Origin of the sequence: Bacillus sp. FSL K6-2944 (genome assembly GCF_038005385.1) — a bacterium.
In the GTDB taxonomy this organism is placed as follows: Bacteria; Bacillota; Bacilli; order Bacillales; family Bacillaceae_G; genus Bacillus_A; species Bacillus_A cereus.
Genome location: NZ_JBBOTE010000001.1, coordinates 2,246,554 through 2,304,224 on the forward strand (window position 1 = coordinate 2,246,554; position 57,671 = coordinate 2,304,224).

Sequence of the window (57,671 nt, forward strand, 5' to 3'; positions counted from 1 at the left end):
CATCGCCTTCATTTGCCCAATATGATCAGCTTCATGATAAAGCATCATACCGTAAAGCTCCCCTACTGTTTCCAATCCTAGGAATGGCTCTGGCAGTTTATTTTCAAATGCTTCTGCTGGAATTTCGTTAATACGTTTTGCTTGTTCTTTTAATTGAGCCGTTAACACTTCTAACGATGGTCCTTCTGTCGTCCATTTAGATGGTCTTGATCCATATCCAAACATACCTGGATATTCAGTTGGCAATTGTTTAAATTCTCTTCCGAACATGAAAGTCTCTGCTGCTGTTAACACGTGACCGATATGCCAACGAATTGTATTGTTAAAACCCTCTGGCTGCGTATCCACAGTTTTATCATCTAACGTTTCCATAAATTTAAGTAACGCCCTGCGCGTTATTTCAAATTGTTTTAAACCCACTAGTCTATTCATTTTATCGTTCCCCTTCTTGATGTACAATTTATTATGAACTAAGAATGTTCAACTTATTAAAGTTTCACCTTGTTTAATCTATCAGAAACAAATAAGAAATACATCTAATATGCTTATTAAAAATAATAAAAAGGTTCACTCCTCGTAAATATAGAATTACTTACTATGTTAATAAAAGAGGAGTGTACTTGCATGTTACATATTTTAAAACAACAATATAATCTTATTAGCTCTACAAGAGAAACTCTATTTTCGTTTTTGGAAGAAATCCCAGTAGAAAAATTACATAGCACAGTTCCTAATTTCGGAAGCGGTAGCATTATAAAGACTCATATTCATGTAGCCGATTGCTATCGATACTGGCTTGGATCATTCGCATTCAAGCAAAAAAGAGCAGATTTTTCATTTGCTAGCGATTACGAAATTGAGCATGCAGATGTGGAAAAAGTTCGCGCTAGATTTAAGTTAGTAGATGAGACTGTACAACGTTTTTTAGATGAATACAATGACCGTTGGCTCGAAAATATAGCAAATGAAGTGAAATGGCAAAAAGAACCTTGGAGCACAACTCCGCTATGGCTTTTAACTCATACGGAGACGCATGAATTTCACCATAAAGGACAAATTGTATCTATGGCTCGTCACCTTGGATATACTCCTCCTGATACAGACCTTAGTTAATACATTCGTGTTCATTTAAAAGCGGAATGAGCAGCAAGAATAATAGTATGATCAAAAAACTCGTTGATACATTTTGTTGTGTATAAAACATTTATTATTTGTTTTAGGTATACCATGCCATTATAAAATTCATGTAACATCGAATTAAGATTCATATTTTTTATGTAACTCATTGAAGAAAGTTAAGTATTTATACATTCAATTACTAACTAAAGGAGAAAATTATAATGAGATTAGAGAGCGAGAGAATTTATTTAAGGCCTCTTTGTCAGCTAGATGCTCCTATTATATTACAAAGTACAATGGATGATGAAATAAGATATATGACTGGAACTAAGTCCACTTTTTCATTGGAGCAAATTACGAAACATATAGATCATATAAATAATGATTCAAGTCGCTATGATTTCGCTATTTGTTTACAAAGTACTGACAAGATGATTGGAGAGTTGTCGATTTTAGATATCGATGAGGAGAACAAAAGAGCAGGATTCAGAATATCAATGCTTTCAATAGCATTAACAGGACAAGGCTATGGAACGGAAGCTATTAAAATAGTTTTAAGATTTGTTTTTGAACAACTATCATTAAATCGTTTACAGTTAGAAGTATTTAGCCATAATTTACGCGGAATTAAAGCTTATGAAAAAGTTGGTTTTGTAAAAGAAGGAACCTTACGTCAATCTTTATTTTATAACGATACATACTCAGATGAAATTATTATGGCCATACTTAAAAGCGATTATATAGAGAGACCTTTGTAAATGGATACAGTTAATCTATTAAACAAATTTAAAGAACCTTACCACAATAAAATGCAGTAAGGCTCTTTCATTTTTATATCAAATAACAGCTCTTAAAACATGTATAATCGTATTAATACCAAATAGTCTCCGCATAATTATATGCATCACTATTCGGAATTGCATGTTTCCCTTGTGCTTGTGCCTTTCTTGGATCTAAATCATATACCATTGGTGTATAGCATGATGTTTGCCCTTTATTTACAACACCATTTCCTCCAGCACTTCCGCAAGTGTATGCCTTTCCATCTGTTTTTCTAACAATCCTTGCATCAGCTTCATTATTATAAACTGCCAGGCGAGTTACAGTAACTTTTGCCCACGCTGTTTTACACGTCGTGCTAAATTTTAATTCTACATAAGAATTTGAATCAATCCACTTCTTTTCTTTCGTTACTGCGGATTGATCACAGCTGTTATAGTAAGGACTTTTCCCATCATATGAATGATCTTCTGCGTATACTTTATCGCTATTAGTCGTGCTAAACATACTAGTTACAATGAGTAAAGATAGCAATAAACATGCACTCGTCTTTTTTAAAAGTTTCATATCATTTCACTCCTTTATTAATAACGTGCTGTTTTTCCGTAACCGTTATTAAACGTAACTGCTTCAGCATCTGCTGTGTATCCGAAATCAGCAGTTAAATCAAATACAATTCCTGTATAAGTGCTCGTTTGACCTGTTTTTATTGTGCCGTTCCCCTGATTAGAAGTAACTGATTTTTGGAATACACCATTTTTGTATTTATTCACAACAGCGTACGCGTACACTCCTCCCGAAACAGCTGGTGCTGGTTGATCTAAAACAAACTTAGCCCATGCTGCATGACATTTATTACTGTAACGTAAATACACTGTCCCTACTTTTTTACTACCTTCATATACAGCTGTAGATTTTGCATTAAATCCATCTGCATCACACGTCGTACTTCCCCCGTATACTTTCGTTGTTGCTGGATTCTTCCCGTCATAATAACTACTTAAATCAGTAGCTGCAAATGTACTTCCTTGAAAACTAAATAATACACCTATACTTGCCGCACTTAACACGCATACTTTCATTAACTTTTTAAACATTTTAAATTCCTCCTCACAATAAGTACGTATACAAAAGACAAGCTATACTGCTATGTAAGTCCTCCTTTCACACTTCCTAGAGGCATCTTACAGAACGAATAAATGTTGTAAATTCCCTTACGATTATTGGAATATACAAAGAAATTTACTTATCCTTTTAAGAAAAAAAGTTGAGAAATACAAATTTGAAGACATCCTTTATTTCAAACATAAAAGAACCGATACTTGTTACATGCAAGCATCAGTTCTTTATACAAAATTGCCATTTTTTCTTTTTATAAAATAAATATTTCTCCACTTAATCCGTTGTAAAGAACTCCCTCGTTACATCAATAACTTGCTGCAGTGGCACTGTCATCCATTTGTCTTTATGCCAAGCGATTTGCGTATAAATCGGAGAGATTGTATTTTCTAAATGTAACTCTTTTATCGTCCCCTCTCGTATATCTTTTTCTACTACTATTGCTGGTAAAACGGCTATGCCTAAATCTGCAATAACACATTGTTTAATTGCTTCAACACTAACAAACTCAATTTTATTTGCTGGATATACATCTTCCCAGCGAAATAGCTCTTCAAATAAAGTCCGATACGAGCAGCCTAATTCTGTTAGTAACAGTGTTTCACTCTCTAAATCTTTTATAGAAGCAGTAGTCTGTTCAAGTAAACGATGTGTAGGAGCAGCTACTACTTTTAATTCTTCTTTCATAAGCGGTTCCACATGTAAAACATCTTCTGTTTTACACTCATCCAAAATAAATGCAAGATCTACTTTTCCCTCCATCAATTGTTCCTTCGCATCTTTATTGGAATGTGCTGGTTTAAATATAAGTTTTATTTTTGGGAATTGTATTTTAAACCTCTTTAATATAGAAGGCAGTCTGTATGTACATTGACTTTCTTGTGCACCAATTATTAACGTACCTGCTATTTCTTCATCATCTTTCACAGCCGTCTTTGCTTCGTTACTAAGTGCAATCATCTTGTCGGCATATAGTTGAAACTTCCTACCTGCTTCAGTTAAGAAAAGACGTTTCCCTAATCTTTCAAATAAAGGTGTACCAAGCTCAGCCTCTAATGTTTTAATTTGTGCTGTAACGCTCGATTGGGCAAAGTTTAATTTCTTCGCAGTTTGTGTAAAGTTCAAAGTATGTGCCGCTACTTTAAATGTAATTAACTGTTTTATTTCCATTTATCATCCCTCTTTTCAATCGATATTTCCGATTGATTCCATCGAAATAATCCTCTTTGTCTATTGATATTTGTATTGTATGATAAAGAACATCTATAAACAATATAAATGGAGGTATTCCATATGAAAGCACTTTGTTTCGAAACATTCGGAGACGCTAATGTTCTACACTATAAAGAAATACACGATCCAATCATAAGTCCAAATGAAATTCTTGTCCGCACGAAAGCAATCGGATTAAACTTCGCTGATATTTATAGACGCCGCGGCGATTATCATCTTGCTGGCAATCCGCCTTATGTATTAGGTTATGAAGGAGCTGGAATTGTTGAAAAAGTAGGAGCTGACGTTACTACTATCAACCTAGGAGACCGTATTGCATTTGCGGACGTCCCATTTGCAAATGCAGAACTAGTTGCCGTTCCATCTGAAAAAGTAATCCCACTACCAGATTCTATTTCTTTTGAAACAGCCGCTTCTGTCTTATTACAAGGATTAACTGCACATTATTTAACGCACGATAGCTATCAACTAAAACAAGGTGATATAGCTTTAGTACACGCTGCAGCTGGTGGCGTTGGTCAACTTCTTATTCAAATGATTAAACTACAGGGCGGAACAGTAATTGGTCTTACATCATCAAAAGAAAAAGCAAAGATAGCTACATTAGCTGGTGCCGATCACGTATTTTTATATAACGAAGAATGGCATACGAAAGTACTTGAAATGACTAATGGAACTGGAGTAAATGTTGTATATGAATCAGTAGGTTCTACATTAGAGGAAAGTTTTAACGCTACTAAAATTGGCGGTACTGTCGTATTTTACGGAATGGCTGGTGGTAATCCTGCTCCAGTTGATCCGCGTATGCTTATGGATACTTCAAAAACTTTAACTGGCGGAGACCTTTGGAACGTGCTTACTACTTTTGAAGAACGTAAGCAGCGCTCTACTCAATTATTTGATTGGATCACTAGCGGAAAAGTAAACATCGCGAGTCCTACTACATTCTCTTTACAAGATGGTGCTCTTGCACATAAATTATTAGAGAGCAGAAAAAGTACTGGGAAGATTTTATTGATTCCATAATCGTTCCAATAAGAAAAGGAAGCTAGATTTCTCTACCTTCCTTTTCTTATATCTATTGGAGATTTAATTATATTTCAACACTTTCTTTCCCTTTTGCAACATAACTCATATCTCCAACAGACTCGACTGTGTATGTTCCATCTTGATATACAATTTTCGTCACACTAGCATTTTCCACTCCAAGTTTTGTTTTGCTACTGTCTAACATTTCTATTAAGGTAGTAATCAAAAGCCCATGAACGACAACTAAAACGTTACCGCCACCATTTCCAGCAGCTTCTTCACTAATTTTATCTATCTCTGTTTTTATACGAGTAGAAAATAAGTCCCAATCTTCCGCCTGTTTTGTAGGATCTGCTACTCTAATAAGATTAATCACTTCTTGAATAGAAAACTTCATAAGTTCTTCTGGTGATGCAACGCCTGCAGCTTTTCCAACCACATCCCACATATTCTCAAGTTTTTCACCTTCAAAAATACCGAAATTTAATTCTCGCAAATCTTTTCTTTGCTCAAGTTTTAATTTTGATTGCTCACTATATTTTAATACTAAATTAGCAGTTTCAATTGCGCGGCCGCTATCACTACTATATGCATTCATAAAATGAATATCTTTTAATCCTGTTCCTAAATTTGTGGCAACTTCAACACCTTTTTCTACTAAAGGAGAATCTGCCCAACCTTGCGCGCGATGATTCGTATTTAATATTGTTTTACCGTGTCTTGTAACATATAACGTCACTACATTCTCATTGCTATCTGTTTCTCGCTTATTCATTTCATTCTCTCCCTTTACGTTTCTATATCAATTTTACCACCTCAATTATTCATTGAGCAAAATATACGTCAGTAGATCCGCTTAATAAAAAAAGCTATCTTTCTGTATATCCATACAAAAAGATAGCACCTTTTATGATTACATTTCTTAACCGGTACTCCTACTCAGCAAAAGCACTCGAATATTGTACAATTCCTTCTACACCTCGAAGAGCATTTTCTGTTAATTCCATTATCATAAATACCTCTTCAGGCACTTCAAACGGCGCTTTTACATTCCACTCACTTGCTTTCTTAAAACCAAATTTCGGGTAGTACTCTGGATGTCCTAATACTACAACTGATCCGTATCCAAGTTCTTTCGCTTTTTCTAAAGCAGCCGTGATCAGTTTTCCGCCAATGCCTTTCTTCTGATGGCCCCTAGCAACTGAAACTGGTGCAAGCGCTAACGATTCTACAGAAGTTCCATCTTGTTCTATTGTAATTTTCGATAACATAATGTGACCAACTATATCTTCATCTACCGCAACAATTGATAACTCCGGAACAAACGCGTCACATTCTCTAATACGTTTTACAAGTTAGTTCATGTTCTGTTTTATCACTAAATTCTTCCTTTAAAAATGCTTCTTTTACGACTTCTTCTGTTTTTCTATAATCATTTTTTTGTTCTTGTCTAATCGTTACCATTTTAACTTATCCTCTATTCTTTCTTATTTCTTTTTGAATTTTACGCAGTGCTTTTTTCGATCCGCGCTCAATATCGTGTTGCATTTTTCTTTCTTTATAATCAACAAATAGTGTATTTAAATCGTATCCTTCTGGATATAACTCCTTCGCTGCTACTTCTAAAGTAATACGTTTTACATTTACTTCAACGAATTCACCGTTATAATATACAACAACGTTATAAAAATTATCTTTTTCCTTATAGATGATACCAAAATCATCATGATCCAATAAATTAACACGATCGCCGATTTTGTACTCATAATGAGATTCTCTTTTTTCTTGTACGAATTTCGGTTTTCTAATTTTACTTTCATTCACTTTTTCTAAAGCGTACTCTTTATTTCCCATGTACTCTTTCGCCCTTTTGAGTACATGTTCTTTTACGTTCATTTTATTCGCAATCCAAAGTGCATTACTTTCTCCTGATTTTCCGATAACTAATTTATAAAGCGGCTCTAACGTTTCACTATTAAACTGCATCGCTGCATTCATAAAGTCATCATGCATTTCTGAGAATCGTTTAATTTCTCCGTAATGCGTACTCGCAACGGTAATACATCCCGCAAAGTACAACTCTTCTAAAATAGAAATTGCAAGTGCTGCACCTTCATTTGGTTCTGTACCGCTCCCTATTTCATCAAATAAAAGTAACGTATTATTATTTGACATCCTCATAATCTCAGAAAGATTTTTCATATGAGATGAAAATGTACTTAGTGCGTTTTGGATACTTTGATTATCACCAATATCTACAAATACATTTTCAAAAATAGCGATTTCTGTCCCTTTATCTCCTGCAATATGAAGACCTGACATTGTAGCTAATGTTAACAATCCAATTGTTTTTAACACAATTGTCTTTCCGCCCGCATTCGGCCCTGTAATAATTAAACTACGATACTCTTGACCAATTTTAAAATTTAAGGGTACAACTTGCCCTGTTAAAAGCGGATGCTTACAATTCACTAAATGAATGTAGCCATGATCATTTAACTTCGGTTCTATTCCATCAATCGATTTACTAAACTTCGCTTTCGCAAATACCATATCATACTGACTAATTAGCTCCATGTTAATCTTTATACTATAAATATTTTCTAATACCATCCCTGATAAAGTCGCTAAAATTTGATATTCTTCAACCGCTTCTTCTGCTTTCAAACCTGCTAGTTCTGCATTCAATTTCGTAACCGTATGCGGTTCTATAAATACAGTAGAACCTTTTGCCGAGGCTTCAATAATACTTCCGGCAACTTGGTTTTTATAGGAAGATTTAATTGGAATCGTATAACGGTCATCCTTTTTACTAATAAAGAATTCCTGAATGAATTTCTTATTTGCACTACTATTTAAAAACTTCGTTAAACGTTCTTTTATTTTCCCATCTACAGAATCGATATTATTTCGAATTCGTTTTAACTCTTTACTTGCAGCTGCATCAATACTATTTCCTTTAATTGAAAAGTTAATTTCCTCTTCAATACTTTTATATTCAGTCATTGAATTTGCATAAGAAGCTAATACTGGTGCAAAAAATTCTTTATCTAACATAAACTTTTTAATCTTTCTACATCCACGTAAAAAGTCTGAAACACTCACTAATTCTTCTGGATCTAAAATCATACCTTTTTCTAATTTTTGAATTGTACTAGCAATATTAGAAATGCCGAAGAAAGGAACATGCCCTTCTGCATCTAATATAGCTCGTGCTTCTGTCGTTTCATTCAACCGATTTCTCACTACTTTTATACTCGTACTCGGCTCTAATTTGTTTAATAATTCCTTACCTAATCCACTTACACAATAAGATTTCACTATATCCTTTAATTCGTTATATTGTAACTTTTCAAAAGTCATCGTATTCATTTTGTTTCTCCTCACTATGATTGATTTTTATCATAAATGAAGATACCTACTCATTAGATTCCAATGAGTCATATATAAAATTCCATAATTATACAATAAAAACATATACAAAAAAGCTGCGGGGATACCGCAGCTTTTACATTTACAAGGCATGTGTAATAACATATGAGGAAATAAACCATAAAAAATAGATGGCAGTCCCTTATTACACGCTTTATAAAGTATTGTAGGTATCTTCATAGGTTTTGAAATAAATGCATGACAAAATTAGGGGTATGATGTACATAAAAATCCCCTGGTCTTATCCGATTTATTTCATTAAATTTTTCCTATTTAATACCTACCGCACTCACAAAAAGCACCTCTCATTAAGTTATATTATAGTCATTGAAATCTAATTTATTGAAATCATCATACTATATGTTACGTGAGAAGTAAAGGTGTCATACTTTTATAACTATACAGAATGTAAAAAGGAAGAGGAAAACTTATATTTCAGTCTACCTCTTCTTTTTCATCACCAAATTACTGCTGAACATATATGGAAACTGATCCTCCACTTACTTGGAATTGCCCCCACCCGTCCTTATTAATTGTTACAGTATTTGTTTGATTACCCGTAATATCGTACCATACTTCCCCTGCGTTATTCTTTCCAACATCCATCCACTTCGCCCCTCCTGGTCCATCAGAGATTAATGTTGCTAAACCAGAATTAGCATGTACACTATCACCTTCTCTTGTCCAGCCAATCACATCTGGATGATCAAAATAATCCCGCTGCGTACCATATGCAAAGTTTTTTCGTGCCGTCAAAATCGGATCAATTTTGTCCTTTAACGCTGGAATTTCATAGTTACTATTTCCTTTTGTACCATAGTAATCACCATAGAAAACAGAAGGATACCCCTCTGCACGCGTTAAAATAAATGCATATGCCAACGGTTTGAACCAAGGGCTCACTACAGATTCCAATGACTGACCAGGCTGTGAATCATGATTTTCAACTAGAGTAACCGCAAGTGTAGGATGATTCGCAACTACCGTTCCTTTTAAAATATTTCTCATATCATAATTCCCATTTCCTGTTGAAGCATAGTGAAAATTATAATGAAGTGGTGCATCGAACACAGATTGATTATAATTAACCTTCGCTAAATAATTATTTAAAGTCTGGATATCATTTTGCCAATATTCAGCTACTGTAAACATTTCTTTCCCTGTTTGCTGTCTAACGTGATTTACCCAATCGCGCAAATATTCATGATCAATATGTTTAACAGCATCTAAACGAAAACCATCTAAATTTAATTCATTCGCATACCACGTTCCCCATTTTTTCATTTCATTCGCAACATCTGGATGATCAAAATCAAGATCCGCATACATCAAATAATCATAATTCCCATTCTCGCTAGACACTTCCCAGTCCCATGCTTTACCTATGCCCCTAAATTTATAAATTCGGTTTAATTTCCTTCCTTCATCCCAATCCGTTCCGTCAAAATGATACCATTTCCATTTGAAATTAGAATAAGAATCTCCACGCCCTGGAAAGTTAAATCCCGTCCACGCACTAATTTCATAATCACCTGATACTTCATTATTTCGATTGCTCGGGTCTACCTCAACTGCTGTGACAGTTTCTGTATAATCAGCCCCACCTTTATGATTCATAACTACATCACCGTATACATCGATGTTTTTCTTATGTAAAGCGTCAATTGCAGATTTCAATTGTGCTTTCGTCCCATATTTCGTCCGCACTGTGCCCTTTTGATTGAATTCCCCCAGATCATATAAATCATATGCTCCATATCCTACGTCATTTTGCATAGTTCCTTTATATGCAGGTGGTATCCAAACAGATGTAATTCCTTTTTCCGCTAAATTTTCAGCATCAGTACGCAAACGATTCCAATGATTCCCATCATTCGGAGAATACCACTCAAAATACTGCATTAACGTCCCATTGTTAACTGTGTCTGCATATGCCTTACTCCCCTCATATATACTAGGTAAAAACATAACAACTGACAATCCGACTATTGTTATTCTTTTAAACATCTGTACACCATCCCCTTCCAAGAAAGCGTTTGCATAGTTTATCAGAATTATTATAATATTCGTCCCACCGTTAGTAAAGTAGCAATCTCTCACTCTCCCATATTATTTTTAATCTAATTTCAAATATTCAACGTAGTTTTCATTTCACATCCTATTCAAGATTGTTTACAATTTACCTATAAAAGCATAACGGAGGGATTTCGATGACAGACTTTCAAAAACAATTTTTCGCACGATTACATATAGAAGAAAAAGACACAGTTTCATTTGAAGATTTATCTAACATTATGTACGCAATGGCACAAACTGTTCCTTTTGAAAACTTAAATATTCTCGAAAAGAATTTTAAAGAAATATCAAAAGAAAATTTGAAAGAGAAAATTTTAGTAAATAACCGTGGCGGTCTTTGTTATGAACTCAATCCTACTATGTATTACTTCCTGAAAGATTCTGGATTCGATGTTCATCTCGTTTCAGGAACAGTTTATAACGCTGCAAACTCCATATGGGCTGTTGATTCTGGCCATATCGCAACCGTTTTAACACATCATAATGAACTTTATTTAATTGAAGTAGGATTCGGATCATACTTACCTCTTGCCCCTGTCCCTTTCTCAGGTGAAGTCATTCACTCTGCTACAGGAGATTATCGTATTCGTAAAGAAATGACCGAAAAGGGAAACTACATTTTAGAGATGCGGAAAAACAATGAGTTCTTGGATCAATCTTCTGCTGATGATTGGACGTTAGGCTATGCATTTTATATAGAAGAAGTGGATGAAGAAAAAGCAAATACAGCACAAAAAATTATCGTTGAACATGAAGGGTCACCCTTTAATAAACTACCTCTTATTGTAAAACTAACTGAAGATGGGCATGCCTCTTTAACGAAAGATAGCCTTACAGTAGCGAAAAATGGTAAAAAAACGAAAGAAACCGTTACAGACATGCAATTTACAAACCTTTTACATTCAAAATTTGGAATTACACTATAAGTATGTAAGCCTTGTTATTTTAGCAAGGCTTTTCAATTTTCAGCAGGGATTTTTTGCAATTTGTTGTATTTCATAGTTATATAGAAATATAACTACATGTTTAGAAAGGAAATGATTATGACAGAACTTAAAGATCGATTACAAGTAGCTGATATAGAAAAATGGGATTTAACAGACATTTACCATACAATTGAAGATTGGGAAAGTGATTTTCATAAAATTGAAGTATTAACGAAGGAATTACAAGAATTTAATGGCAATATTCACGATGGCAATAGTTTATTAGCTTATTTAACGAAGAGTGAAGAAATTTCTAGCATAATATCTTTAATGTTCGCTTATGCACGATTACAATCTGACCTTGATACACGCGATACTGACGCGCAATCTCTTGTCGATAAAGTATCACAATTACACGTGAAAGTAAGTGCAGCGAAATCTTTCTTTTCCCCCTTCTTACTTAGCATAGACGAAAACACATTACATTCTTACATAGAAGATACAGAAGGCTTACAATATTATAAAGAAGACTTATTTGAATTATATCGTTATAAAAAACACGTATTGAATAAGGACCAAGAAGCAATTTTATCACAAATGGGTGAAGCTCTTTCTTCTCCACAGCACACATTTGGTATGTTAAATAATGCAGATATATTATTTGGTGAAGTGACGACTGACGATGAAGAAAAAGTGAACTTAACACGCGGAATGTATGCAAAGTTAATAGAAGATACGAATCGTGAAAAGCGTAAAGAAGCTTATAAAGCATATTACAAACCATATGTTCAGTTAAAGAATTCCATCGCATCTACTTTATCCGCTGCTATTAAAAATAATGTTACTGTTTCGAAATTAAGAAACTATCCATCAGCGCTAGAGAAATCATTATTTGGCGATATGGTTCCGAAAGAAGTATACGAAAACCTAATTGATACAACGAAAAAAAACATTCAAACATTACATACATACAATGAAATTCGAAAAGAAAAATTAAACGTAGATGAACTAAGACAATACGACTTAGGCGTCGATTTAGTAGAAGGTGCAAAACAAGACATCCCATATAGTGAAGCATTTGACATTATGATTGCATCACTAGCTCCTTTAGGAGAAGAATATATTGAGACATTAAAAAGTTTTAAAGATAAAAGATATATAGACGTAAGAGAAACACCAGGAAAACGTTCTGGTGCTTATAACTTTGGTGTATACGGCGTTCATCCTTTCATTCTTTTAAATCATCACGATGATTTAAACAGCCTGTTCACTCTTACTCATGAATGCGGTCACGGTATGCATACGCACTATTCACATGGATACCAACCAAGAATTTCTGCACATTATTCTATCTTTGTCGCAGAAGTCGCTTCTACAGTAAATGAAGTGTTATTAATTCACTATTTATTAAAAGAAGCAAAAGAAACGAACGTGCGTAACCATTTAATTAACCATTTTATTGAGAAATTTAAAGGTACTTTCTTTACACAAATTATGTTTGCAGAATTTGAAAAAATCACACATGAAATGGCTGAACAAGGTAAACCATTAAATGCACAAGTCTTCAGTGAAATTTATGAAAAGCTATTTAAAGAATATAACGGTGATTCACTTGTATTTGATGAAGAAGTAAAATACGGATGGGCTAGAATCCCTCATTTCTATCGCCCGTTTTACGTATACAAATATGCAACTGGATTCGCATCTGCCATTCAAATCGCTGATAAACTATTAAGTGGTGATCCGAATGCTCAGAAAAATTATATTGAATTCCTGAAAGGTGGAAGTTCTGACTATCCACTAAACTTATTGAAAAAAGCTGGTGTTGATTTAACTACGCCAGAACCGATTGAAAGTGCATTGAAACAATTCACTCAACTTGTTGAGGAGTTTTCAACATTATAAAAAGCATGCAGAGTATATGCTCTGCATGCTTTTTATTTGAATTACTCTATTCTATATGCTGCTGCGTCACACAATGAATCATACCACCGTATGCATACAATTCGTTAACATATATACCGACAATTCTTCTCCCTGGAAATTGACCTTCAATGATTTGAAGCCCTAATTTATCATGTTCATCACCGTATATAGGTACCAATACAACTTCATTACCAATGTAAAAATTTAAGTACGATCCTTTACAATCTGCTTCTTTTACCAATTTTCTTGTTACTGGTACTGGAATGAGCTGAAATGGCTTGCCATCTATATTTCTTGCTTGTCGCAATTCTTGATAATGCTTTTCGTACGCCTCCAAAAGATATGACTCTCCTTCACCGAAAGGATCATATTCATACAATATCGTATTTTCATTTACAAACCGTGCTGCGCCATCAATATGATAATCCGTATCTTCATCATAATTATCTTCTCCACGTATACCAGTTATCCATATAAAATTTGTTACTCCTAAATATTTCGTTAACTCCATTTCAATTTCTTTCTGACTTAGTGTAGGATTTCGATTTTCATTTATAATAGACGTTTCCGCCGCCATTAAGGTCCCGTTTCCGTTTGTCTCAATTCCCCCGCCCTCTAGACAGACACTAGATTCAACTTTTGGAATGCGATACATTTCACTTATTTTATTCGGAATATTAGCGTCGTTTTCGTACGGATATTTATCTCCCCAACCATTAAATATCCAGTGCGTTAGATAGCGGTTCCCTTCTTTATCTTTTACAAAGATTGGTCCGTTATCTCTTATCCAAATATCATCAGTTTCTTGAATTAAGAAATCAATTTTATTCATATTCACGTTAGCTTCCATTAACTTCGATTGGACATGTATTTTTTCTTCTTCATCACATACAACAATATGGACATTTTCTCCATAGTGAAGCTCCTTTGCCATCGATATCCAAATATCATCTAACTTAGCTCTGTAACCTTCACCCCTATGTGTTTTATCATGTGGCCATTGGAGCCATGTACCTTCATGTTTCTCCCATTCCGCAGGCATATAATACAAACTATTTTCTATATTTCTCATACGTGTTCACCCCTCGTAAAATATAGTTTAGATAAAGCTTTCTGTTTTTAAATCACCCTCATGTAAAGCTTAAACTATACCAAAAGATTCCTTACGGAATTTGTTTCGATACTGTTGAATTTCTCAGATACAATGGATGTATGGAAAGGATCCATCGGGAATTTGCTTATCACCCCTGTAGCAGTGTCTACGATACTAAGTCTGTTACCCGAGCCATTGTTATCACTACCAACACACTAGCTGTTTCGATAGCGAATTGGGCTTTTGAATAGTAGTTCAAAAGGTAGCCCCCAAAAAGCTGTCATTGTATTCTTGTAGGCGAGGTTGTGGTTACGCAATGAGCTTCTGGGAAATCCCACAGTATCGAAGCATTTTCTAAATTATTCATGAAAGGAGGTCCTTCCAAATGAAATTATTTGTTGGTTTAGATGTCAGCTCTGAAAAACTAGATGTTTGTTTTTTATCAGACGATGATAAGTTGACAATCCTTCTGGAAGAGAGTCTAGGTAATGACATAGAAGGTGCCAGCCAAATCAAACAAAAAATCTTGACATTTCAAAAGGTCTACTCGTTTTCTCAAATTGTGATTGGTATGGAGTCCACCTCTATGTATAGTTTTCACCCTGCAACATTTTTTAACGAGGATCGAGAACTACAACGTATCAATACCGTCGTTACAATTGAAAATCCTTTTCGAATCAAACAATTCAGCCGAATATTTGATGAAGATAAAACCGATAAAAATGATGCGATGCGAATCGCTGACTTTTTAAGAATCCAACGGTATACTACCTCTCCAATTAAAGAAGAGAAATATATGGCGCTACAACGCTTAACTCGAACACGTTATCAACTAATTGGACAGCTTGTAGAAACGAAACAGCATTTTCTTGAAAATTTAACTTACAAATGTAACGCGCTCACGCGCGAATTGAAAAATAGTAAAACGACTTCTTCTGTATTTGGCGCAACCTTACTGTCTTTAATGACAGAAGATTATGGATTGGATGAGTTAGCCCATATGCCTTTAACAGATTTCGCTTCTTTACTTCAAGAAAAAGGAAACGGTCGATTTAAAAATCCGGAAGGATTAGCGAAAACAATTCAACGCGCCATTACGATGTCTTACCGCTTAGGTGAAGTGGCTCAACAATCTGTCAATATTATTTTGAGTGTTCTTGCCCGTGAAATCCGTGCACTAGAAGCTAGTATCAAAGACCTTGATAAGGCAATTGAACAGCTCGTCATTGTCTTACCAGAGTATCAATGTCTGACAAGTATTCCGGGTATTGGCAAAGTTTACGCTGCGGGATTACTTGCCGAAATTGGACAAATTCAACGCTTTGAAGATCAAACAAAACTAGCTAAATACGCCGGATTAAGTTGGAAAATCAAGCAATCAGGCAATTATCAGTCTGAGAATACACCATTAACCAAACAAGGCAATCGTTATCTTCGCTATTACTTAGTTGAGGCTGCCAATTCAGTAAGAAGATATTTGCCTGAATATCAAGTGTTTTATCAAAAGAAATACAACGAAACACCCAAACATCAACACAAAAGAGCCATCGTCTTAACCGCAAGAAAATTTGTGCGTCTGGTGGATACGCTACTACGTAACCATCAACTCTACACGCCACCAAGGAGCGTGATAGAAAAATAACCCTTGGTTATTGATGCACCCTTGGAAAACGGCCCGAAAAAATTGCATTTTTGGTCGGGTCTATTTCCGTATGCTTTAAAAAATTGCACCTAGAAAAAATCAGTCTTGTTTTACTCTTGACTTATTACCACTAGACTTATATGAATGTATGTCCAGTCTATACTTTGACATCGTGTTAAGGTCAACAGGAATATATTCATTTACTTGTAGCAACTTTATAAGGTGACTCTTTATTTCTCCTTGTGATACACTACTTCTCCTTGTAAAACCGTCACTAAAACTTTCGCATTCGGAATCTTATCGGCACTCATTTTAGTAATATCTTCATTTAGTAATACCATATCAGCTGATTTGCCTACTTCAATCGAACCTGTAATGTTATCAAGACCTAGCGCTTTAGCTGGCTTAATTGTATAGGCATCAATAGCTGCGTATACATCAGACAAGCCCTTTTCATCAATGCTTAATGCATTTGAAATCGTCACAAGTGGATTCAGTTCGTTTACATCCCAATCACTACTAAGTGATACATTCGCACCGGTTTTCCAAATTCGCCCTAACGGCATAATTCGTTTCATTTGCTGATTTGTAAAATACGTACTTGCCCAGCTTTGTTTTGGATCTTCCGCAAAATCATGACCTACTTGAAAATCAGCGCTAATACCTAACTTAGCAAAACGATCTATATCACTATCTTCTACCATTTCCACATGCGTAAGTGTATAAGGCTGGTTTGCACCTTCTTTTTTCGCTGCTTCAATCGCATTTAAACTCTCTCTTACCCCAGCATCTCCAATTGTATGAATAAGTGCACCGTAACCAATTTTATTTAATTCGGTTAACCACCATTTCATTTTTTCTTCTGGAATATAATTCAACCCATACGGAGTTCCTGTAAACCATTCAAATTTATATTTTTCTAGTGTTTTAGCAGTGCTATTAATACTAATTCCATCACTATACATTTTCACTTGATTAATAAGCATACGGGATGACACATCATCACGCTTAATTTTTTTGAAATACTCCATTTGTTCTGCTTCGTTTAAATTTGGATATACCCATGGTCGAAGTACTACGCGTGACGTTAGCTTTTTTTCGTCATTTACTTTATTCCAAACGTCTAACCAGCCTCGCTTCCAATAAAGACGTCCATCACCAACTGTAGTAATACCATTCTTTGCAACCTCATCTAAACCGTCTAATAAACCTTCATAATTTTTTTCAAACAGATTTGGTTGAGAATTCCATGCTTTTTCCATCACGATATCTCCTGCTGTATCATAAAGAATACCAAACGGTTCTCCTGTCTCGGAATCCCGAATAATCCTTCCACCTTGTGGATCTTTTGTATCTTTATTTATTCCAGCTAACTCGAGTGCCTTTGAATTAACCCATACAGAATGGGAGGTTCTTTCCATAATTAATACTGGATTATTAGGAAATAACTCATCAAGAACTTGTAATGGGGTTTGTTGCTCTGATTTTTCGTCCATATCTTTTAACAACGCTTCCAAACTGAACCCCGTTCCACTTATCCATTCGCCATCTTTCACACCTTTTTTACAAGCCTTTAAATACGAGCGTTGTTTTTGCAGAGAAGCATCTGGTGAGACACTACAATTTCCTGCTGCTGGTGATTTTGCTTCAAATATATGATTATGATTGTCCACAAAACCAGGAAGGATAAAACGTCCTTGTAAATCCACCACTTTCGTATCTTCATTTATAAATTCCTCTACATCCTTGTTTGAACCAACAAATATAATTTTCCCCTCTTTAACGGCTACAGCCTCTACGATGTCTTGCTTTTCATTTGAAGTATAGATTGTACCATTTTTAAACACTACATTTTTAGGTAACTGACTTGGTAGTACAGCGCTACCACTCTCACCTTCTCCTACTCCAGCAGTACATGCGGAAATCCATACCATACTTAGAACGAGACAAATAATCATGATTGTTCTTCTCATATTCTCTCTCCTTTTTATTATGATAAATTGCTTTCATACATAGAATAAGGATTGACATAATGTTAATGTCAATCCTTATTCTCATTCTATTTTCGTAACTAAAAAACAAATTTGTGTCACATACTCTTCTGCTAAACAATCACATTCAGGTCCCTTTATATAAACCTCATATGGCGAATTAATTATCACATACCCATTTCTTTCAATCCATTCTTCTAACGCTATATAAGCGTAACCTATATAGTCGTAACTTCCATAATGCATAGTAGTAACGATATGATGTGGACTTAGTTGTTTCATTTCATACTCTTGTGCTACGTCTTCATCATTCCCCTGCATAACCGGGATTCTTAATTCAATATCACTGTTACTTGGAATATATTCTTCATCATAAAAGACTGCAGATGGTGAACCGACTATTTGAAAATTATTTTTTTGTACCTCTTCATATAAGTCATAAAAATAATCATCCATATCATCTATATCTATTTTTACTCTTTGAGTAATTATCGTTACTTCATTCCTCATTCCCATTAATATATCGTAATTTCTATGACGAGCAATATTTAGACTACTATTCACCTTTACCATTTCATTCATTTCTGAAATAACCTGTAAATTTTGCTTCACTTCATGAGACAACTCGATAATTTGTGATTGTATATGTTGAACAAACGAATCTTGATCTGATGACTGCAAAACAATTTTAATTTTTGGAAGAGGAAATTTATACTCCCTTAACTTTTTGATTTTCAACGCTACTTCCAGCTGCTCTTGTTCATAATATCTATACCCATTAACCGGATTCACATATGCCGGTTTTAATATCTCCTCTTTGTCATAATGTCTTAACATCCGCGTACTCATTTTACAAATCCGAGAAAACTCAGCGATGGTATACATATCAATACTCCTTGAATAGATTTTCTTTTCATTACTTATTTATTAAAACCAATCAAAAATCTTCTTCATTGAAAAATCTTCATTCTGATTTTTTAATCTTCTCATTTTTGAAGGTAACAAATGGCTTGGACAATACCACGTTAAACAATTCATTGCGCCTCCCATTGTTGATATTTCTCCTACATGAATTTGAATAACTTGCTTCTCCGTATACTGTTGAATATATCGTAAAACTTCCTCATCTTTAGCTAGTCCAAACTTAGGAACATAAAGAGCATCACATGATTCTAACATATTTATATACAACCCTTTTGCTGATGCTATCTCTTGATCATATTGTCCTTTCTCTGTATATGATGAAGGAACAACTATAAATTCAGCTTCTGGCATTTGTTCTTGAATAATCTCTTGAACACTATATCTAAATTCATGATCCCCTAAAAAATCACTAATAAACATTGTATGTTCATCAATAAATTTAACCATTCCGTCTGCGTGTGCTAGTACATCCCCTTCTTCAGCAGGAATAATAATAACTCGGCTCACATCTAAATCCCATTCTAACTGCTCAATAATTTCCTCTTCTGTCCAATCATCGTTATCATCAAATATACGTTCTGTTAATATTACGGTATCTTTTTTATTCCAAATAAGATTACCACCATCTAATATTAATGGGGATTTCACATATTCAAAGTCATTCTTTTTCAACCATTTATTAAACTGTTGATCTAAATATCGCCCTTGATCATCTGGCAAATAATTTGGTCGATATTTAAATTTAACTAGATGATTTGTGACAACCGGTGCAACATCTCTTAGCCAAATATCATCATACTCAAAACAGCTCGTATGAAAGTCTTGTTCTTCAACAGATAAAGATATAAGTTGATCCGCAATTGATTTCTTTTCATTTAAACATTCATTAAAGTAAATCAAGTCTTCATAAAATGGTTGATAATATTCATTCGATTCGTCTGGTATTGCAGTAAAAATAATTCCATTATGTTTTTGTTCCATATTATTTACCTCGCTTTTTAATAGTAGTTACATAATTGATTTCACAAAGCCAACTAATCCTCAATTCATGTCTTTTTTATTCCAACTCATGCAACATGTACATTTTATGAATGGATTATAGCATGGAGGAATATTATATATTTATATAAAAAATATAAAGCTGACGTTAAGCCTTGAATTGACTCTTGACAAGTTTTTAAATAACCTATTTTAAAACAACAATACATGATCAAATGATTTTTTTATCAAGATTCAAACCCATTACTTCTAATAGATCATTTTGATTATATAGATTCACCAAATGCGCTTCTACTCCTATACAAATTCCTTCTAGCGGAAGATCATTTGGATCCTGACCAAAGGGATCTTCAATTTCAACCCCTATTGCTTCAATACCTATGAATGCAAAACTTATAAACGTAGTCGCAAGTACTGTAAACCATCCGAGACTATCAACAAGACCAATCGGTAAAGTTGCACAAAATATAATCAATAAAATTTTTATATGAGCAAAATATGCAAAAGGAATAGGTGTTGTTTTGATACGATCACATCCACCCACAGATGTAAGTAACGTATTCAAATCTGTTTCCATACTAATTATCGCATTTGGATGAATTTGCCCCGTTTTCAAACCTTTTGATAGTATAGTTTTCAACATAAAAACTATACTAATCGGTAAATGATTGGACTCAACCAAAAATGTTTTTTCCTTCTCAGAACAGACAGCAAGCAATGATTTCACTTCAGATAAATCTTTTTCCTCTCTCAAGTGTCCTTTCGCTAACTTTGGAAATGCAATTAATAGATGTAAAAATTTTATTTTTTCCTGCTCCATACTCTTCCCTTTAGAATCCCAATGACACAAAAAACTAATTGCTAAATTTCTAGTACAAGCACCAATCGTGCCAAACAGCTTTCTACCTTCCCAGTACCGATCATAGGCAGTATTCGTACGAAACACTAATAGTAATCCTAAAGCTCCTCCGACGATTACCCAAGGAGTCTGATTTATATTTATTTCTGTATAGTAATAATTAATCACAGCTACTATCGTTGAAATACACGTATATAATACGATTTGTGGGAAAATATCTCTTATAATTGTCCCTTTTAATGTAAATATTTGATGTAAACTATTTTGATTATTGTAATGAACCATATTTACAAAAACCTCTTTCTCTATTAACCTTTTATTCTTTTAAATCATGAAAGTATACAATTAAATAATAGAATCATAAACCCTATCATTATGAGGCTGGTTAAGATTATTTCTTTCAATACCGTTACTCCTTTTTTGCAAAAAGATAAAATATCTTATTTAATTCAACAACAAATGTCACTATTCTAAATCCCGACGCATCATTTTAGAATTCGCAATGAACAATGCACTAATTAGTACAAAGATTGCACAGGCATATAACAATAAATCTAACGGACTATCGTGATCTATAATGATGAGACGCACAATAGCTGTTATACCTATATATATAAAATATCGTAATGGAAAATGAAAATTCATTTGAAAATACTTTATAATCATTACGATGAATTCAAAGTACAAAAAGAATACAACGATACTATCAATTAAATGATAACTAGATTCATTACTATCCAATTTCATTTCTTGTATAAACTGAATGACTTCTTTCATAAGAAACACACTTAGAACAACCCCTAAGCAAATTAAAGCTACATTTAAAATGTACTGCAAAACGATAGGGAAATACGAAAACACTATTTTAAAATTCTTTAACACAAACATTTTTCTCCTTTACCATATAAAACGAAAAGCGAACATACACTACAATTCATTTATCATTATATTGAAATTTTATTATTACAAATAATAAGGAACGACAAAATAGGTAATAAGATTCCACCTATTTTGTCTATATAGCAGCACAACGAAATCAAAATTAATTACTTCAATGCAATTGGTTGTTGTTGTGTCACACAATGAATCATACCGCCGTTTTTATACAACTCTCTCACATCAATACCGACTACTTTACGATCTGGGTATAACTTCTGAATCGTATCGTTTGCAATTTTATCATTCGGATCATTATAATTAGGCACTAATACAACTGTATTTCCGATATAATAATTGATATACGATCCCTTATAATCGAGAGTTTTTCCATTCTCTAAAGCAACCTTTTCTTTACTAAGCGGCAAGTATTCATACTTATATTTCTGTCCTGAAGCATTTTTTGCATCTAACAATGTATCCATATCTTTATTAGATAAACCCCATTCGGCTAGGTCATCTTCTTTCATCGTTACAATGGTAGATTTATTATGGAATTTAGCAAATCCATCAATATGAAAGTCCGTAATATCTAAATTAGGTACTCCGTCTAACCAAATAAAGTTTGATACCCCAAGGTCACTTATATATTTTTCAATTTCCTTTTCTGATAAATCAGGATTTCTATTTTTATTCGTTACTGCACTTCGAGTTAATAAAGCAGTCCCATTGCTGTCTAATTCAATTGCGCCGCCTTCAAGGACAAATTTCCCCCAATCAACTCTTTCAATTCCTGATTGTTTACTAACATTCTTACGTATTTGAGCATCATTTTTATAAGGTGTTTTCTTCCCCCAACCATTAAATGCTGGATCTAATATTTTGAGATTTTTATTGCTGTCATAAACAAAAATTGGTCCACTGTCCCTTGCCCATACATCATCAGTAGGCGCGATAAAGAAATCAATCTTCTCCATATTTAACCCTTCATCTGTTAAAAGGTTATTGATTCTTTCTTTTTCTTCCTGGTCATATGCAACAATGTGGACTTTCTCACCCTCAGTTAAAGCACTTGCCATCTTAACCCAAATAGGTTCAACTTCCTTCTTATACTCTTCACCATATGTATATTCATGTGGCCATTGCAGCCATGTACCTTCATGTTTATCTTTTTCATCTGGCATCGTATATTTCCCAGCATTTTTCTGTACCTCTACTTTTTCCCCTTCTTTCCCTTTAACATTTTCATTGTTACCCTCAAAAGAGCATCCACTAATAATTGTTGTAGATAATGTAGCTATTAAACAAAACTTTATTGCTTTTTTCATTTTTTCAACCTCCTGTTCTTGTCTCCAATAATATAAAGCTTCACATAGTGTGAAGCTCAAGCTTTTTTATCAATGTAAAAATTACCAATTGTTCTTTGCATTACTTAGCATTTAACTACCTATTTAGATTTATTCATATGCCAATCACCTTTCTTACCTATTTATCCCGCTATTTATGGGCAGTAAGACCCTCACCTCAAAATTCAGCGCAAGCAAAAAAGTTAGGTGGGGGCCCTGCTGCCCGTAAAAGCCCGATTGATGAGGGCTTCTACTCAGTGGGGGATGAACAAAGCCCCTCCACTGAATAAAGTTTCACTTTATTCAGTAAGTAAAACTTTACAAAATAAAAAAATCGGTATTGATAATTACATATCAATACCGATTTTTTATAATTATTTTCCTTCTATTAAATCATTCGCCATTTTCCTGAATTCTTGATTAAATGCGTCATTCATACCATTTTGGACGTTAGAAAATAATATGACAAACGTTCGTTTATCCCAGTTAAAATTATTAAAAGTGTTCCAGCCAGCTAATACACCGTGGTTATGATAATAATCTGGGTAAATATAGAAACTAAATCCATATTTTCTTGCAGGTGATGCAGAAAACATATCTGATACACTTTGTTTAGAAAGTAGTTTACCATCCATAATAGCTTCATCTAACTTTTTCATATCTTCAACAGTCGTATACATTTCACCACAACCATACAGCCAGTTCATTTTTAAGCGCGGCGTGGCTATTAACTTATTATCTTTTTTCGTATACCCTTCTGCTAAGAAAATATCTTCTGGAAGTGTTGCGCCCATTCCAGATTCATTCATTTCAACGGGAGTCAAAATATTTTCTTTCACATATTCAGCAAGTGGTTTATTCGATATTTTTTCTACAATATATGCAAGCACCATATAATTATAATCTGTATATTTCCATCCTGTCCCTGCTGGAAATTGTAACGTTTGTGCCCCAATCCACGTTACTAATTTTAACCGTGATGCTGCGTCAACACTACCTTGTCCCTGTTCTGGTAATCCAGACGTATGTGTTAACAAGTTTCGTAACGTAATATTTTTATCTGCTGGAAACGATGGGATATATTTATTTACATTGTCTTCAATGTTCAACTTCCCTTTTTCTTTTAGTTGCATAATAGATATTGCAACAACTGTTTTCGTAATAGAACCAATGCGATATTTCGTTCTTGGCGTTGTTAATACTTGATCTTTCACATTCGCATAACCGTAGCCTTTTCGTAAAATCACATGACCTTTACTTGCTACAAGAACACTTCCATTAAATCCTTTATCTTTTAAGTACTGATCTAGTTTTCCAGCTGCAATTTCATAACGCTTTTTCTCATTCGCATCAATTTCCTGCTTAACATCTTTTTGCTTACTATTTACATTAGAAAATGCCTTTGCATCATATTTTTTTCCTTTATTTGCATGTATTAGTGTAACAATACTTCCACAAAAAACTGCAAAAATAAAGAAAACGATTAACCATTTCTTTAACATACTAGGAACCCTCTTTTATCTAGTTTCACTTAACGTACATCCATTCTATTTTATATCTTTTAATTATCAAGTATATTATAATATTATTTAATATTCACTCTGTTAAAACTAGATTCCTTTTTCTCATTTTCAATTTTGACTACTCTCTATTGTATTTCTTTCTTGCAAAATTTCCAACATACAATCGGATGCGTTACACTATAATTTCAAATTCTTTTGTAACATTTGTTACATACTAAAAAGAATGGAGATGTAATATGAAAAACACCGATAAACGCAATCGTTTAGATGATAAGATGTTTCATTATCGGATAACAAAAAATAACATGGTATTAATTGAATATTACGGAAAACAGATTATGGTATTAAAAGGAAATGATGCTGAAAAATTTTTAAATAAAATAAATCATGCAAATAACGATAAAGAAAAACAGCTAATTATGGCTAAAATTACAGGTAATTTCAAAAGAGGTAATGAACGAAATTGAAAACGAATCTCATTTACATTTTGATTATACAACAAATAAAAAAAGAAATGTCGCTCATTCAACATTTCTTTAGACTTTCTTCATAAAAAATTTACATTGCTAACATTCCTTCATTTTCTATACTCCCTATATAAGCTAACCGCTGAAATAGTTAGTAATACAACTATGCATAACCACGCATACGTATATCCCTTCTTATCTACAATATAACCAAATAAAGCAGGCGCAGCAATAATGGCAATTTGATTTAATGTAAGTGCAAAACTCACTGTCATCCCTACCGATTCTTCACTTGCTGATTCCGCAACTTCAGTTATGAAAAGGCTAAACCATCCAATTGCAAAGAACCCTAACAATGCACTTACACCATACAATACATTCGTTATTGTATGTATGCTCATTACTAATATTAGAATGAAGAAAATAGAAATACAAACAGTTATAAATAAGAGGGTACGCCTATTCTCCTTATAAAATAAATCACTAGTAGCTGCTAATATAACCCTACCAACCATTCCAGAAAAGAACATAACGGAAAATACTTTTCCAGCTAAAATTGGCGTGATTGATTGTTCCAATACTAAAAATTTTATAAAGTGCGCAACTAACACCATTTGCAATGAAATCATACAAATGCCAGTTATATAAATTGCATATAACTCTTTTTTACACATCACTTCTTTTAACTGCATCCAAAAAGAAAGTTTACTACGTTCTTGTTTAACTTTCTCTTGAATATATGGTTCCTTATAAAATATAAAAAATAAAAACCCTCCAATTATACAAATACATGCAATACTATTTACCGCATAGGCCATATTATATTTTATTGTAAGAAACGGGATCAATACTCCCGCTAATGTACCACCAATCGGTATACCGGCTTGTCTAACCCCCATCGCTAACCCGCGATTTTCTTTTGAGAACCACTTCATTATCACCTTACTTCCTCCTGGCTGCGAAACACTATAAAACGTTCCTACTAATAAAAGTACAAAGAGTAACCCATTAAATCCATTGACCATATTAGTCAGTAAAAACGAACCTCCTAGTAAAAATGAACTTATCGAAATTAACAACTTTTCATTGTATTGATCAAGTAGCCGCCCGACAAAAAGCATACAAAATAGCGGTCCTATATTTACAACACTTACTAACAATCCAATCTCCGTATTCGTAAGTGCATATTCTTCTTTCCAAAATAAAGCAAACGCTCCAACACCATACGTTATAAGTGTCGCTGTTGTTTGAGCAACCGTCGCAAAAATTAACATAACCCACTTATAAGTACTATTTACCCTTTCTTCCATTAACACAATAATCCCTCCATCCCCTTCCATTGTATGAAAGTTCTGATATCATATAAAATAAAGATTTATCATGTAATTCATCAAAAAAAATGATACCTTTTCTGGAGGGATGATACTTGGATATAAAAGATTTAACTGTATTTTACGAAGTTGCGAAAGAAAAAAACATATCTCACGCAGCTAAAAATTTAAACTATGTACAGTCTGGCGTAACAATGCGTATGAAGCAACTAGAAAACGAATTAGGTGTGCCTTTATTTTACCGAAACGGAAAAGGTGTAACTTTAACTTCTAATGGTAAGATTTTATTAACATACGCCAAACAAATTATCTACTTAATGGATCAATCTGTTAAAGCAGTTCAAAGTAATGGGATCGAACCAAGAGGCACTTTAAAAATTGGATGTACAGAATCTACAACCGCTGTAAGACTTCCATCTATATTAACGGCCTATTATGAGAAATACTCAAAAGTCGAATTGATTTTAGAATCAAATACGACGGAACAATTGATTAGGCTTGTACTAGAACGAAAACTGGACGGAGCGTTTATAGCTGGCTCTACTCAGCATGCTGAACTTCATACAAATATATTTCGTGAAGAAGAATTAGTTCTCATTAGCAAAAAGCCTTTATCTTCCTTTAAAGACATAGGAGACATGAATTTACTTGCATTTAGTCATGGGTGCTATTATAGAAATTTATTAGAAGATTTGCTTCAAGAAGAAGGAATTTCACCTAAGCGAGTATTAGAGTTTGGAACAATTGAAGCGATTCTCGCATGTGTAAAATCAGGTATGGGCATAGCAATTATGATGAAGTCTATTTTAAATGGTCATCAACATGACGTATCATTCAACCCTTTACCAAATAGCTTCAAAAAAGTTCCTACTACTTTTATTACTAGAAAAGATATATATCACTCTGCTGCATTACAAAAATTTATGGAGATGACTCGCAATGCGTGAAAAGAAAATACGTGGTATGAAACGAAAAACAAACACTATGATAAAGCGAATTGAGGAACATACAAAAACATTCCCTTCTACTTTCTATAACGATGAATATTGGAATATGCTATTGCCAGTTTCGCAAGCTTTTATTGCCTCTCGTAAAACACCTAGAAAAGTAAAACGATTATGTATTCAAACCTTATTAAATCAAGCAAATCATTTAATAAATATGAAACCGAGCGATACACATACATATCGAGTTGTTGTTTTGATTCCTATAAATAATTTGTGGGATTCGCAAATCATTACATTTAAAAATGAGGACTACTTTCATAATTTCTTTAATAGAAATAGTGAATTTCAAAAATGGATTCTTCTTTCAAATGAAATTGATTTTTGGGAGACATGGGAAATTTCAGTTTGTCATACCTTCAAAACGCTTCACTTTCAAGAAATTATTTATGATGTAGATGAATGCTATGAAAAAGAGATTCTGTTTATCGGAGAGTTAAATTAAAAAGGGTATACCTAAAACACTGGTATACCCTTTTCCACTTATTTTTCCTTCAATACACTATGTAATCGATCCGGATAATTTGTAAACATTCCTGTAGCACCCCATTTGATTAACAGTCTCATATCTGGTTTCTCATTAATTGTATAAGGGTGAATTAACAGTCCATTTTTCCTAGCCATTTTCATATATGACTCATCAATAATTAGTTCCCCGTTATCATTACGTAAGTTTGGTCCAATACCAGCTGCATACTTTTTAATTTCTTGAAAATCATCATTTGTTACACTTTTCGGTTCATGTGTAATGCCAGACCATTCAACAATTTCATTGTTTTCATTTGGATAATACCAAAGCAATTGAACTAACGGAATATTTTCATTCATACTATGAATCTTTTTCAAACTATCTTTACTAAATGATTGAATCATAACACGGCTAGAAGACATGTTTTGGCCTACTAAATTATATTTTTGTAACAACGCCAACAATTTCTCTTCCATTCCTGGATACACATCTGGTGATTTTGTTTCAATATAATACTTCATACTTCTTCCATACTTTTGGAAGATTTCTTCAAGAGTTGGAACCTTTTGCCCAACATACTCTTGCTTAGCCTTTTCTGGATACGCTTTATTAAACCATGATCCAGCATCTAAACTCTTTATTTCACTTAACGTTTTATCGCGTACTTCGCCTGTTCCATTTGTAGTGCGATCAACTGCTGTATCATGCATTGCAATTAATTGGCCATCCTTTGTTAATTGAATGTCTAACTCTAAATAATCCGCTTTCATTTTTTTCACTAAATCATAAGAAGCAAAAGTATGCTCAGGTGCATGTCCACTTGCTCCGCGATGTGCAATATTTAAAAACTTATTCGTATTCCATTCATGCTTTCCTTCTGCTTTCGCATGAACAGCTCCCCCAGCAAAGATACTTCCAGTCATAAAGAAAATAACTAAAACGCTAATAATCTTTCTCATTCTTCTAACCCTTCCTACGTTGCAAATTTCAACAAGCTAATGAGATTTACACGAAACAGAAGACACACTTTCATTATTTTTATAAACCTATATGAAAATTCCAATCTTACAAATGTTTTCTATATTATTAATATAGAAAACTAGTATTATCCTATTTAATTTCTATAGCCCTCCTTTTCACATGTAACTCCCTATTTTGTACGGTTCATTCAATAAAAAAAGCCATAAATTATTTAGGCTACACTCCTGTATCCCTAAATAAATTTATGGCTTTTCTCAAATATCTCCGGCCTCTATTAACTTGTCGAATTTAATCATATCAAACCTATTGAAATTTGTGAATATTTTTTTCAGTGCAGTGAAGCACATAAAACAATATTTCCGTAGTTACTTAAAAATCACATAATAAATTTCCCATTACCTCGTCCAATACTATATCTGGATTTACTACCGCTTTTTCTGAACGCCATCCTATAAAGCCATCTGGTCTAATTAATACAGCACCTCCATTCTCTATACCATATAATTTGCTAAAAATATCTTCTGGAGCAATAAAGTCTCCACTTAAGCCAACACGATACCCTTTTATATTTATTCCTAATTTAACTGAAACAGTATGTGCTGCCTCAGCCCAAGAACTATTTTCTACTCCTGTAAGTAATACAAAACTGTTACCGAATAAGTCTAATGTAGAAACTTTCTTCCCTTCATACGTTCCCCATAAATGTGGCGCTCGCGTTCCAGGTCTTCCGTTCAACTCTATGCTATCCATTCTATGTGGAGTGACTGAATTATCTATAATTGCCTCTGAACAATACTGATATCCAACTGTAACAGCTAAACCATCCATATTATTCAAACTGCCTTCCTCTCTATTCGCAGCACGAAACAGTAAACTACTTGCATAAGCTGTCGTTAATTTTGCAACAGAGTGTCTCTCTTCATGATATGTTTCTAACAATTTTGGTTTTGCCTTCCCTTTTATAACAGCCGCTAATTTCCAAGCTAAGTTATGCGCATCTTGTATTCCTGTATTTGAACCAAATCCGCCTGTTGGTGGCATAATATGTGCTGAATCTCCAACTAGAAAGACTCGATTTCCTTGAAATTTCATTGCTGTACTTTCGGCCGCTTCCCACGGTAAAACACTTAATATTTTTGACTCAACATTTGTACTTCCAATTGCTATTTCAATAATTTGTTTACAACGTTCCATCGTGAAATCCTCTGGTCCCTCTCCTTTTAATGGATCGTAGGCTACATGGTAAATCCATTTTTTCACGTTATCTACTGGGATCAGTGCACCAAGAACCTCTGGATGAAGTACCATAGAAAAACCGAATGCGTCTCCTTGTATAAACTCACTTAAGTCTGCTTCAAAATAAATATTCATATAATAGCCACCAATGGTTCCACGCCCCTCAGTTTTAATCCCTAACTGCTCACGTATTTTACTTTTCGCTCCATCTGCTGCAATTACATAGTCACAATGTATGACACTTTCTTTTTCTGTTTCACGATTTCGAATCTTTGCTTTTACCCCGTTTTCATTTTGTTCAAATGAAACTAATTCATGATAAAAAGATAGTTGCCCGCCTAATGTTTTCGCTTCTTGTAACATCATCTCTTCTAAAATAATTTGATAACACGCAGTTTGTTTTGATGGACTAATCTTTTCTATTTTTTGAAGTAACTCTTCATCGTTTCCGTATTGTGTCGCTCTCATTTGTTCCAATTCTTCTTTATTCGCCTCAGCTATTGTATGAACCGCTATTCTTCCTCGGCAGTTCTCTAATGCTTTACCTGCCAATTTAATTCTTTTTTCCAAGCCTAATTCTCGAAATAACTCCATTGTACGTAAAGTAAGACCGCCTGCTTTCGGATGAATGGCAGTAGACGGATGCCTTTCAATAAGTAAGTACTCAATGTTATGTTTTGCAAGAAATAACGCAGACGCTAACCCAGATAATCCCCCTCCAACAATTAAAACTGGTACATAATTCGATTTCATATATTTCCCCTCCAAATCATTGTTCTGAGCTCAGTGACATAAATATAATCAAAAAAAACATTAAAATATAGACTTATATTTCATTTTGAATTATCATATAGATAGATTACGCCCCAAAATTCCTTTTACCTTTTCATACATCTATAATCCACCTGAATTGTGTCTGTATGAAAGTGTAAAACAAAAGAACGTACTTTACGTTGAACCATGTTCTATCGTAAAATTCAAAAATAATACAAACATTATAAGCGGTCGTAACCTTATGGATTATACAAGGTTACGACCGCTTATTTTATTGTTACATCATTTTTTGTTTTTAAAACCTCATCTATTGTGTTATGTAGTCCTTCCAATCCCTTTTCTATCTCCCTATAATTTTCAACAATAAAAAATTCATTCGTCTCGATTTTCTTTCTCAATATTGCACCTCATACAACAATCATGTAGCATTACCGTATCGAAGTAATGGTTCATCATCTTAAACCTTTCGACTAATTACCTGGAGGCAAAGTGATTGAAATGAATAAACAAGAACAATTAAATATTATAAAAAAAGATTTTATTGATTCTCAAAAAGTATTATTGGCAATTGGTGATGAAACGCGTCAAGCTATTTTATTAGTGCTAATGGAAACGGAATGTCAAACAGGATTACGTGTAGGAGAAATCACGAAGCAAACACACCTTTCCCGTCCAGCAGTATCACATCACCTTAAGATTTTACGAGAAGCTGGCATTATTTTAATGAGAAAAGAAGGTACAAAGAATTTTTATTATATTGATATACGTACAAAATTAGGTTTATTAAAAAATCTTGTATTAGATATTGAGAAGCTATTGCAGAACTTTTATTAAAACTTGGAGGTATAAGAAATGAAAGCAATGATAATTGATAGATATGGAAAAGTCCCAATGCGTATGGCAGAGGTACCTACTCCTGAAATAAATGAGTATGAAGTGCTCGCAGAAATTCATGCAGCTAGCATTAACCCAATTGATTTTAAAATACGCGACGGAAAAGTAAAAATGTTACTGAAATATGAAATGCCCCTAATCCTTGGGAATGACTTTGCCGGTGTCATCACGAAGGTTGGATCAAAAGTAACTCGTTTTAAAGTTGGTGATGAAATATATGCTCGTCCAAGAAAAAATAAGATTGGTACTTTCGCGGAGTATATAGCCATTCATGAAGATGATATAGCTTTAAAACCGAAAAATTTAAGTTTTGAGGAAGCTGCTTCGATTCCACTCGTTGGCTTAACATCATATCAAGCATTACATGACATCATGCAATTACAAAAAGGACAAAAGATTTTAATTCACGCCGGATCCGGTGGTGTTGGTACTTTCGCTATTCAGCTAGCAAAAATAATGGGTGCCATTGTTACAACGACTGCTAGTGAAGCTGGTGCGAATTTAGTAACGTCTCTTGGCGCAGATGAAATTATTAATTACAAAACAGAGAAATTTGAAGATATACTAAAAAATTATGATGCCGTATTTGATACAATCGGCGGTGCAACACTTGAAAAATCATTCAATATTATAAAAAGGGGAGGAAACATTGTTTCCGTTTCAGGCATGCCGAATGCTCGCTTCGGTAAAGAATTTGGTTCAGGATTCTTTAAAACTCTCTTATTTTCATTAGCCAGCAAAAAACTTACTGCACTTGAAAAAAAGCATAATGCTCAATATTCATTTTTATTTATGAAGCCAAGTGGGGATCAATTACGTACTATTGCAAACTATATTGAAGCTGGTGAAATCAAACCGGTAATCGATCGAGTTTTCCCTTTTGAAGATGCGCAAAAAGCAATGGAATATTCCGAGGCTGGAAGAGCAAAAGGAAAAATAATTGTAAAAATTAAATAATAATAAAACCTCCATTTTCTTAAAATGGAGGTTTTAAATTTGCTGTTAAATAGACATAGTGCAATGAAGTCCTTACAATAGATTGCAAGGGGAAATATTATATTATATTATACTTTTAGTTAACTTTACAAAGAATACATACGTACAAATACATAACTTAAAATACAAAAAGGAGGAGATACAATGACTAAAAATAATGAAACAGGTTGGAATTTAGATAATAGTTATACGACTTTACCACAATCATTTTATACAGAAATCCCCCCTACTCCCGTAAGTTCACCGGAGTTAGTTAAACTAAACCATTCATTAGCGATATCTCTTGGCTTGACCCCTGAAGAACTGAAAAAGGAAGCTGAAATTGCTATTTTCGCTGGTAATGCACTCCCAGAAGGAGCTCATCCATTAGCTCAGGCATATGCTGGCCATCAATTCGGACATTTTAATATGTTAGGCGACGGTCGTGCTCTTTTAATTGGCGAACAAATTACTCCTTCAGGTGAGCGTTTCGATATTCAACTGAAAGGTTCTGGCCCTACTCCCTATTCACGCCGAGGAGATGGTCGTGCTGCACTCGGTCCGATGCTACGTGAATATATTATTAGCGAAGCAATGTATGCACTCGATATTCCAACTACCCGCAGTTTAGCAGTTGTCACAACCGGTGAACCAACCTATCGTGAAACAAAGTTACCTGGAGCAATTTTAACTAGAGTAGCTAGTAGCCATATTCGCGTCGGTACATTTCAATATGCTGCAGCTCGTGGTTCAATAGAGGACCTGAAATCACTAGCTGACTATACGATAAAAAGGCATTACCCAGAAATTGAATCTCATGAAAACCGATATACTGCATTACTACAAGAAGTCATTAAAAGACAAGCCAGTCTTATCGCAAAATGGCAACTTGTTGGATTTATTCACGGCGTAATGAACACTGATAATATAACGATCAGTGGCGAAACAATTGATTACGGTCCTTGTGCATTTATGGACAATTACGACCAAGGAACTGTATTTAGCTCTATTGACACACAAGGTCGTTATGCATATGGAAATCAACCATATATGGCCGCATGGGATCTAGCACGACTAGCTGAATCTTTAATACCGATTCTGCACGAAGATGATGAAGAAGCATTAAAAATCGCTCAAGACGAAATTTCGAAATTTAGCGTACAGTATGAAAACAATTGGTTCCTTGGAATGAAAAAGAAATTAGGACTATTTAGCAACGAAGAACAAGATCAATCACTTATTGAGCAACTTTTAAAAATGATGGAGAAATATAAAGCGGATTATACAAATACATTCCGTTCATTAACTCTTGATGCTATCGAAAATACAGCTCTATTTGAAAGTCCTGAATTTAAAGAATGGTACAAACTGTGGCAATCTCGATTAGAAAGACAAGAACAATCAAAAGAAAACGCCTACGAGATGATGAAAAATAATAACCCATCAATCATCCCGAGGAACCACCGTGTAGAAGAAGCACTAGAAGCAGCTGTTACAAATGAAGACTATGGCGTAATGGAGCAACTTCTTGAAGCTTTATCAAACCCTTATGCGTATTCTACAGATCAAGAAGAATACTGCATTCCGCCTGCACCGACGAATCGCCCTTATCGTACTTTTTGTGGGACTTGATTGTTTAATATGTAAAAAGGTGCGTTCATATAAATTGTGTGAACGCACCTTTTTATATCCCCCCACTCAACTAAAACTTTAAAATACACATCCCCCGATGCCATTTCTTTAATCCAAAACAAATTCTATACTATTCCAATAGACTTACTCGTAAGCTTGTTAAACAAATATTGAGAAATATAAAACATCATTTCTAAATATTTTTATTTTTGATACTATATTTTATAAGAATATTCAAAAAGCGAGGGGATTTCATGAACGTTCAACTACAAGGTAATGAACAAATTACAAAATTATTTAATGACTGGTATAGAGCTATGTTACAACATCAAACTACCCATGCAACAAAAATAAAAAAAGATATTGAAAATATCATCTCTAATTCAGAAGAAGATACAAACCTACAATTGTATTATTCACTTTTTAATTTCAGATACAAAATTTTAACAGGTGGTTTAAATATTAATAAAGATGATTTTAATAAAATTGATTCTTTCCCACTTCCAGAGAATGGGCTATTTTCTTATTATTATCATTTTTTTAAGGCTATTCACAATACAATTATTGGAAACTACAATACAGCAAAACACCTTTTCGAGAACGCTAAAAAGCTGCTAATACACGTATCTGACGAACTAGAGAATGCTGAATTTAACTACCGCTTAGCTTCCTATTATTATCAAACATATCAACCACTAGTAGCAATCCAATCTGCAAATGAAGCTACAGCGATTTTTTCAAAACATATAAACTGCGAAATTAATGTTGCTTTGTGTGATAACATCTTTGGTTTATCTTGTATTGATTTAAAACAGTTTGAACAAGCTGAAATTAGACTTGATTCAGCATTAAATATGCTACAGAAGTATTCAGAGGAGACTTTATCATTAAGAGTACGACATAATTTAGCTTGGCTATATGCAAGTCAAAACCTTTCAGAGTTAGCAATGCGTCATATTTCAGAGGTTACAACTAAGCAACCAAATCACTTTAAAGCACTTTTTGTTGAAGCACGTGAATACTACAAGCTTGGAGAATATACCCAGGCTAAAGAACTTATAAAAAAAGGATTAAACATCTCAAATAAACTAGAAAACAAAGAGTTTCAGTATCGTTTCATGATTTTAAGAGAACTAAATAATAAAACTTCTATAAATGATTTAGAAATGATAATTTTGGAAGGAATTTCTTACTTTAAAACAGAAAACCTTTGGGAATGTATACAAGAGTACACTGATGTTCTAGCAAATATGTTTTATGAAAAAGAAGACCATATAAAAGCTAGTCAATACTTTTACATGGCCAATCAAGCAAGAAAAAAACATGAAGAAAAGGGAGCTTTGATATAATGAAAAAGATTAAATTGAGCATCATTGGCTTAGCTGTTATTAGCATCACAACTCTTGGATTAAGCTTCACCTCAGAAACACCGAAAACACAGTTAGGATATGTAGCATTAAATATTGGGGATACCCCTGCACCACAAAGACCTGACCTTGTTCAATCCGTTGACGTAAGTAAAGACTACAACTCAACAACAACTGAAAAAGCACTTTAAAAAACGGAAGACCTTCAATTAAGAAGGTCTTTTTAAATACGCTTATTTAGAATATTTTCCTTTCATGTAGACTTTATTTTCTCATCAACTCCGCAATCCTCTTACTCCCCTCACTACCAACTTTCTCAAGTTTCTCCACAACTAAATTTCGTCTCTCTACAGAATGATTTTGACTTAACTTCGCTTTTCCTTCTATTTTATTTATCTTTATTTTGAATCCAACTATTCCCTTACTTAATCCTCCCATATAATTTGGATCTACATCATTAAGTGAGTAGGTGCTCTCTGGATCTTCATATTTATTTACTAAATCTTGAAGAGAATCTACTAATGTCTTCTCATCTTCAACAATTTCTAATTCACCGTATACATGCACTGCAACGTAATTCCATGTTGGTACTGCATTGTTTGTTTCATACCATGACGGAGAGATATAACTATGTGGTCCTTGAAATATAGCTAGTACTTGCTGAGTCCCAATATCTTTCCACTGTTCATTCGGCCGTGCGAAGTGACCATGTAAAGTAAGGGTCTCCCTATTTAATAACAACGGCAAGTACGTTGCATATGGTTCTCCGTTATGTTGAGAAAATAATGTCGCAAAGCTATTCTGTTCCATTATTTCGTACTTCATCTCTTCATCTTGTATTGCGAAATATTTTGGTATGTACATAAGCTCCCTCTTTTCCGCTCTTTTCTATTTTATTTCCTATTATATTTAGTAACCGCATCAATCAACAGGGCCAGTTTGTATTTGTTTTATAATGGCAGCTTTCTATTTCAAAACAATAGACAGCATGTATTCCATGCTGCCTTAGTTTATTTTTTCTAATATATTTGTAATAAATACGGTCTTACCTTCAATATAACTAGATCGATTTTTCGACTCTCTTGCTAACTCTTCCTTCAAGTTTCCATACTCATTAGCGACTTTAGTATGTTCACGAAGGTAATCTCGAAATGCTATATGCCTTCTCAACTCTTCACTATTTTTATCACACACATATAAATGATGTTCCATCCAAACTGTATTTCCCTCGTTCCATGGAACGAACGTATCCTTTCTTCCAAACGCCTCTCTTCCTTTAAAGCTCCATTCTAACTGATGATAGTATCCTATCGCTTCAAACTTTGTTACTACTTCAGGAAAGATTTCATAATCTTCTATTACGATATCAATATCTAATATTGGTTTTGCTACAAGTCCTTTAATAGATGTACTCCCAACATGTTCAATGGATAAAATGCGGTCTTCCATTACATCGTTAATGAAAGTGTGTAGCTTATTAAATTCACTTTCCCATTGGATGTTATACCCTTCGATAGTAATTCTCTGTTTCAAAGTATCCCTCTCCTCAAAAGCAACTATAACCTCTGAATATGAGTATCCTTAAAATCCGTCTCATATTTCAATCCATATCCAAACATTCGATCCATTCCAATATGTGCTGTCCATATTAAGCCAATCATTATAACGGTATCTATCTTAAAATAGACACCTATTAGAACAATTAATATGGATATGATATATGTATGACATACGTTATATATTTTCGCACCAACGTGATTATTGATCCCATACGCTAACATGGAGAAATCCGGCGCTAAAAGGAATACAAAAAATATAATCCAACTAAACTCATATATTGAATACATATAAATCGTGGCTAAAAATACAACCATTCCTTCAAAATGTACAATACGTTTTTGCATTATTTATCATTCCTATTTTTCTATATTTATTAATACATTTTCATCGCTGAAAGTATTCTTTGCATTTTTTGACCAGATGGTTGCTAATATTGGCCCTGCAATGTTATGCCATACTGCCGCTAATACACTTGGGAGTGCAGCAGCCGGTCCAAAATAAAATACTTTCCAACTATATTACTTATCGCTTCTAGTACTTTCATCCACTCAGCCCCTATCTTTTAATTGAAACACCTTATTCGGATTCAAAATATTTTGCGGATCAAGAGCTTTCTTTATTTTCTCCATTACAAATAATGCCGCCCCATGTTCTTCTTCTTGATACTTTCGTTTTCCGATTCCAACGCCATGTTCTCCTGTACACGTTCCTCCTCGTTTAAGAGCATACAAAACGATACTTTCGTTTATTTCGTCTGCCTTCTTTACTTCCTCTTTATCATTTGTGTCAATCATTAAGAGTACATGGAAATTCCCATCTCCAACATGACCTAGAATACCGCCAATAAGCCCTACTTTATCTAATACCTCTTTCGCATGTTGAATCGCTCCAGCTAATTCCGAAATTGGCACACATACGTCTGTACTCATTAGCTTTTTACCAGGATAACTATGCACGTAAGAGTACGCTAAGTTATGTCTTGCATCCCACAGTTTATTTCTCGCTGCTGTTTCCATCTCAAATGCAATTTCTATACATTTATGATCAAGAACGATTTCTTTCGTAAATTCAATATCTTGCTTTAACCCTGCTTCATTACCGTGAAACTCTAAAAACAGTGTCGGTTCTTCTCTGTAACTTGTTTCATTGTAATGATTTACTTGTTTCATAGATAATTCATCAACGAGTTCAATTCTCGCGATTGGAATACCTGCCTGTAATATGTTAATTACAGCTTCTACTGCATCATTTATAGTTGGAAACGATGCCCTCGCAGCCATAACATGTTCTGGTATACCGTATACTTTTAAAGTTAACTCCGTGAAACATCCAAGTGTTCCTTCTGAGCCTACGAAAATACCATTTAAATGATAACCTGATGATGACTTCGCCGCTAAATTCCCGGTATGTATTACTTCTCCATCAGCAAGAACGACTTCTAAATCTCGGACTTGATCACGCATTACCCCATACTTTACCGCTGTCGTTCCGCTCGCATTTGTAGCAGCCATTCCTCCTAACGTTGCATCAGCTCCTGGGTCTACACTAAAAAATAATCCATACTTTTTCAATTCTTTATTAAGCTGAGAGCGCGTCACCCCTGGCTGTACTCTCACAAGAAAATCCTTTTCTCTTATTTCAAGTATTTTGTTCATAAGAGAAAAGTCCATTGTAATTCCTTTTTCGTAAGGAATTACATGTCCCTCTAAACTGGACCCTACTCCAAATGGAACGACAGCTGTTCCGTGCTGACTCGCTATTTTCATTATCGCGCTAACTTCTTCGGTCGTTTTTGGAAAAACAACTACATCAGGTAAACTACTAACATGGTAAGATTCATCTTTACTATGTAACTCTCGTACTGTCATATTTATTACTACTCGATCTTCAGGAAGTATGCCTTTTAATTCATTTACTACATGTTCAATTGTTATTTCCATAATCAACTCTCCTTTTTAAATTTAAAACAAGTATACCATCTTTATACAAAATAATTAGAAAAATGAGATTTTTAAACCTAAACATACAAAAAAGAACCTGCAGCACACGCTACAAGTTCTTTTCCACTACATTTTAAACGATTTCTTTATTAACAACATAAACCAAATTAAAGTAACTGCCATCAACGAATGAGAAAATCCTACAATATAAGTTAACCCTTTAAAGTCAGCTCCATTTAACTGAAGAAGCCCTCTCGCTGCTAGCGAACCTAACATTAATGTTAATGCAATGTTATGTAAAACAAACCACTTATTAAACCCTTGCACTTCATGAAACGCGAATACTTTTGCTAATCCTAAAGCAATTAAAAAGAAGAAAAAGCCAAGTACAAGTGTATGTGTATGCAAAAGATTTAACAAAGTAGATCCTAAAATCCCTTTATACTTACCATACTCCCTAGCGAAAATCCCTGATAATAAACCGATAATCAAATACGTAAACGATGCATTATATAATTTCTTCATTATGTACCTCCTTGAGTAGAATGTGTAGTGTGTCATATTTAGTAATAATGATAGTTATATAGTAAAAACTCCTAGTCACCTAGGAGTCATTGTATAAGCATCTCACTCTTTACAATCAATCCTAATTATAAAATATCTCTCTATACAAAACAAACGAACTTTATGTGAACAAACAAAGCTCCATTAAAATATGTTGCACTTTTGTTTTACACAATCCATACTAATTGTTATAACTTTTTAAAGGTGGTGTAATAATTGATAGTTCTTGAAACCGAACGTCTTAACCTTCGTTGGTTTGATATAAAAGACGCTCCTTTTATTCTTGAGTTAGTAAACGATCCTGCATGGATTCAGTTTATCGGTGACAAAGGAGTTAGAAACTTAGAAGATGCAAAAAATTATATTGTAAACGGTCCCATCGATATGTATAACAAACTCGGATTTGGCCTTTACTTAGTAGAACGAAAAGAAGATCTCACTCCACTTGGTATGTGTGGCCTTATTAAAAGAGATTCATTAGAAGATGTTGATATCGGATTTGCCTTTTTAGAGACATTCCGTTCACAAGGATACGGCTACGAGTCAGCTTCTGCGATAATCGAATACGGTGTACAAAAGCTCAACATGAAACGAATTGTAGCAATTACTTCTATAGATAACATCGCCTCAGGAAAGCTTTTAGAAAAAGTAGGATTACGATTTGAGAAAATCATTTCAGATTCAGGAGAAGATTTAAAATTATTTGGGTATAACGCATAGTAAAGAAGGTCGCCGTGAATGGTGACCTTCTTTACTATTTTACTGATCTCGTCATAATACTTTTAGTTACATTATAGTTTTGCAGTAATTCTTGTGATTACTACTATGCCTTTCATATCACATTTTTTGGAAATTCATAGAAATAAAACTTTCACATTTAAATAAATTATATTAATATATCAAATAAAGGAAGTGAGAATAAATGGAACAACCTCTATTTTTATTAGTTCTTCAATTCATTGCATTTATATTAATTATTTGTATCGTATATGGAATCTTGTACAATACCGTATTGAAATTAAATATGCCCAAATGGACTGCACATATAGTAGCTACGGTATTTTCACTTGGTATCGCCTATCAAGCTTTTATAAATTTCATTTGAATAACCTTTTTAGCAATTACTTCTATTGTTGATGCAGTAAAGCTTTTAGAAGAGCAGGATTGCAATTTGAGAAGATTATTTCAAAATCAGGAAACGTAGCCATTTTTTATAAAGTCTGTCCTGCGCAAAATAGTGAAGACGTTATTTTCGCTGAAAATGTGTTTGCATAACAAGAAATGAATTTAATTGATCCTGCAAAAATTTTATTTTAAATCAAAGATATGTAAGAAAATAAGCACATCCTGTTAAAAAACAGATGTGCTTATTTTTTAATTTCTATGCATTTTTACGTTTCAAGAAAATAACTCCACCAACAATTAACAGTAATGCGCCTGCAACCATAGAGATCCAACTTGTAAGATTAGTACCTGTTTGCGGTAACCATCCAATTTTAGATTGAATTTCTTGCTTAGGTTGTGGTTGTTCTTTTACTTGCTCGTTAGGCTGCTCTGGTGTTGGAGTATTTTTATCTGAATTTTGCTGTTCTGGTTTAGGTTGTTCCGGCTTTACCTCTTTAAATTTCACTGTTTGTCCCTTATCTTCAATTTCAGCGTGAATAGCTACTAATATATTATCTTGATACAGTTCTTCAAACACGACTACTTCTTTACCTTGTAATGCAGAAGCATTAAATGTAAAATCTAGTGTGATAGAACCATTCTTCTCTTTAGCAGTAAACTTTGATTCTACTGTTACTTCTTTACCATCAACTAATAATGGCTTGTTTGTTGCTTTATCCATTAGTTTACCTTTTACAACATACTCTTTACCCACGACTAAGTCTTTGTATTCCACTTTATCTTGGATTGTTACAGATTTAGAAGCGTCTAACTCTTTAGAACCATCAGCTTTGTTTATAGCTGTCGTTTTAATAGAAGGTTCTACAAATCGAACTGTTTGACCTACATCGTTAATGTCAGCATGTGTTGCAATTACTTGACCTTCATGTAATAAGTCTTCAAACACGACTACTTCTCTTCCTTGCTGTTCAGCACCAACAAAAGTAAAGTCTAGTGTTACAAGACCGTTCTTTTCTTTTGCAGTAAACTTCGTTTCAGCTGTTACTTCTTTTCCATCAATTAATAATGGTTTGTTAATAGCTTTGTTCATTAGTTTACCTTTTACAGTGTACTCTTTACCTACAACTAAGTTAGTATACTCCACTTTGTCTTGAATAGTGATAGAATCCTTTGAATGAATCTCTTTTCCACCATCAGCTTTGTTTGTTGCTGTCGTTTTTACTGATGGCTTAACGAACTTAACTGTTTGACCTTTATCATTGATATCAGCATGTGTCGTAACAACTTTTCCGTCTTTCAATAACTCTTCGAATACTACTACTTCTTTTTCTTCTAAACCAGTTGCATCAAAAGTGAAATCTAGTGTAATAGAACCATTTGCTTCTTTTGGTGTAAACTTCGTTTCAGCAGTTACTTCTTTACCATTTACAACTAATGGTTTATTAGTCTCTTTATTCATTAATTTACCTTTTAAAGTATACTCTTTGCCTACTTGTAGGTCTTTGTATTCCACTTTATCTTGGATTGTTACAGACTTAGACGTGTGCATTTCTTTTGTACCATCTGTTTTATCAGTAGCTTTTGTTTCTATTGAAGGAATCTTTTCATCTTTGACAATGTGTTTAATGATTTGACCATTCTCTTTAATTTCAAAAGAGAACGTTTCTTCATTTAATACATAACCTTTTGGTGCAACAGTTTCTTTATATGTGTATTTTCCAAATGGTAACTTTTCAAATTTAGCGATTCCTTTATCGTCTGTTTTTCCTTTTACTACTTCTTTTCCTGCTTCGTTATAAATCGTAAATTCTGCATTTGGAAGCTTGTTATTTCCGTAAGGTAAGCACCCAGCGCCTTTTTGTATTTCTACAATAGGTTTCCAAATACTCCCTCCCAAACCGTACGTACCCCTCTCGAGGTATACGGCTTTCCACCTATCCATCTAATCTTCCTGCGTGTAGGTCTCGATGGCATTTTTCACATAGAGCTAACGTTTTTCGCTGTCTGGCTATCATTTGTTGTTCCCATAGCTTTTTCCCCTTTAAGTCTTTTAACTTTCTTATGTGATGAATATGAATTTTAATTCCTTTTGACTCACACCATTCACATTTTTCAGCCAAAAGTCTTTCAGTTAGGCTAGTTCGCCATGTGTATGTTAATGTATTGGGAATTTCATCAATATTTATATTTTTATCTTTAATACTCTTGACCCACTGAAATCCCTCATGATATAAGAATCGTGTTTTCATTCCATTTTTAGTTTTATATGTAACAGCGAATTTTCCATTAATGTTATATTTTTTACGTATTTTACCGATTGATGTTTTATATTTGGCCGCGAAAGTTTTATACATGCTATATTCCATAATGTATTTAAAGTTATTGAGAGTACTTACATTACAGGCTAGTTTGAAATAGTTATACAGTCCTCTAATTTCAGCATTATATATACTTAAAATTTCAAGGTCGTCTTTAGTGATTAAGTAAGCCCTATGTTTAGGTTTCCATGTATTCTCTTTTGTAATAAAAAGAACATCTAAAGCTAGTAACTTCTCAAACCATATGTCTTTAGATAGTTGTAAATGACATACTCCTAGCTGCGTTCTTCTAAGATAACCTCTTTTCGTTTTCTTTACTTGTAAGGAGCGATTTATTTTAATATCATAACTGAGAAATTTAGCTGCTTTACTACTATGCGTGATAAGAGTTTTATCTAGGGATAGCTCAAGACCGAGGTGATTTCGAAGAAATTTATGTATATCTTCTTTGAGTCGTATAGCCTCTTCTTTACTCCCTATTACTCCTAGAATAAAATCATCTGCGTATCTGACGTACTGTAGCCTTTTATAGTTTTCATCCATTGGTTCGCCCTGAGATATAGCTCTTTTCATACTTGATATTTCTTTACATTTTTTCTTAATTTCTTGTTTCTTTTTCTCATCTAATGTATGCCAATGTTCTCTACATTTCCTTTTCAATGTCATTTCTCTGGCATGCAACGTCCCATACTGCTTTGTTTGTCGTCTTTTCTGTCCCCTATCAAAATTAAGTTTATATTTTTCAATATATGTATCTAATTCATTTAGATATATATTGGCAAGAATAGGGCTGATAATTCCACCTTGCGGAGTTCCACTATATGTATTGTGAAATACCCAATTTTCCATATACCCAGCTCTCAGAAACTTCCAGATTAGGTTAATAAATTTTTCATCCTTAATATTTCTACGCAATAGTTTAATGAGTATATGGTGATGAATATGGTCGAAAAAACTTTTGATATCTCCTTCAATAAACCATTTGACTCCATTGAAGGTATTTTTACACTGCATTAAAGCAGTGTGGCAGCTTTTATTTGGACGAAATCCGTGAGAAGATGTAGAGAAATGCTTCTCGTAAATAGCTTCAAGTATGTTTTTTACTATTTCTTGTATGAGCTTATCCTCAAATGAAGGTATTCCCAATGGCCGTTTATTTCCATTTCTTTTAGGAATATATACTCGTTTAACCGGTGTAGGCTGATACGTTTGTGCTTTAAGCTGGCTAATTAACTCAGCAATTCGGTCCACATTCATTCCATCTATCGTTTTGTCATTTACTCCCGCTGTAAGATTCCCTTCTTTCGCATACATCTTCTGATAGGCCAAATAATAAAATTCTGGGTTATAGAGATTGCGATATAACTTTTCAAATACGTAATGCTCTTTTGTTGCATGGGAAGATAGATTATCTAAAACTATTTTTGGATTTCTCATAGCGTCTCACACACTTTCCAATTTTGTTTTAAGATAGAATAGGCTGTTTCCCTTCGCCATGTATTAGGCTTTCCCCAACTCAGACTACTACGAAAACTCCGTTACCTTGTCAATTTTTCATGAGTCACACTTCTTGGCAGTGCCTTGAAGTCATTCTCAATAGCCTGTAATAATATTAGGCATTTTGATTTAGGTAATCCCCGTTTATCACTTTAACAACTGGCTTTCTACAATATCGGGTGTGACTTTCGCCTTTTTCCTCTTATGGAGGATGGGTGGTCCTGGATCACTAGGATTAAGAACGCGGACGGTATTCTTTTCCCTGCATAGAGTTTGGTTCCAACTCTATTGGGACCATGTAACGTTTCTAACTATCTTTCGCTACTAGCGACATTATACTCCCTCAGGCTATCATTCAAGCAGTTTAGCTTTCATCCTTGTTTGTAGTATTTCACCTTGCTCTTCAGTCTTGACGGGATAGTTCGCCAACTTAGAGCTTTATCAACATGCTATTGTCCCCTTCCGATTTCTCTTTCAGGTTAGTTGATTGATGATAGGGTATACATGTGATCTTTCCCTACATTAGTGCCACCTAATGATTTGTTAAAGCGACCCTACGGGCGCACATCAGCTACATCTACCTTTGTAATTTCTAGATCACCTTTGATAAGATGATTAACTGCCAATAGCTCAATAATCTTTCCATGTTCCTTTATTTCGAACATAATTGGTTCTTTAACAAGAACGTAACCATTTGGAGAAGCCTTTTCTACAAATGAATATTTACCATACGCTAAATCTTTGACGTTAATCTCACCATTTTTATCTGTCTTATATTCCCCAACTACTTTTCCACTTGCATCTTTTAGCTCGAATGCTGCACCTTCTAATTTTTTACTAATATCTTCATTATCTACTTTTAGTAATTTTACACTACCTTTCACTTCGGTATTTTCCACTGTAAAAGTAAGTGTTTTATTGTGCTCTTTAATTTCAAAAGGATACTTTGTTTTATTTCCAATATATCCATTAGGTGTTTTTGTCTCTAAGAAATAATATTTACCATACGTAAGACCCTCAACGTTTGCAATTCCATTTTCTTTTGTTACTACTTTTTTCACTTCTTTTCCATCTTCAGTGAAGACTGTGAATTCAACATTTGGTAAAATCTTTCCTGAATCACTAAGCTTTTTAATTTCGATGCTACCTTTTACTTTGTTATTTACTATTTGGACAGCTCCTGTTTCTCCTGTCTTAACTTCAATAGTTTGTGGTTTATCATCTGAAACATAGCCTGTTGGTGCTTTAATTTCTTTTAATGTGTAAGTACCAATTGGTAAGTTGTTTAATTCTGCCATACCATCAGCACCAGTCGTGATTTTTCCGACTGATTCATTATTTACATTAAAGACCTCAAATACTGCACCAGCTAAAACTTCTCCATTTTCTCCAACCTTTTTAATTTTTAAAGAACCAGCTGCTTCCCAATTTACTGCAAGATCACTACTAAGCTTTTCTTCATTTCTCTCTAATAGTACTGTAGCATTCTGAACAGTATCCGTACCACGGTAAGCAATTGCTTGAACTTTAGTTAAATTAGCAGCAACACTTAAATTAAATTCACCCGTTTTTGTATTCTTAGGAATTTGGATACGAAATTTTTCTCCAACTGAAAGCTGATCTTTCACTTCTCCATTTTCACTTACAATTCTAACTCCATTAGGTGCATTTTTCGCTACTACCTTATAAGAACCACTCTTAGCATTTGTTTGTACTGAATATAGATTTGTTTCGAAGAATTCACCCTTTAATTCTGCTTTTTGCTTTTCAGCAGGAATGACATTCATAAAAACATCTTGAGTCTCTTCACTATTATTAGCATTACTAATAATAGCCTTAGCTGCTTTTTCAACATTTTTATTCTCATGTTTTAATTCATTTACATCGAGTTGACCTAATGCATTCCAAACCGCAAGTTGCGTTGCATAATGCGCTTCATTTTTATTAGCTACTCCCAGCTGTTCAGCACTTTTTTGCGGGAAACCATTTAATAAGACTCTATATACTACATTATCTGTTTTCCCCATTTCAGGAAGATCTTCACCATTTGGTGATTTTAATCCAAGGGTTAAGCAATAAGCAATTTGACCACTTGAATTTTTAATCATTTCAGTGCGAATGTACTTACCTAGACTATTACTATAACTCCAGTCCATTGAATATTTCTCATGCGTCATAACCTCTGCACTAGCCCTAGGTAAAAATACATTAAGGAATAATGCCAGTACTGATAATAATGTAAAAACTCTTATAATGACTCTCTTACCCAATTTTGTAACCTCCCTAGAATAAATTAATCCGAGTATATATCGCAATATCTAAAACATTCACGATCGACCCATTTATCATTATAAAACAATAAATTACAAATATTAAATAATTTTAATAAAATAGTCAAAAAATTTACACATTTTATTATTTATCAAGTTTTTTAACGAATTTACTATATACAAATTCTAAAACACGCCTACAATTTAAAAGACAAATATGTATGTTAAATATATAAATAGCAATTCCTTTACTCCAGTTATTAAGCTTTCCCCTATTAAAAATATCCTCTTCATTTTCTTGTTAACCTGAGTAACTTATACACCTCTTCTAATCTATTACACTCCTCCATTTAAATATAAAGGTGACTTCTCGTTCAAAGAATAAAGTGAAACTTTAATCCTCCCGATTCCCATCTAACTTCTTTGCTTTCATTGAATTTTTTGGCGGGAGTCTTACTGCCCCAAAATAGCGGGATACATTATGCAATATTGCATTTGATAATCATTTTCGGTGTAACTATAATGATTACAGGATTACTATTAATCCAATATTCTACATGGAGGTTTTATTATGTTTAAAAAAATTATTGTATCTTCTATGGCGCTTACTATGTTCGGTGGAGCTGCAACTATGCTAGAGGCACCTACTGCTCAAGCAGCTTCTTATAACTCAACGTCATCCTCTTACTTTGATGTCACTCCTGAAGAGGCCGTGGCTTTCTATCAATCTCAAGACTATAAAAAATTAAAAGTATTTTTGGATGACTTTGAAGCAAGAAACCCTTATACTCCAGGTGGAGGCTACGCTCAAGGGAGTGTACGTATGCAAAAATTCAACGATGCTCTTAGAGATGCAAAATTAACAAATGTCTACCAAGAATTTATTAGAATCTCATACTACAATCATTATCCAGAACCAAAATAATAACAACGGATTAAATGTTTATTATTTCTATAACTTAGCCTAATTTTAAATGTATAACCTAAAAATAATTACTAAAACCACTCATATAAGGGTGGTTTTTCTATCTCCCCATATAATTTAGCGGAATGTTACATCATCTTTATTTTAATATGTTTTATAGTAGACATTCTCTAGTTGACACAATCTAGTAGGTTAGCAATGGGAATATCAAAATATATTTATAATTATTTTCTGTTTAATAGCAAAAAACGAACACCCTCTCACAATTAGATAAGGTGCTCGTTTTCATTTTTATCGGTAATTCTCAATTCACTTTAGCTTCTTTCCAATAAGTAAAGATTAAATTAACTTAAAAACAAAGCGTTTTAAATTTAATTCATAGATCTTACTGAAACTTGGAATTGCCCCTTAGAACCATCATCATTTGAAACGTAAATTTTATATGTTCCATTCGGCAATGGAGATAAAGCATTCCGTACATTTGTAACATTAATTTGTTGTTCTCCAGGTTTTATATAACCACCAACAATTAGCTCTGTATTTGGACCTTTTACACTATATCCCATTGTATTTTGACCATTATTTTTCATAGAAAAGCTTAAGTCAGTACTCCCATCATATACGAAAGAAGTTACAGCCTCGCCACTATAATCCATTGTTTGGGTTAATAATAAGTCTGCAGAAACATGTTCAACTACATGAATTGGATCATTCGTTTTGTGTACTTCTTCAGCATAAGTATTATTCCCTAACACACCAAGTGTTAATGCTGAAACTACTCCACAACTAAGCACTAGTTTATTTAACTTCATTTTAAGTTCCCCCTTGATGTTTGTATTCTATTACCATCATACATCCTTTTTTAAGTGCGTTTTTATGTAATAATTCATATCTACAAACCTATATATTTTAACTTTCCGCCTTAATAGTTATTGAGAAAGCCACATAGATAAAGCTACAATATTACACTTCATAAAAAACTTATAAATTTTAAAATCTTTTTCTAACAAAGTTTTATACGAGGAAGTACCAAAATACTCAAATAAATAGCATTTCTATTTCAGATAAAATGTACTAATAAAATTTTTCTAAAATTTCACTTTGTAATTTGATATATTCCATGTTAATATAACGAAGGCTACAAAACAGGAGTCACCACACATATCATTTTCACAGAATATTCATACTTAAAGAACCTTATTTTATCAGTAACTCAATCCCAATTTTACCTATACAAAAGTTAGTTTATAATTTCATATGCACATGAATTTAAATAGATTTTTTATCTATTATTTTTTCTATTTTCCTTATCGATTTTAATACGAGTAATATAACAGCACTTTTCAAGTACCCTTCCTTTTTAGATAAAAAGTCTACTAATACTAAACATCTTTGTCCAACTCATACATAATTCTACTTACAAACTATCGGAGATGCAAAACTATGGGAATTTCTACTCTTTTATTAAATACCTTTATTATAATAATTTGTATCCTTAGCTATCACGTACTCTGGCTAGAGTTTAAAGAAAAAATAACATGTAATAATATGTTATTTTCTATCCTTTCCTCCATTGCTATTATTTTTTGTATGACTTTTCCTTTTCATTTACATGTGGGATTTATTTATGATTTACGTTTTATTCCTATAATATTAGTTTTTCTATATGGAAATACAAAAAACATTGTTTTTATAGGAATTTTATATCTTTCTTATCGGTTTTACTTAGGCGGAAATGGCGTTCTTCCATCATTTATTATCTTCACTATTATTTTTGGTATAACAATGCTCTTTCGTTACTTATTACCTATGTATGTTAAAGAAAAAAAAGTATTATTAAGCTTACTCCTTATTTTAGTATGTACAACTTCACTTTCTATTTGCGGTATTGTAACTCAAATACATACAGGAGGGAAAATAGACTCTACTCTCATAGAATTTTTATTAAATTACATAATCATTAATATTTTCACAGTATTATTATCAGTTTATTTAATAGAGGGAATGATCGAGAAATATAAAATGAAAGAAAAGCTACAACGGGCTGAAAAATTTTATATAGCTAGCGAACTAGCAGCGTCAATTGCACACGAAATCCACAATCCACTAACCACGGTACATGGATTCACTCAATTATTAAATGAAAAACATGCCTCTAAGCTATCTCAGGATCAATACTTAGAAATCATGTTAATTGAAATGCAGCAAATACAATCTACTATTAATAACTATTTATCTTTAACCAAACCACAGAACACCCTAAAAGAGAAAATAGATATTAATCACATTTTAAATCAGGTGAAAGATACTATTTCACCACTCGCTCTATCATACAAAGTTGAAATCAAACAAAATAGTACAGATTCCTTTTATATAAATGGGGACCCCGAAAAATTCAAACTCTGTCTAAACAACATCATCCAAAACGGAATTGAGGCTATGAAAAATGGTGGATTATTACAAATAAATATACAAAAAGTAAAAGGAAATATCATAATTGATATTATTGATTCAGGAATTGGGATGTCATCTCAACAAATAAAACGAATTGCTTTGCCATTCTATTCAACAACAGAAAAAGGAACTGGGCTTGGTACTATGATTGCTTATAGTATTATTAGAGAATTAAACGGAGATATAGAGATAGAGAGTGAATTAGGTAAAGGGACACGTTTTTCTATTAGTATCCCTTGCTAACGTGATAACAATTTTCTATTTAGTTAATTACATAAAAGGATCAGAGTATATCTATTGTTACAGATATACTCTGATCCTTTAGTTTAATTCAATTAAAAACACTTAATATTTATAACTTTTCTTACATCGTGATGAAATACTAGTTCATCGATTTTATCTCATTTACTGATTAGATTTGTTTAATGTAAATATAATATCTCGCGATACTTAATTTGTTATTATCATTAGGGACATTTCCTGCAGTTGTTTTTTCATTAAAGTACAGACCTTGTGCCATTCATTGAAAAAGACAACTCCCTTTTTACTACTTCACTTCCACCGTATAATTCCCTGTTCCACCACCATACTGATACACATGTAAATAATACTTCCCTGGATACGTGTAGTAACTACCTACTAGTTTATTCCCTTGTTGCTGAGCATACGTAACATAATTATTTAAATCTGCTTCAGAATAAAGTACCCAGTTCATTCCGATATTATTTTCATTCGTTACGTTAATTTGAAGGTTTTTAGCATTCTCCACATTAATTTCAAAGAAGTCACTTGTATCGCCATTTCCTAAACTAGCATGTAAAACTTGATTTAACTGCAGTTTGTTTGCTGTTTGGAATGAGTTATTCGGTTCTTTTTCTACACTGTTATCTTCTTTCTTTTGAACAGTTACAGTCGCTGTAGCAGTATTAGTTGCTCCTTTATCGTCTGTTACTGTTAATTTAGCCGTATACGCTCCTTCTTTTGTATATACGTGAGTTGGATTTTGCTCATTACTTACTGCTCCATCACCAAACTCCCATTTATATGAAATAATTTTCCCATCTTCATCTTTTGATCCGTTGCTTGTAAATGAAATTGCTTCATTTACATTTCCACTATACGGACCGTTTATAACCGCAACTGGTGCTTTATTCTCTGCCCCTTCTTCCGTATCAATACCATGGAACACAACATCATATTCAAATTGTCCTGATGCATTCACGCGATAATTTACGAAGTATGCTGTTACTGTTTTATAGCCTGTCCATTCCTTTACACTTAAACGTTTTAACGTATCATTAACGTTTTGTGTAATTGTTTTCCAATCTTCATATTCTCCTTTTGCTGCAGTTCCTGTATATGTTCCTTGTAGTGTGAATGTATTAAAGAACTGTGATTTATTTTTCTTCACTGATACATTTTTCAATTTTGCTTCCGCTGTTATTTCTGCTGCAATATCTGAAACTGGCTTCGATGCATGATTCGCTAAATAATCGTCTGATACTAATGGCACATTATACTTCTCACGATTATCAACTAGCATTTGCATATAGTCTTGATATTCTTTATTTAAATTCGCATCTTTACTTAATGTAGAGCGATATGCATCATATGCTGTTACATCATTTTTCCTAATAAGATCATGTATTTTATCGAACATATCATATCTCTTATTGTACATATACGATTGTAAAGCAAAGGAATAATTATAGAAATCCCACGTTCCATACTTTGCATTTAACGTTCGCTCTGCCGTATAACGCTCTGCTGGATTTGAAGATAATCCTCCTATAATACTCTTTCTCGGTACAACATTATCCGTTCTCGTTGCCCCTGCAAAAAATTCAGCATTCCCTTCTTCAAACCAAGATAATCTTTCATTTTCATATATTTTCCCTTGTCCCCATAACCCTGGTACTTCATATCTACCTTGTAAATAATGCGTGAACTCGTGTCTGAATAATTCTTCTAAACTATAAATACTTTCTTCTGGCGTACGCTCATAAGTAAAGAACGTACCTGTTCCTTCTATATAAAGACCACCGTTATTCGTTTCATAACCGTACAATTGACGATTAAATTGATATTCTGCTGGGCTATTATAAATAACCATCGTTAGTACATCATCAGGATTTCCTTTTTCTAAAGGTTGATCACTTTCAACCGTACGATGGAATTGTGCCTTCACTTCTTTTGCCGCCCAATATAAACGTTTTACTTTTTCTTCTGTCACTTTATCTCCAGCTTTTAAAACAATTGCCCCATCATCAAACGTATACGTTTTTGGCAAATATTTTTTCTTTCCATCTTCTCTTATTTGATCTAAATTCACCACTTTACCATTTGCATCTTTTCCGCCATAATTCGTTGCGATTTGCTCAGCAGCTACGAAATATTGCTCCCCTAAATACGGATAAATTTTCATCGCATCTGTTACAACTTGTAACCCTTTCGTTCCTGTACTATGGAATGTACCGAGTCTACCTGTATAATAAATGCCATTATTAATAAGCCAACCGTTTTTTGCTGTAATCGTTCCCATTAATGCAAAACGACTTAGTTCATTAATATAACTATCTATTTTCTGATACCATACTGTATCTTTCGGTGCTTTCCTCGTATCGTACAAATACGATTGAATGTCGTAATCAACACCTTGCATAATATCGTAAATAGCATTTCCAGCTGAAAGATTATCTACTAATGTAGAAAAATTATCATTATATTGTTTAAAAATCTTTGCAGCTGATGTTATCGTTTCCACATCACTCGAAGCGTTTCCTATTAACTTTCCGTATGATGATACCACTCTATTTTGCTCTAATGTACCCAGCTTGAAATTTGAATTGTTAGCTATCGCTTTTAATGCAGGTAAGCATTTATCATGATAACTCCGTTCATTTAATTTACTAAGTTCCGAATTATAAAATCCTAAATAAAATCCTGAACGCAATACCTCCACTAATGTCTCAATCCCTTTTGAATCATCCTTCGTATAGGCTTGTCCTTGCTGCTTCAATTTATCAATAATCGCCTGCATCCTACTATCATTTTGATAGAATGCTAGACTGTCTGTATTAAACTGAAATAGCCCCGTAATTTGCTCCCAATCAATTGTTACAAGTAAATCTACTAACTGCTGATTGCTTAATTGATTTAATTCAGCAATTGTATAAGTTTTCGCTACAGCTAATTGCTTACTTTCTTTTTTCACCTCAGGTGGTCTTTGTGATAAATCGGCAAATTGTAGCCTTTTCTCAAAAGACTTGCTTTCGAGCACTTTCGATGAATGAGCTAATTCTTGTACTGGTAGTTGTACACCGACTGGCTCCATTTTGAGCACATTTCGATAAGAAACTTGCTCTCCCTTAGTATCTTCTGCCAAACTGACCCCTTGAAAACTCCCTAACATTAAACTAGCAAAACTTACCCCTACTAACATTTTCTTTGAATAGCTTTTCATGCTCTCCCCTACCTTACATTTTTAGTGTCCCGCTCCATTATTTTACTATTTTTACTTTTTGTCCTGTATTGAGAAAAAATAAGGTAACGTTCACACATATATTCATTTCATGTAAAATTAACGCTTGACTTTCCGTGCATTTTAGATCAAAAAAAGATAGATAATAGCAAAATTTCTGCTACATCTATCCTCGTTTTCAACACTATGATTTTAACTTTATAAACGTAACTTCCGGTAATGTTTGCATATGCTGAATAAACTCATTCTTTTCTTCTGACGATATATTTTTCAGCTGCATTCCTACCTTATAAACAGTTTCTGTACCTTGCTGTGAAGCTTCCACCTCATATGAGAGTATTGGGATGCCTTTCACTTGTAGTGTTTCTAATATTTGTTGTATCGCTTCATGTTTATTTACAAACATTTGCACTGTTATATTTTGTGGAAATAGAAATTGCACCTTAAAAATACGACTTACAATTTCTAAACCAATTAAAACGAGGATCGTCGCTCCAATGCCTACTACATACATTCCCGCTCCAATTGCTAATCCTATACCGGCAGTAGCCCATAAACCAGCCGCGGTCGTTAATCCTTTCACCGCCTGCTTTTGAATAATAATTGTGCCTGCACCTAAAAAACCAACTCCACTAACGACTTGTGCTGCAATCCGACTTGGGTCTAGAGACGTATGCTCTTCATACACAATATCTGAAAAGGCATATTTCGAAACAACCATTATTAACGCACTTCCTACCGCTACGAGGAAATGAGTCTTTAATCCAGCTTCTTTCGATCGAATTTCTCTTTCAATACCAATCATTGCTCCTAACAAGCCAGCAACACCGATTCGTATAATAAAATCAAAATCTACACTCACGGGCACTTCCCCCTTTCATTCATTATAGATAGATAAAACAAAAATTATCACAAACATCCATTTATCACCATGAAAGAATACCACTAAAATACACTTAATACTCCGACTGTTTTATGTTAATATTTTAAATATTAACATAAAATAAATAACTCATGATTTTAAACCTTCACTAATTTTCTAAAAAACCAAAGGTGGATTGCATGAAATTAGGTTGAGAAATTTTAGAAAACGCTTTCATTTTGTTTCATAATTTTTTATAAAAAATACATAAATAAAGGAGCTTACTAACAATGAACGTCTCGTTACTTACACCTACTACTGATTTACAAGAAGAATACTTAGATTTCTATAACGAATGGAAAGATAGCGGTGAAACAATGATCCCGTGGGTTATCTCAAAAAATCCTGCCAACTTCCCAGCTATGGTTCAAGAACTTCTCGATGCGCATAACGGAATAAATATCCCTGAAACTTGGGTACCAGACTCTACATATTGGCTTGTTACAGATGAAAATAAAATTGTGGGAGCTGTTAATATACGTCATAGTTTAACCGAACATTTATTTAACGCTGGCGGTCATATTGGTTATGGCATTCGCCCTTCTGAAAGAAGAAAAGGTTATGCTACGAAGTTACTAGCATTATCATTAGAAAAAACGAAGGAATTAGACATCACGAAAGTACTTGTCGTTTGCGACGCAGTGAATACCGCTTCTGAAAAAACGATTTTACATAACGGCGGGCTTCGTGATGATGATTTCACTGAGGAAGATGGGAATGTAGTAAGAAGATATTGGATTGAGCTATGAATGATCACAAATAAGCGAGAAAGTGATTATACACTTTCTCGCTTATTTTACACTGCTTCTATTTCAAACTGCACTGTAATACCACTTGGATCTACCACCACAAACCCATTTGTAGTTTCATTTATTTCATGTTGTTTTTCTATTAATCTTTCTTTCACTTCATCTAACGCTTCTTTATACGGTAGTACAATCGTATACACCTTTAGCCCAGTTGCATGTACTGGTGGGTGTGGATTGTTTACTCCGTTCCACGTATTTGCACCAATATGGTGATGATATCCCCCTGCTGAAATAAATAAGCAATCCTCTTCACGCTGTTGTACTTCAAAACCTACTGTTTCCACATAAAATTCATGTGATTTCTCTACATCAGCTATTCGTAAATGTACGTGCCCAACGACAGTATTAGCAGGCAAACCATCAAACTCATAATCAACGAATGTTGCCAATTCTTTTAAATCAAGTGGTGTACTTCCTCCTGGCCCTTCTCCCCATCGATCGCGCGGACGGTCTGCATAAATTTCAATACCATTCCCCTCTAAATCTTGCAAATAAAAAGCTTCGCTATATGTATGATCACTTGCACTATTAAACCTTGAAATTGGTAAAATTTCATTTGAATATGTATAACGCCCTTCTTGCTCAGCCGGGCTGTCAATTACATTCTTATTACGAAGAACCCCAAATAGCGCAGAAGCAAAAGCTTCACGAGTCGGAACTAAAAAGGCTACATGATATATACCAGTCGTACGCGGTTCTTGCAGTACCCCGTCCTCTAACTTTTCAAGAACAAGTAACGCATTCTTTCCACCTTTTCCAGATAAATATGCTTTATTCCCCTCTTGCTTAATTACCTCTAATCCTACAACATTCTCATAAAAAGCCATTTGACGCTCTAAATCTTTCACTTTAAATTCAACATGACCAATACGTGTTTTCGGATGAATTTTTACCATGAATAACTTCATCTCCTTATCCCTATATTTTCCCATTACATATAACCGTTACTATGAAGGATACAACTAAAATCATCCTATGTAAATAAGAAAAGTCAGAATTTACATACATTTTTATTTTCATAATAAAAAGCCACCTTTTCTGAAGTGACCCCCGAAAGTTAGACAGGTCGTTTCATTAGGCAGCCTCTAGGGTATGAGCCCGGTATTGTACTGGGCTCATACCCTTTAATTTTGCCTTAATTCTTTTATGATTATAGTATTCTATATACTTTGCTAATTCTTGTTTGAAATGTGTTATACTTTCAAATTCTTTTCGATACAGAAATTCCGATTTCATGATACCGAAGAAATTTTCAATAACGGCATTGTCATAACAGTTTCCTTTGCGAGACATACTTTGAGTTATGCCACAATTCTTAAGAGAATGACGGTATTGTTTCATTTGATAGTGCCAACCTTGATCAGAGTGAATGAGTAGTTTATCCGGATCGGTTACACAATAAAGGGCTTGGTCCAACATCGTTGAAACAAGGGAATAGGTCGGTCTTGAACCAATTGTATATGTGATAATTTCACCATTAAATAAATCCAACATTGGTGATAGGTATAACTTCTCCCCAAATAACTTAAACTCCGTAATATCTGTAACCCACTTTTCATTTGGTTTTTCAGCTTGGAAGTTGCGATTTAAAATATTTGGCGCAATTTTCCCAACTGTCCCTTTGTAAGAGCGATATTTTTTCATACGAACCAGACATTTTAACCCTAATTCTTTCATAAGGCGATACACTTTTTTATGATTTACTTTGTGTCCACGATTCATAAGTTCATCACGAATACGACGATAACCATAACACCCATCGTGTTCATTATAAATAGCTTGA

General features: G+C 33.8%; 49 protein-coding genes and 4 pseudogenes (2 of these 53 only partly in view). 19 read left to right on the plus strand and 34 right to left on the minus strand.

Features of this window, described 5'->3' with window-relative positions:
* On the minus strand, positions 1-432 hold the 5' portion of the coding sequence (locus MHH55_RS11395; protein ID WP_078187369.1) for a DinB family protein. Its footprint begins 24 nt before the window's first position; only the first 432 of its 456 coding nucleotides appear in the window; the start codon lies at positions 430-432; the stop codon falls past the left edge of the window.
* A 192-nt stretch (positions 433-624) separates the two neighbouring features.
* On the opposite strand from MHH55_RS11395, the gene MHH55_RS11400 reads away from it, so the two are divergent.
* Together MHH55_RS11400 and MHH55_RS11405 are read left to right on the plus strand one after the other, a co-directional pair.
* A complete protein-coding gene (locus MHH55_RS11400; RefSeq protein ID WP_000902404.1) occupies positions 625-1,113 on the plus strand; it encodes a DinB family protein in 489 nt (162 codons plus the stop codon).
* 227 nt (positions 1,114-1,340) lie between these two features.
* Complete coding sequence (locus MHH55_RS11405) at positions 1,341-1,877, plus strand: GNAT family N-acetyltransferase (protein WP_001235433.1); 537 nt, start codon at positions 1,341-1,343, stop codon at positions 1,875-1,877.
* 112 nt (positions 1,878-1,989) lie between these two features.
* On the opposite strand, the gene MHH55_RS11410 is transcribed toward MHH55_RS11405, so the two are convergent.
* The 3 genes from MHH55_RS11410 to MHH55_RS11420 form a co-directional block, all read right to left on the minus strand.
* Positions 1,990-2,466, minus strand: coding sequence for a DUF2690 domain-containing protein (locus MHH55_RS11410; RefSeq protein WP_000771156.1), 477 nt, complete (start codon positions 2,464-2,466; stop codon positions 1,990-1,992).
* Positions 2,467-2,483: 17 nt separating this feature from the next.
* Complete coding sequence (locus tag MHH55_RS11415) at positions 2,484-2,996, minus strand: DUF2690 domain-containing protein (RefSeq protein ID WP_078187368.1); 513 nt, start codon at positions 2,994-2,996, stop codon at positions 2,484-2,486.
* A 298-nt stretch (positions 2,997-3,294) separates the two neighbouring features.
* On the minus strand, positions 3,295-4,188 hold the full coding sequence (locus MHH55_RS11420) for a LysR family transcriptional regulator (protein ID WP_078187367.1): 894 nt from the start codon (positions 4,186-4,188) through the stop codon (positions 3,295-3,297).
* A 123-nt stretch (positions 4,189-4,311) separates the two neighbouring features.
* On the opposite strand from MHH55_RS11420, the gene MHH55_RS11425 reads away from it, so the two are divergent.
* Positions 4,312-5,277: a quinone oxidoreductase family protein gene (locus MHH55_RS11425; protein ID WP_078187366.1), complete on the plus strand. Its 966-nt coding sequence runs from the start codon at positions 4,312-4,314 to the stop codon at positions 5,275-5,277.
* Positions 5,278-5,344: 67 nt separating this feature from the next.
* Here the strand turns inward: MHH55_RS11425 and MHH55_RS11430 are convergent, their stop codons facing one another.
* The 4 genes and pseudogenes from MHH55_RS11430 to amyS form a co-directional block, all read right to left on the minus strand.
* Positions 5,345-6,055 (minus strand): histidine phosphatase family protein, encoded by a 711-nt coding sequence (locus MHH55_RS11430; protein WP_016123107.1) that lies wholly within the window; start codon positions 6,053-6,055, stop codon positions 5,345-5,347.
* Positions 6,056-6,215: 160 nt separating this feature from the next.
* Positions 6,216-6,744: pseudogene (locus MHH55_RS11435) on the minus strand (GNAT family N-acetyltransferase).
* Positions 6,745-6,750: 6 nt separating this feature from the next.
* Entirely contained in the window at positions 6,751-8,652 is a 1,902-nt protein-coding gene (locus MHH55_RS11440; protein ID WP_078187365.1) for an endonuclease MutS2, read from the minus strand.
* A 525-nt stretch (positions 8,653-9,177) separates the two neighbouring features.
* A complete protein-coding gene (gene amyS, locus MHH55_RS11445; protein ID WP_000476409.1) occupies positions 9,178-10,719 on the minus strand; it encodes an alpha-amylase in 1,542 nt (513 codons plus the stop codon).
* Positions 10,720-10,922: 203 nt separating this feature from the next.
* On the opposite strand from amyS, the gene MHH55_RS11450 reads away from it, so the two are divergent.
* Together MHH55_RS11450 and pepF are read left to right on the plus strand one after the other, a co-directional pair.
* Complete coding sequence (locus MHH55_RS11450) at positions 10,923-11,714, plus strand: arylamine N-acetyltransferase family protein (protein ID WP_078187364.1); 792 nt, start codon at positions 10,923-10,925, stop codon at positions 11,712-11,714.
* A gap of 117 nt (positions 11,715-11,831) precedes the next feature.
* Positions 11,832-13,619, plus strand: coding sequence for an oligoendopeptidase F (gene pepF / locus MHH55_RS11455; protein ID WP_078187363.1), 1,788 nt, complete (start codon positions 11,832-11,834; stop codon positions 13,617-13,619).
* 46 nt (positions 13,620-13,665) lie between these two features.
* Here pepF and MHH55_RS11460 read toward each other — a convergent pair whose 3' ends face one another.
* A complete protein-coding gene (locus tag MHH55_RS11460; RefSeq protein WP_001244204.1) occupies positions 13,666-14,712 on the minus strand; it encodes an agmatine deiminase family protein in 1,047 nt (348 codons plus the stop codon).
* A 406-nt stretch (positions 14,713-15,118) separates the two neighbouring features.
* On the opposite strand from MHH55_RS11460, the gene MHH55_RS11465 reads away from it, so the two are divergent.
* Entirely contained in the window at positions 15,119-16,375 is a 1,257-nt protein-coding gene (locus MHH55_RS11465) for an IS110 family transposase (protein ID WP_078188167.1), read from the plus strand.
* Positions 16,376-16,605: 230 nt separating this feature from the next.
* Here the strand turns inward: MHH55_RS11465 and MHH55_RS11470 are convergent, their stop codons facing one another.
* From MHH55_RS11470 to MHH55_RS11500, 7 genes are all read right to left on the minus strand, one after another.
* Positions 16,606-18,348, minus strand: coding sequence for an amidohydrolase (locus tag MHH55_RS11470; RefSeq protein ID WP_001254972.1), 1,743 nt, complete (start codon positions 18,346-18,348; stop codon positions 16,606-16,608).
* Between the two features lie 81 nt (positions 18,349-18,429).
* Positions 18,430-19,251: a MerR family transcriptional regulator gene (locus MHH55_RS11475; RefSeq protein WP_000287978.1), complete on the minus strand. Its 822-nt coding sequence runs from the start codon at positions 19,249-19,251 to the stop codon at positions 18,430-18,432.
* 42 nt (positions 19,252-19,293) lie between these two features.
* Positions 19,294-20,271: an agmatine deiminase family protein gene (locus MHH55_RS11480; RefSeq protein WP_000435519.1), complete on the minus strand. Its 978-nt coding sequence runs from the start codon at positions 20,269-20,271 to the stop codon at positions 19,294-19,296.
* 229 nt (positions 20,272-20,500) lie between these two features.
* A complete protein-coding gene (locus MHH55_RS11485) occupies positions 20,501-21,433 on the minus strand; it encodes a bestrophin family protein (protein WP_078186884.1) in 933 nt (310 codons plus the stop codon).
* Positions 21,434-21,613: 180 nt separating this feature from the next.
* Positions 21,614-22,030, minus strand: a complete 417-nt coding sequence (psiE, locus tag MHH55_RS11490; RefSeq protein ID WP_006923430.1) for a phosphate-starvation-inducible protein PsiE — start codon at positions 22,028-22,030, stop codon at positions 21,614-21,616.
* Positions 22,031-22,194: 164 nt separating this feature from the next.
* On the minus strand, positions 22,195-23,352 hold the full coding sequence (locus MHH55_RS11495) for an agmatine deiminase family protein (protein ID WP_000709181.1): 1,158 nt from the start codon (positions 23,350-23,352) through the stop codon (positions 22,195-22,197).
* A 392-nt stretch (positions 23,353-23,744) separates the two neighbouring features.
* A complete protein-coding gene (locus MHH55_RS11500; RefSeq protein WP_000915192.1) occupies positions 23,745-24,872 on the minus strand; it encodes a serine hydrolase domain-containing protein in 1,128 nt (375 codons plus the stop codon).
* Between the two features lie 257 nt (positions 24,873-25,129).
* Between MHH55_RS11500 and MHH55_RS11505 the strand changes: the two genes are divergently transcribed.
* Entirely contained in the window at positions 25,130-25,360 is a 231-nt protein-coding gene (locus MHH55_RS11505) for a hypothetical protein (protein WP_000798794.1), read from the plus strand.
* A gap of 110 nt (positions 25,361-25,470) precedes the next feature.
* Here MHH55_RS11505 and MHH55_RS11510 read toward each other — a convergent pair whose 3' ends face one another.
* Positions 25,471-26,700: an MFS transporter gene (locus MHH55_RS11510; protein WP_130055599.1), complete on the minus strand. Its 1,230-nt coding sequence runs from the start codon at positions 26,698-26,700 to the stop codon at positions 25,471-25,473.
* Positions 26,701-26,786: 86 nt separating this feature from the next.
* Between MHH55_RS11510 and MHH55_RS11515 the strand changes: the two genes are divergently transcribed.
* Both MHH55_RS11515 and MHH55_RS11520 read left to right on the plus strand, forming a co-directional pair.
* Complete coding sequence (locus MHH55_RS11515) at positions 26,787-27,638, plus strand: LysR family transcriptional regulator (RefSeq protein WP_078186885.1); 852 nt, start codon at positions 26,787-26,789, stop codon at positions 27,636-27,638.
* Entirely contained in the window at positions 27,631-28,140 is a 510-nt protein-coding gene (locus MHH55_RS11520; RefSeq protein WP_074554901.1) for a DUF3916 domain-containing protein, read from the plus strand. The genes MHH55_RS11515 and MHH55_RS11520 overlap by 8 nt, the downstream gene beginning before the upstream one ends.
* A gap of 38 nt (positions 28,141-28,178) precedes the next feature.
* Here MHH55_RS11520 and MHH55_RS11525 read toward each other — a convergent pair whose 3' ends face one another.
* The 3 genes from MHH55_RS11525 to MHH55_RS11535 form a co-directional block, all read right to left on the minus strand.
* Entirely contained in the window at positions 28,179-29,123 is a 945-nt protein-coding gene (locus MHH55_RS11525) for a glycerophosphodiester phosphodiesterase (protein ID WP_001226340.1), read from the minus strand.
* Positions 29,124-29,514: 391 nt separating this feature from the next.
* On the minus strand, positions 29,515-31,134 hold the full coding sequence (locus MHH55_RS11530; RefSeq protein WP_078186886.1) for an FAD-dependent oxidoreductase: 1,620 nt from the start codon (positions 31,132-31,134) through the stop codon (positions 29,515-29,517).
* Between the two features lie 287 nt (positions 31,135-31,421).
* The gene (locus MHH55_RS11535) at positions 31,422-31,553 is read right to left on the minus strand and encodes a hypothetical protein (protein ID WP_001227549.1); all 132 of its coding nucleotides are present in this window, start codon (positions 31,551-31,553) and stop codon (positions 31,422-31,424) included.
* Positions 31,554-31,644: 91 nt separating this feature from the next.
* Between MHH55_RS11535 and MHH55_RS11540 the strand changes: the two genes are divergently transcribed.
* The 5 genes from MHH55_RS11540 to MHH55_RS11560 all read left to right on the plus strand — a co-directional run bounded on the left by MHH55_RS11540 (position 31,645) and on the right by MHH55_RS11560 (position 36,214).
* Positions 31,645-31,989, plus strand: coding sequence for an ArsR/SmtB family transcription factor (locus MHH55_RS11540; RefSeq protein ID WP_000571870.1), 345 nt, complete (start codon positions 31,645-31,647; stop codon positions 31,987-31,989).
* 18 nt (positions 31,990-32,007) lie between these two features.
* Complete coding sequence (locus MHH55_RS11545; RefSeq protein WP_000646436.1) at positions 32,008-33,006, plus strand: NADP-dependent oxidoreductase; 999 nt, start codon at positions 32,008-32,010, stop codon at positions 33,004-33,006.
* 183 nt (positions 33,007-33,189) lie between these two features.
* Positions 33,190-34,656 (plus strand): protein adenylyltransferase SelO, encoded by a 1,467-nt coding sequence (locus MHH55_RS11550; RefSeq protein WP_078186887.1) that lies wholly within the window; start codon positions 33,190-33,192, stop codon positions 34,654-34,656.
* Positions 34,657-34,910: 254 nt separating this feature from the next.
* Positions 34,911-36,005: a response regulator aspartate phosphatase gene (locus MHH55_RS11555; protein ID WP_078186888.1), complete on the plus strand. Its 1,095-nt coding sequence runs from the start codon at positions 34,911-34,913 to the stop codon at positions 36,003-36,005.
* Positions 36,005-36,214 (plus strand): hypothetical protein, encoded by a 210-nt coding sequence (locus MHH55_RS11560; protein ID WP_000721431.1) that lies wholly within the window; start codon positions 36,005-36,007, stop codon positions 36,212-36,214. Before MHH55_RS11555 ends, MHH55_RS11560 begins: the two co-directional genes overlap by 1 nt.
* A gap of 73 nt (positions 36,215-36,287) precedes the next feature.
* Here the strand turns inward: MHH55_RS11560 and MHH55_RS11565 are convergent, their stop codons facing one another.
* From MHH55_RS11565 to MHH55_RS11590, 6 genes and pseudogenes are all read right to left on the minus strand, one after another.
* Positions 36,288-36,887, minus strand: a complete 600-nt coding sequence (locus MHH55_RS11565) for an FMN-binding negative transcriptional regulator (protein WP_078186889.1) — start codon at positions 36,885-36,887, stop codon at positions 36,288-36,290.
* A gap of 141 nt (positions 36,888-37,028) precedes the next feature.
* Positions 37,029-37,556, minus strand: a complete 528-nt coding sequence (locus tag MHH55_RS11570; protein WP_078186890.1) for a GrpB family protein — start codon at positions 37,554-37,556, stop codon at positions 37,029-37,031.
* A 23-nt stretch (positions 37,557-37,579) separates the two neighbouring features.
* Positions 37,580-37,927: a DUF4260 domain-containing protein gene (locus tag MHH55_RS11575; RefSeq protein WP_001172061.1), complete on the minus strand. Its 348-nt coding sequence runs from the start codon at positions 37,925-37,927 to the stop codon at positions 37,580-37,582.
* 12 nt (positions 37,928-37,939) lie between these two features.
* A pseudogene (locus tag MHH55_RS11580) lies at positions 37,940-38,083 on the minus strand (bile acid:sodium symporter family protein); the annotation flags it as partial.
* Positions 38,084-38,131: 48 nt separating this feature from the next.
* Complete coding sequence (locus tag MHH55_RS11585; protein ID WP_000406579.1) at positions 38,132-39,523, minus strand: FAD-binding oxidoreductase; 1,392 nt, start codon at positions 39,521-39,523, stop codon at positions 38,132-38,134.
* A gap of 126 nt (positions 39,524-39,649) precedes the next feature.
* Positions 39,650-40,048, minus strand: coding sequence for a DUF2871 family protein (locus tag MHH55_RS11590; protein WP_000737896.1), 399 nt, complete (start codon positions 40,046-40,048; stop codon positions 39,650-39,652).
* A 255-nt stretch (positions 40,049-40,303) separates the two neighbouring features.
* Here MHH55_RS11590 and MHH55_RS11595 point away from each other — a divergent pair, with 255 nt between their 5' ends.
* A complete protein-coding gene (locus MHH55_RS11595) occupies positions 40,304-40,807 on the plus strand; it encodes a GNAT family N-acetyltransferase (RefSeq protein ID WP_000636203.1) in 504 nt (167 codons plus the stop codon).
* A gap of 202 nt (positions 40,808-41,009) precedes the next feature.
* Positions 41,010-41,192: a hypothetical protein gene (locus MHH55_RS11600; protein ID WP_078186891.1), complete on the plus strand. Its 183-nt coding sequence runs from the start codon at positions 41,010-41,012 to the stop codon at positions 41,190-41,192.
* A 276-nt stretch (positions 41,193-41,468) separates the two neighbouring features.
* On the opposite strand, the pseudogene MHH55_RS11605 reads toward MHH55_RS11600, so the two are convergent.
* The 3 genes and pseudogenes from MHH55_RS11605 to MHH55_RS11615 all read right to left on the minus strand — a co-directional run.
* A pseudogene (locus tag MHH55_RS11605) lies at positions 41,469-43,046 on the minus strand (VaFE repeat-containing surface-anchored protein); the annotation flags it as partial.
* Between the two features lie 100 nt (positions 43,047-43,146).
* Positions 43,147-44,967, minus strand: coding sequence for a reverse transcriptase/maturase family protein (locus MHH55_RS11610; RefSeq protein ID WP_078186893.1), 1,821 nt, complete (start codon positions 44,965-44,967; stop codon positions 43,147-43,149).
* Positions 44,968-45,593: 626 nt separating this feature from the next.
* Positions 45,594-47,297: pseudogene (locus MHH55_RS11615) on the minus strand (SpaA isopeptide-forming pilin-related protein); the annotation flags it as partial.
* Between the two features lie 571 nt (positions 47,298-47,868).
* Here MHH55_RS11615 and MHH55_RS11620 point away from each other — a divergent pair.
* Positions 47,869-48,222, plus strand: coding sequence for a hypothetical protein (locus MHH55_RS11620; protein ID WP_000473483.1), 354 nt, complete (start codon positions 47,869-47,871; stop codon positions 48,220-48,222).
* Between the two features lie 371 nt (positions 48,223-48,593).
* Here MHH55_RS11620 and MHH55_RS11625 read toward each other — a convergent pair whose 3' ends face one another.
* The gene (locus MHH55_RS11625) at positions 48,594-49,034 is read right to left on the minus strand and encodes a hypothetical protein (RefSeq protein ID WP_000773522.1); all 441 of its coding nucleotides are present in this window, start codon (positions 49,032-49,034) and stop codon (positions 48,594-48,596) included.
* Positions 49,035-49,665: 631 nt separating this feature from the next.
* On the opposite strand from MHH55_RS11625, the gene MHH55_RS11630 reads away from it, so the two are divergent.
* Positions 49,666-50,919, plus strand: coding sequence for a sensor histidine kinase (locus MHH55_RS11630; RefSeq protein ID WP_078187640.1), 1,254 nt, complete (start codon positions 49,666-49,668; stop codon positions 50,917-50,919).
* A 304-nt stretch (positions 50,920-51,223) separates the two neighbouring features.
* Here the strand turns inward: MHH55_RS11630 and colA are convergent, their stop codons facing one another.
* Positions 51,224-54,139 (minus strand): collagenase ColA, encoded by a 2,916-nt coding sequence (gene colA / locus MHH55_RS11635; protein ID WP_078187639.1) that lies wholly within the window; start codon positions 54,137-54,139, stop codon positions 51,224-51,226.
* Between the two features lie 202 nt (positions 54,140-54,341).
* Complete coding sequence (locus MHH55_RS11640) at positions 54,342-55,019, minus strand: MgtC/SapB family protein (protein WP_000109728.1); 678 nt, start codon at positions 55,017-55,019, stop codon at positions 54,342-54,344.
* Positions 55,020-55,309: 290 nt separating this feature from the next.
* Here MHH55_RS11640 and MHH55_RS11645 point away from each other — a divergent pair, with 290 nt between their 5' ends.
* The gene (locus MHH55_RS11645) at positions 55,310-55,828 is read left to right on the plus strand and encodes a GNAT family N-acetyltransferase (RefSeq protein ID WP_001103118.1); all 519 of its coding nucleotides are present in this window, start codon (positions 55,310-55,312) and stop codon (positions 55,826-55,828) included.
* 47 nt (positions 55,829-55,875) lie between these two features.
* On the opposite strand, the gene MHH55_RS11650 is transcribed toward MHH55_RS11645, so the two are convergent.
* Together MHH55_RS11650 and MHH55_RS11655 are read right to left on the minus strand one after the other, a co-directional pair.
* Entirely contained in the window at positions 55,876-56,820 is a 945-nt protein-coding gene (locus MHH55_RS11650; RefSeq protein WP_134208771.1) for a VOC family protein, read from the minus strand.
* A 142-nt stretch (positions 56,821-56,962) separates the two neighbouring features.
* Positions 56,963-57,671, minus strand: a protein-coding gene (locus MHH55_RS11655; RefSeq protein WP_340880703.1) for an IS3-like element ISBth10 family transposase (it continues 637 nt past the right edge of the window). Within the gene, positions 56,963-57,671 belong to an annotated coding region that runs on past the window's edge; the region does not span the whole gene.

Coding starts and splice junctions, on each gene's coding strand:
- MHH55_RS11400 (WP_000902404.1), top strand. CDS start 625: ATGTTACATATTTTAAAACAACAATATAATCTTATTAGCTCTACAAGA.
- MHH55_RS11495 (WP_000709181.1), bottom strand. CDS start 23,352: ATGAAAAAAGCAATAAAGTTTTGTTTAATAGCTACATTATCTACAACA.
- MHH55_RS11550 (WP_078186887.1), top strand. CDS start 33,190: ATGACTAAAAATAATGAAACAGGTTGGAATTTAGATAATAGTTATACG.
- MHH55_RS11480 (WP_000435519.1), bottom strand. CDS start 20,271: ATGGAACAAAAACATAATGGAATTATTTTTACTGCAATACCAGACGAA.
- MHH55_RS11645 (WP_001103118.1), top strand. CDS start 55,310: ATGAACGTCTCGTTACTTACACCTACTACTGATTTACAAGAAGAATAC.
- MHH55_RS11545 (WP_000646436.1), top strand. CDS start 32,008: ATGAAAGCAATGATAATTGATAGATATGGAAAAGTCCCAATGCGTATG.
- colA (WP_078187639.1), bottom strand. CDS start 54,139: ATGAAAAGCTATTCAAAGAAAATGTTAGTAGGGGTAAGTTTTGCTAGT.
- MHH55_RS11525 (WP_001226340.1), bottom strand. CDS start 29,123: ATGAGAAAGATTATTAGCGTTTTAGTTATTTTCTTTATGACTGGAAGT.
- MHH55_RS11650 (WP_134208771.1), bottom strand. CDS start 56,820: ATGGGAAAATATAGGGATAAGGAGATGAAGTTATTCATGGTAAAAATT.
- MHH55_RS11410 (WP_000771156.1), bottom strand. CDS start 2,466: ATGAAACTTTTAAAAAAGACGAGTGCATGTTTATTGCTATCTTTACTC.
- MHH55_RS11460 (WP_001244204.1), bottom strand. CDS start 14,712: ATGAGAAATATAGAAAATAGTTTGTATTATATGCCTGCGGAATGGGAG.
- MHH55_RS11425 (WP_078187366.1), top strand. CDS start 4,312: ATGAAAGCACTTTGTTTCGAAACATTCGGAGACGCTAATGTTCTACAC.
- MHH55_RS11465 (WP_078188167.1), top strand. CDS start 15,119: ATGAAATTATTTGTTGGTTTAGATGTCAGCTCTGAAAAACTAGATGTT.
- MHH55_RS11620 (WP_000473483.1), top strand. CDS start 47,869: ATGTTTAAAAAAATTATTGTATCTTCTATGGCGCTTACTATGTTCGGT.
- MHH55_RS11575 (WP_001172061.1), bottom strand. CDS start 37,927: ATGCAAAAACGTATTGTACATTTTGAAGGAATGGTTGTATTTTTAGCC.
- MHH55_RS11450 (WP_078187364.1), top strand. CDS start 10,923: ATGACAGACTTTCAAAAACAATTTTTCGCACGATTACATATAGAAGAA.
- MHH55_RS11610 (WP_078186893.1), bottom strand. CDS start 44,967: ATGAGAAATCCAAAAATAGTTTTAGATAATCTATCTTCCCATGCAACA.
- MHH55_RS11585 (WP_000406579.1), bottom strand. CDS start 39,523: ATGGAAATAACAATTGAACATGTAGTAAATGAATTAAAAGGCATACTT.
- MHH55_RS11405 (WP_001235433.1), top strand. CDS start 1,341: ATGAGATTAGAGAGCGAGAGAATTTATTTAAGGCCTCTTTGTCAGCTA.
- MHH55_RS11560 (WP_000721431.1), top strand. CDS start 36,005: ATGAAAAAGATTAAATTGAGCATCATTGGCTTAGCTGTTATTAGCATC.
- MHH55_RS11630 (WP_078187640.1), top strand. CDS start 49,666: ATGGGAATTTCTACTCTTTTATTAAATACCTTTATTATAATAATTTGT.
- MHH55_RS11500 (WP_000915192.1), bottom strand. CDS start 24,872: ATGTTAAAGAAATGGTTAATCGTTTTCTTTATTTTTGCAGTTTTTTGT.
- MHH55_RS11470 (WP_001254972.1), bottom strand. CDS start 18,348: ATGAGAAGAACAATCATGATTATTTGTCTCGTTCTAAGTATGGTATGG.
- MHH55_RS11530 (WP_078186886.1), bottom strand. CDS start 31,134: ATGAAATCGAATTATGTACCAGTTTTAATTGTTGGAGGGGGATTATCT.
- amyS (WP_000476409.1), bottom strand. CDS start 10,719: ATGTTTAAAAGAATAACAATAGTCGGATTGTCAGTTGTTATGTTTTTA.
- MHH55_RS11505 (WP_000798794.1), top strand. CDS start 25,130: ATGAAAAACACCGATAAACGCAATCGTTTAGATGATAAGATGTTTCAT.
- MHH55_RS11565 (WP_078186889.1), bottom strand. CDS start 36,887: ATGTACATACCAAAATATTTCGCAATACAAGATGAAGAGATGAAGTAC.
- pepF (WP_078187363.1), top strand. CDS start 11,832: ATGACAGAACTTAAAGATCGATTACAAGTAGCTGATATAGAAAAATGG.
- MHH55_RS11440 (WP_078187365.1), bottom strand. CDS start 8,652: ATGAATACGATGACTTTTGAAAAGTTACAATATAACGAATTAAAGGAT.
- MHH55_RS11590 (WP_000737896.1), bottom strand. CDS start 40,048: ATGAAGAAATTATATAATGCATCGTTTACGTATTTGATTATCGGTTTA.
- MHH55_RS11600 (WP_078186891.1), top strand. CDS start 41,010: ATGGAACAACCTCTATTTTTATTAGTTCTTCAATTCATTGCATTTATA.
- MHH55_RS11520 (WP_074554901.1), top strand. CDS start 27,631: ATGCGTGAAAAGAAAATACGTGGTATGAAACGAAAAACAAACACTATG.
- MHH55_RS11555 (WP_078186888.1), top strand. CDS start 34,911: ATGAACGTTCAACTACAAGGTAATGAACAAATTACAAAATTATTTAAT.
- MHH55_RS11430 (WP_016123107.1), bottom strand. CDS start 6,055: ATGAATAAGCGAGAAACAGATAGCAATGAGAATGTAGTGACGTTATAT.
- MHH55_RS11485 (WP_078186884.1), bottom strand. CDS start 21,433: ATGGTTCATTACAATAATCAAAATAGTTTACATCAAATATTTACATTA.
- MHH55_RS11415 (WP_078187368.1), bottom strand. CDS start 2,996: ATGTTTAAAAAGTTAATGAAAGTATGCGTGTTAAGTGCGGCAAGTATA.
- MHH55_RS11420 (WP_078187367.1), bottom strand. CDS start 4,188: ATGGAAATAAAACAGTTAATTACATTTAAAGTAGCGGCACATACTTTG.
- MHH55_RS11625 (WP_000773522.1), bottom strand. CDS start 49,034: ATGAAGTTAAATAAACTAGTGCTTAGTTGTGGAGTAGTTTCAGCATTA.
- MHH55_RS11510 (WP_130055599.1), bottom strand. CDS start 26,700: ATGGAAGGGGATGGAGGGATTATTGTGTTAATGGAAGAAAGGGTAAAT.
- MHH55_RS11475 (WP_000287978.1), bottom strand. CDS start 19,251: ATGTATACCATCGCTGAGTTTTCTCGGATTTGTAAAATGAGTACGCGG.